This is a genomic window from Sulfurospirillum sp. SCADC, from assembly GCF_000743525.1.
Classification (GTDB): Bacteria; Campylobacterota; Campylobacteria; order Campylobacterales; family Sulfurospirillaceae; genus Sulfurospirillum.
In genome coordinates this window covers 1-53,515 of the sequence record NZ_JQGK01000020.1, presented here as the reverse complement: position 1 = coordinate 53,515, position 53,515 = coordinate 1, and the positions used below count along the sequence as shown (strand labels likewise).

63 protein-coding genes and 1 pseudogene are annotated in these 53,515 nt (G+C 41.6%); 36 read left to right on the top strand and 28 right to left on the bottom strand.

Features of this window, described 5'->3' with window-relative positions:
- Nucleotides 1-5 precede the first annotated feature (5 nt).
- A complete protein-coding gene (locus tag JU57_RS12330; protein ID WP_037961617.1) occupies nt 6-401 on the top strand; it encodes a type II toxin-antitoxin system VapC family toxin in 396 nt (131 codons plus the stop codon).
- 67 nt (nt 402-468) lie between these two features.
- Here the strand turns inward: JU57_RS12330 and JU57_RS12325 are convergent, their stop codons facing one another.
- From JU57_RS12325 to JU57_RS12295, 7 genes are all read right to left on the bottom strand, one after another.
- On the bottom strand, nt 469-843 hold the full coding sequence (locus JU57_RS12325; RefSeq protein WP_037961616.1) for a hypothetical protein: 375 nt from the start codon (nt 841-843) through the stop codon (nt 469-471).
- Nucleotides 844-1,299, bottom strand: coding sequence for a hypothetical protein (locus JU57_RS12320; protein WP_037961615.1), 456 nt, complete (start codon nt 1,297-1,299; stop codon nt 844-846).
- The gene (locus JU57_RS12315) at nt 1,271-1,969 is read right to left on the bottom strand and encodes a TIGR04255 family protein (protein WP_037961613.1); all 699 of its coding nucleotides are present in this window, start codon (nt 1,967-1,969) and stop codon (nt 1,271-1,273) included. The genes JU57_RS12320 and JU57_RS12315 overlap by 29 nt, the downstream gene beginning before the upstream one ends.
- Before the next feature lie 174 nt (nt 1,970-2,143).
- Complete coding sequence (locus JU57_RS12310) at nt 2,144-2,500, bottom strand: isoprenylcysteine carboxylmethyltransferase family protein (protein WP_051906860.1); 357 nt, start codon at nt 2,498-2,500, stop codon at nt 2,144-2,146.
- Nucleotides 2,501-2,629: 129 nt separating this feature from the next.
- Complete coding sequence (locus JU57_RS12305; RefSeq protein ID WP_037961604.1) at nt 2,630-2,890, bottom strand: helix-turn-helix domain-containing protein; 261 nt, start codon at nt 2,888-2,890, stop codon at nt 2,630-2,632.
- A 154-nt stretch (nt 2,891-3,044) separates the two neighbouring features.
- The gene (locus JU57_RS12300; RefSeq protein WP_037961602.1) at nt 3,045-3,353 is read right to left on the bottom strand and encodes a DUF6172 family protein; all 309 of its coding nucleotides are present in this window, start codon (nt 3,351-3,353) and stop codon (nt 3,045-3,047) included.
- A 64-nt stretch (nt 3,354-3,417) separates the two neighbouring features.
- Entirely contained in the window at nt 3,418-3,810 is a 393-nt protein-coding gene (locus tag JU57_RS12295) for a thioredoxin family protein (RefSeq protein WP_037961599.1), read from the bottom strand.
- Between the two features lie 131 nt (nt 3,811-3,941).
- Between JU57_RS12295 and def the strand changes: the two genes are divergently transcribed.
- Together def and JU57_RS12285 are read left to right on the top strand one after the other, a co-directional pair.
- A complete protein-coding gene (gene def, locus JU57_RS12290) occupies nt 3,942-4,487 on the top strand; it encodes a peptide deformylase (protein ID WP_037961596.1) in 546 nt (181 codons plus the stop codon).
- Nucleotides 4,484-4,858 (top strand): YbgC/FadM family acyl-CoA thioesterase, encoded by a 375-nt coding sequence (locus tag JU57_RS12285; RefSeq protein WP_037961593.1) that lies wholly within the window; start codon nt 4,484-4,486, stop codon nt 4,856-4,858. Before def ends, JU57_RS12285 begins: the two co-directional genes overlap by 4 nt.
- Nucleotides 4,859-4,961: 103 nt before the next feature.
- On the opposite strand, the gene JU57_RS12280 is transcribed toward JU57_RS12285, so the two are convergent.
- The 7 genes from JU57_RS12280 to JU57_RS12250 form a co-directional block, all read right to left on the bottom strand.
- Nucleotides 4,962-6,269, bottom strand: coding sequence for a hypothetical protein (locus JU57_RS12280; RefSeq protein ID WP_037961589.1), 1,308 nt, complete (start codon nt 6,267-6,269; stop codon nt 4,962-4,964).
- Nucleotides 6,266-6,928: a uracil-DNA glycosylase gene (locus tag JU57_RS12275; protein WP_037961580.1), complete on the bottom strand. Its 663-nt coding sequence runs from the start codon at nt 6,926-6,928 to the stop codon at nt 6,266-6,268. Before JU57_RS12275 ends, JU57_RS12280 begins: the two co-directional genes overlap by 4 nt.
- Before the next feature lie 35 nt (nt 6,929-6,963).
- On the bottom strand, nt 6,964-7,959 hold the full coding sequence (locus JU57_RS12270; RefSeq protein WP_037961577.1) for a leucine-rich repeat domain-containing protein: 996 nt from the start codon (nt 7,957-7,959) through the stop codon (nt 6,964-6,966).
- Nucleotides 7,952-8,209, bottom strand: coding sequence for a hypothetical protein (locus JU57_RS12265; RefSeq protein ID WP_037961574.1), 258 nt, complete (start codon nt 8,207-8,209; stop codon nt 7,952-7,954). The genes JU57_RS12270 and JU57_RS12265 overlap by 8 nt, the downstream gene beginning before the upstream one ends.
- A 4-nt stretch (nt 8,210-8,213) precedes the next feature.
- Nucleotides 8,214-9,326: a homocitrate synthase gene (nifV, locus tag JU57_RS12260; RefSeq protein ID WP_037961572.1), complete on the bottom strand. Its 1,113-nt coding sequence runs from the start codon at nt 9,324-9,326 to the stop codon at nt 8,214-8,216.
- A 10-nt stretch (nt 9,327-9,336) separates the two neighbouring features.
- Nucleotides 9,337-10,770: a nitrogenase cofactor biosynthesis protein NifB gene (nifB, locus tag JU57_RS12255; RefSeq protein WP_037961570.1), complete on the bottom strand. Its 1,434-nt coding sequence runs from the start codon at nt 10,768-10,770 to the stop codon at nt 9,337-9,339.
- Nucleotides 10,771-10,833: 63 nt separating this feature from the next.
- Nucleotides 10,834-11,925: an HD domain-containing phosphohydrolase gene (locus JU57_RS12250; protein WP_051906863.1), complete on the bottom strand. Its 1,092-nt coding sequence runs from the start codon at nt 11,923-11,925 to the stop codon at nt 10,834-10,836.
- 119 nt (nt 11,926-12,044) lie between these two features.
- On the opposite strand from JU57_RS12250, the gene JU57_RS12245 reads away from it, so the two are divergent.
- From JU57_RS12245 to JU57_RS12230, 4 genes are all read left to right on the top strand, one after another.
- Nucleotides 12,045-12,713: a response regulator transcription factor gene (locus tag JU57_RS12245; RefSeq protein WP_037961563.1), complete on the top strand. Its 669-nt coding sequence runs from the start codon at nt 12,045-12,047 to the stop codon at nt 12,711-12,713.
- A 95-nt stretch (nt 12,714-12,808) separates the two neighbouring features.
- Entirely contained in the window at nt 12,809-14,590 is a 1,782-nt protein-coding gene (locus tag JU57_RS12240) for an EAL domain-containing response regulator (RefSeq protein WP_037961560.1), read from the top strand.
- Nucleotides 14,578-15,792 (top strand): PAS domain-containing sensor histidine kinase, encoded by a 1,215-nt coding sequence (locus JU57_RS12235; protein WP_037961558.1) that lies wholly within the window; start codon nt 14,578-14,580, stop codon nt 15,790-15,792. The genes JU57_RS12240 and JU57_RS12235 overlap by 13 nt, the downstream gene beginning before the upstream one ends.
- A complete protein-coding gene (locus JU57_RS12230) occupies nt 15,792-16,214 on the top strand; it encodes a response regulator (RefSeq protein WP_037961555.1) in 423 nt (140 codons plus the stop codon). The genes JU57_RS12235 and JU57_RS12230 overlap by 1 nt, the downstream gene beginning before the upstream one ends.
- On the opposite strand, the gene JU57_RS12225 is transcribed toward JU57_RS12230, so the two are convergent.
- The 3 genes from JU57_RS12225 to JU57_RS12215 are packed head-to-tail and all read right to left on the bottom strand — an operon-like array spanning nt 16,179 to nt 18,154.
- Complete coding sequence (locus JU57_RS12225; protein ID WP_037961553.1) at nt 16,179-17,411, bottom strand: FprA family A-type flavoprotein; 1,233 nt, start codon at nt 17,409-17,411, stop codon at nt 16,179-16,181. The genes JU57_RS12230 and JU57_RS12225 overlap by 36 nt on opposite strands.
- The gene (locus JU57_RS12220) at nt 17,383-17,766 is read right to left on the bottom strand and encodes a NifB/NifX family molybdenum-iron cluster-binding protein (protein ID WP_037961550.1); all 384 of its coding nucleotides are present in this window, start codon (nt 17,764-17,766) and stop codon (nt 17,383-17,385) included. Before JU57_RS12220 ends, JU57_RS12225 begins: the two co-directional genes overlap by 29 nt.
- A gap of 10 nt (nt 17,767-17,776) precedes the next feature.
- Nucleotides 17,777-18,154: a 4Fe-4S dicluster domain-containing protein gene (locus tag JU57_RS12215; protein WP_037961548.1), complete on the bottom strand. Its 378-nt coding sequence runs from the start codon at nt 18,152-18,154 to the stop codon at nt 17,777-17,779.
- A 325-nt stretch (nt 18,155-18,479) separates the two neighbouring features.
- On the opposite strand from JU57_RS12215, the gene JU57_RS12210 reads away from it, so the two are divergent.
- From JU57_RS12210 to mmuM, 6 genes are all read left to right on the top strand, one after another.
- The gene (locus JU57_RS12210) at nt 18,480-19,547 is read left to right on the top strand and encodes a Fic family protein (protein WP_037961547.1); all 1,068 of its coding nucleotides are present in this window, start codon (nt 18,480-18,482) and stop codon (nt 19,545-19,547) included.
- Nucleotides 19,548-19,716: 169 nt separating this feature from the next.
- Nucleotides 19,717-21,036, top strand: a complete 1,320-nt coding sequence (locus JU57_RS12205; protein WP_051906858.1) for a nitrogenase component 1 — start codon at nt 19,717-19,719, stop codon at nt 21,034-21,036.
- Entirely contained in the window at nt 21,021-22,313 is a 1,293-nt protein-coding gene (gene nifN / locus JU57_RS12200) for a nitrogenase iron-molybdenum cofactor biosynthesis protein NifN (protein ID WP_294877332.1), read from the top strand. Before JU57_RS12205 ends, nifN begins: the two co-directional genes overlap by 16 nt.
- A 75-nt stretch (nt 22,314-22,388) precedes the next feature.
- Complete coding sequence (locus JU57_RS12195) at nt 22,389-22,625, top strand: hypothetical protein (protein WP_037961544.1); 237 nt, start codon at nt 22,389-22,391, stop codon at nt 22,623-22,625.
- Nucleotides 22,618-22,878 (top strand): type II toxin-antitoxin system RelE/ParE family toxin, encoded by a 261-nt coding sequence (locus JU57_RS12190; protein WP_037961541.1) that lies wholly within the window; start codon nt 22,618-22,620, stop codon nt 22,876-22,878. Before JU57_RS12195 ends, JU57_RS12190 begins: the two co-directional genes overlap by 8 nt.
- Nucleotides 22,879-22,914: 36 nt before the next feature.
- Nucleotides 22,915-23,850: a homocysteine S-methyltransferase gene (gene mmuM, locus JU57_RS12185; protein ID WP_037961538.1), complete on the top strand. Its 936-nt coding sequence runs from the start codon at nt 22,915-22,917 to the stop codon at nt 23,848-23,850.
- A 51-nt stretch (nt 23,851-23,901) separates the two neighbouring features.
- Here the strand turns inward: mmuM and JU57_RS13825 are convergent, their stop codons facing one another.
- Nucleotides 23,902-25,755, bottom strand: a complete 1,854-nt coding sequence (locus tag JU57_RS13825; protein WP_051906856.1) for a mechanosensitive ion channel domain-containing protein — start codon at nt 25,753-25,755, stop codon at nt 23,902-23,904.
- Nucleotides 25,756-26,030: 275 nt separating this feature from the next.
- On the opposite strand from JU57_RS13825, the gene JU57_RS12175 reads away from it, so the two are divergent.
- The 9 genes from JU57_RS12175 to JU57_RS12135 all read left to right on the top strand — a co-directional run bounded on the left by JU57_RS12175 (nt 26,031) and on the right by JU57_RS12135 (nt 30,492).
- Nucleotides 26,031-26,387, top strand: a complete 357-nt coding sequence (locus tag JU57_RS12175; protein WP_037961536.1) for a NifB/NifX family molybdenum-iron cluster-binding protein — start codon at nt 26,031-26,033, stop codon at nt 26,385-26,387.
- A 4-nt stretch (nt 26,388-26,391) separates the two neighbouring features.
- Complete coding sequence (locus JU57_RS12170; RefSeq protein ID WP_037961533.1) at nt 26,392-26,823, top strand: NifX-associated nitrogen fixation protein; 432 nt, start codon at nt 26,392-26,394, stop codon at nt 26,821-26,823.
- A gap of 12 nt (nt 26,824-26,835) precedes the next feature.
- Nucleotides 26,836-27,351: a flavodoxin gene (locus JU57_RS12165; protein WP_037961531.1), complete on the top strand. Its 516-nt coding sequence runs from the start codon at nt 26,836-26,838 to the stop codon at nt 27,349-27,351.
- A 55-nt stretch (nt 27,352-27,406) separates the two neighbouring features.
- Nucleotides 27,407-27,739, top strand: a complete 333-nt coding sequence (locus JU57_RS12160) for a nitrogenase-stabilizing/protective protein NifW (protein WP_037961529.1) — start codon at nt 27,407-27,409, stop codon at nt 27,737-27,739.
- On the top strand, nt 27,729-28,091 hold the full coding sequence (locus tag JU57_RS12155; protein ID WP_037961527.1) for a nitrogen fixation protein NifZ: 363 nt from the start codon (nt 27,729-27,731) through the stop codon (nt 28,089-28,091). Before JU57_RS12160 ends, JU57_RS12155 begins: the two co-directional genes overlap by 11 nt.
- Before the next feature lie 37 nt (nt 28,092-28,128).
- A complete protein-coding gene (locus JU57_RS12150; RefSeq protein ID WP_037961525.1) occupies nt 28,129-28,467 on the top strand; it encodes a hypothetical protein in 339 nt (112 codons plus the stop codon).
- A 10-nt stretch (nt 28,468-28,477) separates the two neighbouring features.
- Nucleotides 28,478-28,774, top strand: a complete 297-nt coding sequence (locus JU57_RS12145) for a 2Fe-2S iron-sulfur cluster-binding protein (protein ID WP_037961522.1) — start codon at nt 28,478-28,480, stop codon at nt 28,772-28,774.
- A 132-nt stretch (nt 28,775-28,906) separates the two neighbouring features.
- A complete protein-coding gene (locus JU57_RS12140) occupies nt 28,907-30,133 on the top strand; it encodes an RNA polymerase factor sigma-54 (protein ID WP_051906854.1) in 1,227 nt (408 codons plus the stop codon).
- The gene (locus JU57_RS12135) at nt 30,130-30,492 is read left to right on the top strand and encodes a nitrogen fixation protein NifQ (RefSeq protein WP_294877325.1); all 363 of its coding nucleotides are present in this window, start codon (nt 30,130-30,132) and stop codon (nt 30,490-30,492) included. The genes JU57_RS12140 and JU57_RS12135 overlap by 4 nt, the downstream gene beginning before the upstream one ends.
- Before the next feature lie 162 nt (nt 30,493-30,654).
- Here the strand turns inward: JU57_RS12135 and JU57_RS14250 are convergent.
- Nucleotides 30,655-30,720 (bottom strand): annotated as a pseudogene (locus JU57_RS14250) (hypothetical protein); the annotation flags it as partial.
- 94 nt (nt 30,721-30,814) lie between these two features.
- A complete protein-coding gene (locus JU57_RS12130) occupies nt 30,815-32,794 on the bottom strand; it encodes a hypothetical protein (RefSeq protein WP_051906853.1) in 1,980 nt (659 codons plus the stop codon).
- 144 nt (nt 32,795-32,938) lie between these two features.
- Between JU57_RS12130 and blaOXA the strand changes: the two genes are divergently transcribed.
- Nucleotides 32,939-33,709 carry a class D beta-lactamase gene (gene blaOXA / locus JU57_RS12125; RefSeq protein ID WP_037961520.1) on the top strand — a complete coding sequence of 257 codons (771 nt, stop codon included), beginning with the start codon at nt 32,939-32,941 and terminating at the stop codon, nt 33,707-33,709.
- A gap of 35 nt (nt 33,710-33,744) precedes the next feature.
- Here the strand turns inward: blaOXA and JU57_RS12120 are convergent, their stop codons facing one another.
- Nucleotides 33,745-36,009: an EAL domain-containing protein gene (locus JU57_RS12120; protein WP_037961518.1), complete on the bottom strand. Its 2,265-nt coding sequence runs from the start codon at nt 36,007-36,009 to the stop codon at nt 33,745-33,747.
- Nucleotides 36,010-36,153: 144 nt separating this feature from the next.
- On the opposite strand from JU57_RS12120, the gene JU57_RS12115 reads away from it, so the two are divergent.
- Complete coding sequence (locus tag JU57_RS12115) at nt 36,154-36,783, top strand: hypothetical protein (RefSeq protein WP_294877322.1); 630 nt, start codon at nt 36,154-36,156, stop codon at nt 36,781-36,783.
- Between the two features lie 145 nt (nt 36,784-36,928).
- On the opposite strand, the gene JU57_RS12110 is transcribed toward JU57_RS12115, so the two are convergent.
- Both JU57_RS12110 and JU57_RS12105 read right to left on the bottom strand, forming a co-directional pair.
- Nucleotides 36,929-38,002: an OmpA family protein gene (locus tag JU57_RS12110; protein WP_037961516.1), complete on the bottom strand. Its 1,074-nt coding sequence runs from the start codon at nt 38,000-38,002 to the stop codon at nt 36,929-36,931.
- The gene (locus JU57_RS12105; protein WP_051906851.1) at nt 38,002-39,162 is read right to left on the bottom strand and encodes a MotA/TolQ/ExbB proton channel family protein; all 1,161 of its coding nucleotides are present in this window, start codon (nt 39,160-39,162) and stop codon (nt 38,002-38,004) included. Before JU57_RS12105 ends, JU57_RS12110 begins: the two co-directional genes overlap by 1 nt.
- 209 nt (nt 39,163-39,371) lie before the next feature.
- Here JU57_RS12105 and JU57_RS12100 point away from each other — a divergent pair, with 209 nt between their 5' ends.
- The 7 genes from JU57_RS12100 (at nt 39,372) to JU57_RS12070 (ending at nt 44,263) form a co-directional block, all read left to right on the top strand.
- Entirely contained in the window at nt 39,372-40,259 is an 888-nt protein-coding gene (locus tag JU57_RS12100) for a CHAD domain-containing protein (RefSeq protein WP_037961509.1), read from the top strand.
- A gap of 2 nt (nt 40,260-40,261) precedes the next feature.
- Complete coding sequence (locus JU57_RS12095; protein WP_037961505.1) at nt 40,262-40,765, top strand: YgjP-like metallopeptidase domain-containing protein; 504 nt, start codon at nt 40,262-40,264, stop codon at nt 40,763-40,765.
- A 67-nt stretch (nt 40,766-40,832) separates the two neighbouring features.
- Nucleotides 40,833-41,462 (top strand): GNAT family N-acetyltransferase, encoded by a 630-nt coding sequence (locus JU57_RS12090; protein ID WP_037961503.1) that lies wholly within the window; start codon nt 40,833-40,835, stop codon nt 41,460-41,462.
- A 15-nt stretch (nt 41,463-41,477) separates the two neighbouring features.
- On the top strand, nt 41,478-42,263 hold the full coding sequence (locus JU57_RS12085) for a hypothetical protein (protein ID WP_037961500.1): 786 nt from the start codon (nt 41,478-41,480) through the stop codon (nt 42,261-42,263).
- Nucleotides 42,264-42,289: 26 nt separating this feature from the next.
- On the top strand, nt 42,290-43,096 hold the full coding sequence (locus JU57_RS12080) for a PhzF family phenazine biosynthesis protein (RefSeq protein WP_037961498.1): 807 nt from the start codon (nt 42,290-42,292) through the stop codon (nt 43,094-43,096).
- Nucleotides 43,097-43,226: 130 nt separating this feature from the next.
- Nucleotides 43,227-43,667: a FecR domain-containing protein gene (locus tag JU57_RS12075; RefSeq protein WP_037961495.1), complete on the top strand. Its 441-nt coding sequence runs from the start codon at nt 43,227-43,229 to the stop codon at nt 43,665-43,667.
- A complete protein-coding gene (locus JU57_RS12070) occupies nt 43,664-44,263 on the top strand; it encodes an OmpA family protein (protein WP_037961493.1) in 600 nt (199 codons plus the stop codon). The genes JU57_RS12075 and JU57_RS12070 overlap by 4 nt, the downstream gene beginning before the upstream one ends.
- A 64-nt stretch (nt 44,264-44,327) precedes the next feature.
- Here JU57_RS12070 and JU57_RS12065 read toward each other — a convergent pair whose 3' ends face one another.
- Nucleotides 44,328-45,203 carry a DMT family transporter gene (locus JU57_RS12065; protein ID WP_037961491.1) on the bottom strand — a complete coding sequence of 292 codons (876 nt, stop codon included), beginning with the start codon at nt 45,201-45,203 and terminating at the stop codon, nt 44,328-44,330.
- 151 nt (nt 45,204-45,354) lie between these two features.
- Between JU57_RS12065 and JU57_RS12060 the strand changes: the two genes are divergently transcribed.
- A complete protein-coding gene (locus JU57_RS12060; protein WP_037961488.1) occupies nt 45,355-46,305 on the top strand; it encodes a multidrug resistance efflux transporter family protein in 951 nt (316 codons plus the stop codon).
- A 50-nt stretch (nt 46,306-46,355) separates the two neighbouring features.
- Nucleotides 46,356-46,880 (top strand): hypothetical protein, encoded by a 525-nt coding sequence (locus tag JU57_RS12055; RefSeq protein WP_037961486.1) that lies wholly within the window; start codon nt 46,356-46,358, stop codon nt 46,878-46,880.
- Here the strand turns inward: JU57_RS12055 and JU57_RS12050 are convergent, their stop codons facing one another.
- From JU57_RS12050 to JU57_RS12040, 3 genes are all read right to left on the bottom strand, one after another.
- Entirely contained in the window at nt 46,881-47,927 is a 1,047-nt protein-coding gene (locus tag JU57_RS12050; RefSeq protein WP_037961484.1) for a GGDEF domain-containing protein, read from the bottom strand.
- 148 nt (nt 47,928-48,075) lie between these two features.
- On the bottom strand, nt 48,076-49,104 hold the full coding sequence (locus JU57_RS13820; protein ID WP_294877312.1) for a GGDEF domain-containing protein: 1,029 nt from the start codon (nt 49,102-49,104) through the stop codon (nt 48,076-48,078).
- Nucleotides 49,105-49,321: 217 nt separating this feature from the next.
- Nucleotides 49,322-50,707 carry a PLP-dependent aminotransferase family protein gene (locus tag JU57_RS12040; RefSeq protein WP_037961482.1) on the bottom strand — a complete coding sequence of 462 codons (1,386 nt, stop codon included), beginning with the start codon at nt 50,705-50,707 and terminating at the stop codon, nt 49,322-49,324.
- 101 nt (nt 50,708-50,808) lie between these two features.
- Between JU57_RS12040 and JU57_RS12035 the strand changes: the two genes are divergently transcribed.
- Nucleotides 50,809-51,177, top strand: coding sequence for a pyridoxamine 5'-phosphate oxidase family protein (locus JU57_RS12035; protein WP_037961479.1), 369 nt, complete (start codon nt 50,809-50,811; stop codon nt 51,175-51,177).
- 8 nt (nt 51,178-51,185) lie between these two features.
- On the top strand, nt 51,186-51,791 hold the full coding sequence (locus JU57_RS12030; protein ID WP_037961476.1) for a pyridoxamine 5'-phosphate oxidase family protein: 606 nt from the start codon (nt 51,186-51,188) through the stop codon (nt 51,789-51,791).
- A 34-nt stretch (nt 51,792-51,825) separates the two neighbouring features.
- On the opposite strand, the gene JU57_RS12025 is transcribed toward JU57_RS12030, so the two are convergent.
- Nucleotides 51,826-52,680 (bottom strand): D-amino-acid transaminase, encoded by an 855-nt coding sequence (locus JU57_RS12025; protein WP_037961473.1) that lies wholly within the window; start codon nt 52,678-52,680, stop codon nt 51,826-51,828.
- A gap of 266 nt (nt 52,681-52,946) precedes the next feature.
- Here JU57_RS12025 and JU57_RS12020 point away from each other — a divergent pair, with 266 nt between their 5' ends.
- Nucleotides 52,947-53,498: a 3'-5' exonuclease gene (locus JU57_RS12020; RefSeq protein ID WP_051906849.1), complete on the top strand. Its 552-nt coding sequence runs from the start codon at nt 52,947-52,949 to the stop codon at nt 53,496-53,498.
- Nucleotides 53,499-53,515: the final 17 nt, after the last annotated feature.

The window sequence follows — 53,515 nt, the reverse complement described above, 5'->3', positions numbered from 1 at the left end:
GAAACATGGGAGTGAAATTTACAATCTGTATCTACATCATTAAAAACAAACCACAAAGCGTTTTAGAAGAGCTCAAAAAATGCAATGTAGGCGACATTCTTCTATCTTCCATCACTGTATCGGAACTCATTTATGGAGCGCATAAAAGTCAATTTGTCGAGAAAAACCTCAAAGCCATTGAGCATTTCCTCATTCCTTTTGATGTTGCTGAGTATGATTACAAAGCGGCTTTGGAGTATGGAAAAATACGCGCAAATTTAGAGCAAAAAGGACAACCCATCGGCTTACTAGACATGCTTATCGCCGCACACGCTAAGTCGCTTGATGTCGTGCTTGTGACCAATAATATGAAAGAGTTTGAGCGGGTTGAGGGGTTGGAAGTTGAGAATTGGGTGAGGTGAAAAGTCAACTCAGACATTATTACCCAAAGAGTTAAAGAGCATAGAGCTACTTTAAGTTATAAAGTTTTTATTGTAATTTACTAACTTTAATAACTGTTTCAGCGTCATAAACATATCTATTCATATCAGCTTCTATTAGGTCTTTATCTATGCGCTTATCATAATCAGCCCATAATCTTAATTTATACATTTTTATATAAATTTGTTTAGTCTTATGTAGATAATTGCCTCTACCAATAGAGGATTGTATCATTTCATGCTTTTGCCCTGAAGAAGTATTTAGCAATGTTGAGTCATGTGCTAGATATTTATGATACAGGGCATAATATAGCCTGCTAAATACGGCTCGTGATAGTTGTTCTTGATTAAGGGAGGTGTAACACTTTGTTTTTATTTCGCATGCAATGATAAAAAACTGCTCAGATAGCTCTTGAGGACTCATTTATATCATTGCTACCATGTCAAAATATTTACTCCTGTCAATAATGTCTTTAACTGATAAATACATATTTAATTCGATGTCAGACATCTTTTTATAATCTTTTTTTGTTTCTTCATCTAATTCACATTTAAAGAATATACATTCTTTTTCAACATCAATACGAGGAAGCCAATATCCAATAATTTTTATATTAACTTCTTTTTCAATTTCTTTTTTAATTTCTTCAATTTCTAATTGTTTCATTGTTTGTTCATAATCAAGCAATGCAGAACTATATTCTGATTTTTGGTGTATATGTTCCATATTACTTGTTGATTGGACATTAACTGTACTTGCTTGTGCGTGTGATGATAGTGCTATTCCCATCATAACAAAATATGCAATCCACTGTTGTTTTGTCTCAAACTGTGTTGGTTGTATTTTTTGTTCATAGATTGATCTGTCTGCGTAGCTCATCTGTTAGTATCTTTTTAAATTGATTTTTTTGTATCTCATGTAATTTATCAGCTATAGAATAAAATTCTTCTTTTATATTTTCATTAAAAAGTTCTACATTCTCTTTTGAAGTTATGATGTCGATAAATGTTCCTATAATTTCTTTATTATCTATTCTTGGGAATGGATATATAATTGCTTCTGTTACTTTGCATGAATCTATAGTAGTATCAAATCTCATATTTATGGAATCAGACTCATTTTTACTTTCATTTGAAATTTTTAGCTTTATATGTTCACCATTAAAAATATTTTTATTATCGATCATATCTAAATATCTTAGACCAATACGACTTACCTTTAAATCTGAATTTTGATTAGTAAATAAGATATTGAACATTGCTTTTGTTTCACTAATAAAAGTATTCCAAGAAGTATATGCACTTGTACTAATACCAAATATATTATCTCCAACATTAATTTTATAATGGCTATTAGGAGATGATATTTCATACATAGGCTGATATTTAAAATCAGGGTTACTATTTCTAATTTCAGGAGGCATATTCCTGAATGGAGTTTCAGCTATATTTGTATATCCAATTTTATATATATCACCCAGTAATGCCACTGTCGGATATGAAGATTCATACCATACATCAAGTACTACTTGAACAATAAAATTTGACATAACAACCTTTCTTTATATTATGTTAGAAGCTGATTTTAGCTAATTATTACTGAATTAGTTATTATCTTGTAAATAACTAATTACCAATGTGTTACATTTACACCTATATCGACAAATAAGCACAAAATATTCCATTGCATCACTTAACTAGAAATAAAAAGCTGATAGGCTACTTCACAAAACAAACGGAATAATTTTTTTCGTTTGTTGCCTATAGTTTTTATACTCGCTAGACTCTACCATCCACAGCATTTCTTCTTTGTGAGCTTTCAAAAACAGTGTTACAACCAAAAGCGCGAAGATAAAAAGGCTCAGCACAGAAGGCTTAGACACCAGAACGCCAAGCATCATCACAAGCACTGAAAAATACATCGGATGCCTGATGTAGCGGTACGCTCCTATGGTGATGAGCGAGGCGTTTTCTTTGATTTCGGGGGTGATGTTGAAGTTACTAAGGGTATTGCATTTTAGGGTATAGAGCCCAAAGCCACCGCCTGCAAAAAAGATGAGTAAAGCAAAGTTACTTGGCATGTGCAAGCCATGATGTAGAACTAAGATTGCAATGAAGATGAATTGTAATGCGACTAAGAGGTAAGAGTATATTTTTGAAGTCATGGCACATTGTCCTTTTTAAACAACTCAAAACGCTTTACATGTAAGTTATTTTTGTAACTCACGAACTCTTTCATCTCTTAACTCCTCAAACGTAGGGAAGGGTGATTTTTCTTTACATGTAAGCTCATACCCTAAGTAGTCAAGGATATGTAGTACGGTTTTTATGCCTACATTAGAGTTAATTCCATTTTCAAGTGAGCTAATGGTAGCACGTGAAATAGAAAGGTCGCGGGAGAGTTGCTCTTGCGATACTTTTTTTGCTTTGCGAAGGTGTGCCATGTGAGTGCCAAACTCTCTTAAGTCCATAATAGTTCCTTGACTAATATTTTAGACATTTTATAATTTTAATGTATAAATGTCAAATATATTGTGCAAAACTAAAGAAGAGTAATGGAGAAAATTGAAGGAAAGTAGTTTACATGTAAAGTGTAGCGTTTCGCTTTTACTTTACATGTAAAGATTATTTTGTCTCTTTTTCCTTAGCAGCAGCGACAGGTTTTTTGGCAGGTTTAGCGATGATCTCGATGTAACACTCGCTCCATTTTGCGCTGTGTGCTTTGTCGATTTCTTCGCCAAGATCGGCTTGGTGAACGGCTTGTGCATTTTGTGCACTTTCGCCGAATTTGCAGTCAAAGTCCCAGAAATGGAACCCTTCGGGTGTCTTTTTAGTGCGTTCACGTTTGATGTATTTACGAATTTCATGTTTGATGGACTCTACGAGTCGGTCGCTGTTTTTGTTTTCAACGTGGAGGTGAAATATCTTTTTCAAGGCTTGCCTTTTAGGTTTTTATGTCAGTGCGACATTGTACTTCATTTCACCTTTGAGTGTCACATTATTTGAATTCTGCCTTATAGGCTTTCTCTAAAACATTCATAAACGAGGCTGGGTCCATATAGCCGGTGTAGCCTTCGATGATGGTGTGGCGCGATGGTGAGAGGATGGCGTTGGCAGGGACGTATTTGGTGTGCAAATCTTGAGGCAAGGTGGGATCATCTTGGTCGATGGAGACAAAAACGAACTTTTGGTCTATCTGCTTTTTGTAGGCAGGGTTGTTGAAAATTTCGCGTTGCATTTTCCGACAGTAAGGGCAGTCATCGCGTACAATGTTGACAAGAATCAGCTTTTTTTCTTTAACCGCTCTGACGCTTTCTTCTTCTAAAAAGCTAGCGTGAAGTGCTGTGATGCCAAGAAATGCTACCAAAAGAGCTTTGAGGAGCGTGTGCATGGTCTTTTACCTTTAGGATAATTTTATAAAACTCTAACACACGTGCATGGTCTTGTTGCTTAAAATAACGCTCTTTAAAGTGCGAATATGCTAAATTACCCATAATTTTAAGTACCAAAGAAGAAACAGACATGGCAAATCTACGTGAAATTTACCAACTTGGATCGGATGTCATACGTAGCGTCGCAGCCAAAGTGGAAGATGTCCACGATGTGGAAATTCAAACATTGATCGACGATATGATCTTTACATGTAAAGCCTCAAAAGGTGTTGGAATTGCCGCACCGCAAGTGAATTGCGCTCAAGCGATTGTGATCATTGCATCAGAACCAAGTGAACGCTACCCCAATGCGCCTACGATGGAGCCAACAGCCCTTATTAACCCTAAAATACTTTCGCACTCGCATAAAATTATCAAAGATTGGGAAGGGTGTTTGAGCTTGCCAGGCATCAGAGCGCAGGTACCGCGTTACAGCGAAGTTGAGGTTTTGTATACGGATAGAGATGGCGAAGAACACACGGTCATCTACAGCGATTTTGTAGCGCGTGTCTTTCAGCATGAGTTTGACCATTTAATGGGAAAAGTGTTTATTGATAGGGTGGAATCTACGTATGATGTGGTCATGGAAAAAGAGTACCAACGCATCATAGGAAAAACGAAAGGAGAGAAAGTTTGAAAACACGTATATATTACGATGATACCGATGCTGGTGGTGTGGTTTACCATGCCAATTACCTCAAATTTTGTGAGCGTGCTAGGAGTGATCTTTTTTATGAAAAAGGACTTAGTCCTGCTGTGAATGGTGGGCATTTTGTAGTGAAACATCTCGAAGCTGACTTTATACAGCCTGCCAAATTAGGCGATCTGATCGACGTAAAAACAGAATTACTTTTGCTTAAAAACGCTTCACTGATTTTAAAACAAGAGGTGTGGAGAGAAGAGGTCAAACTCTTTACGATGACCTCTACACTTGCGTATGTCAAAGAGGGAAAACCTTGCAAAATAGACGAAGAGACAAAAGCCTTTTTTAGAGGCTTTTTCATTTAGAGTTTTTACAAAACTCTTGACACGTTTTTAAAGCAAAGCTTCAAAAACTACGTTAACACTAAGTTTTCTTCGGTAGAAAGCCCACGCACCTTTAGTGCTTTATTTAATTTCCGCGAATAAATTCATTGCGACCGGGTTGGTAGAGTGCGGTGTTATAGACCACTTGGTTTCCGGTGATGGTCTCTTTGAAGGTGCGCTCAATGGTTCCATTGAAGAACTGCTGACACAGATAATCCGCACCAATGGACGTTGAGTAATTGACCCAGTCATAGACGATGTCATGTCCAAACATCGTGTTGATCTCTTCTAGCGCTGCAGGTGCTTTTTGGATAGAGTTTGCGATGTACATTTGATCGCGATCTTCGTACTGTGTTAGCGTTAAAAGCAGTGGATTGTAGTTGACTTGGGTTGAAAGAAGCATGTAGGGACGAATGTCGTTGGAGCGAAGTTGCGATGCAATGAGGCTTGACGTTACAAGCTGTGTGTTGAGATAAAGTGAGGTGTTATTGAGTGCTCCATTGCCTTTAAACATCTGTTTGAAGTTTGCTTTAGGGCTCTCGACACGTTTTTCATACACCACACGATTGCTGTTTTTTTTAACCAACGCATTGAGTTGGTAACTCAGGCTACTGCCATCTTCAAAGGTGCCGACTCTCTCGTTGGCTTTTCCTGCCAAAAGGGCGATTTGTTGGTCATAATCAATCCCTCCAAAGATCATATTCGATCCAGAACTTCGTACATTGGAGCTGTGCAGTGTCGGGATGAAGACAAGGGTGTCTGTGACACGACTGGCGATAATGTTAGCACCTTCGCTCGTGACAGGTGCGATGATGTAGTGGTATCCGCCTGCTTGAATGTCCAAGAGCGCTTTGGCAATCGACTCCTCTTTTTCATCGCCTGAGTTAAAGACGTTCAGATCAAAGTAGTAGTTTTTATACAAAAGATAGGAAATAACCGAGTTTACAGAGGTAATAGCATATTTTTTAATGGTTTTTTGAGGTACCAAAACGGCGATCTTAATCATCGTGCTATCATCATTGAGTGGTTTTGGCATCGGTGTCGCAATAATCGGTGTCAACGCAGACTCACTTTCATCGTTCATGGATGAAGGTGACGTGGGAGTAACACTGGTGCTAGGCGGCGTTGGTGTTGCCATGGCAAGCGTGGTTGATTTGATGGTTGTGTCATTGATCACAACGGGTGCTTCTACGACGCTTGAAGCGGGAGTAGATGATTTTTGTTGTTCAGAACCTGGGTAGGTTGCGGTGCTTTTTTGATTGATCGCTGCGCCTTTTTTAGCGTTAGCAGAGATATTGAAAGTGGTTGGTTTATAGGGTGCGGGTGCTTGGCTTGTAGCGGTACATCCTGCAAAAAGAAATAAACTGAGGGTTAGGGGCAACCAAAATTTCATAACATGCTCCTTATTTTTAGCATATCTGCAAAAACCTCTTTTTTGCTACTGGGGTTTCGCAGTAAAAAACTGGGATGGAACGTTGGGATCAATTTGGCTTCACCAAAATTGAGCACCGATCCTCGTATTTTATCGATAGGTGTATCATACTCACCTGTAAGATGATGAAAACTCACAGATCCAAGGGTAACAATAATTTTAGGTCGAATCGTTTGGATCTGTTGCATCACATAGGGTTTACAACAGGCAACTTCTTCAGGTGTTGGAACACGATTGTCAGGCGTTTTACACTTCAAAATCGTGGTCACATAGACCTCTTCTTTAGGGATCAACAGAACTTTTTCGATCATATTTGCCAGCAATTCACCACTTTTGCCAGTATATAGCATGCCGGTTTCATCTTCGCTGACACCAGGGTTATCTCCGATGAACATCACTTTGGCATGCAGGTTACCCGCACCAAAAATGACATTTTTACGACTTTTGGCTAAAGCGCAGAGATGGCACTGTAACGCGCTGCTTTTAAGCTCTTCTAAGTTGTTCGAGAGGGTGGGTTGCTTGCTCAAAGAGAGGGGTCGATACTCTTGGAAAAATTCAAATCCCATGGCTCGGTACTGGTATAAAAGTTTTAAAAGCCGTATTTTTTCAATCTGAGTCATTCTTATATGGTAGCCAAGAGGGAGTTAAAATATCCTTATTCAACGTCGCAGTACTCTAAGGAGGGAATATCGGGCTTTTTCAAATCATGGTTGTTGGCGATAAAAAGTGTTTTAAGGTGGGTTAGGTTTTGGATGGAGTCTGGAAGCGTGCTTAAGAGGTTCGCTTCAACATCAAGTTCGTAAAGACTGCTAAGGTTGCCGATGCACTCAGGAAGCGTGCTAAGGCGGTTGGCACTCAGATCGAGCGAGGTGAGTTTTGCAAGCGTGCACAGTGCGGTTGGAACCTGTTCAAGCAGATTGTTTTCCAGTGAGAGGATTTGCAAATCTTCTAATTTGGAAAGATCAAAGTCGATGGAGGTGAGATGGTTGGACGCAAGATTGAGTTTGACCAGCATATCGTGCGCTTCGAGGGAAGGAAGGTTTTGCAAAAGGTTGCCCTCTAAAATGAGCGTTTCAAGCTCTTTGATTTCACCGAGAGATTGGGGCAAGGTGGTGAGTTTATTGAACGAAAGATCCAGATAATAGAGCGATTGCATCGCGCCAAAGACTTCAGGAAGAGACTCAAAATAGTTCGTATCCAAGCTTACATGTAAAAGTTTTTTGAGGTTTTTAAATGCCAGATCAAGGTGGCTTAGACGGTTTACGGCAAGGGTAAGACGCGTAAGGTTTGTCAGATCGTAAAAGCTTTGTGGCAGGGAACTGAGTTGGTTTCCATTGAGATTTAAAATGACCAAAGAGCGAAGCGCGCCAAAGTTTTCAGGAAGCGTTTGCAAAAGGTTGTTTTCACACTGTAAATTACGGAGGTTTGTAAGCGAACAGATGTCTTTGGGAAGCTCGCTGAGGCGATTGCCTGAGATTTTGAGAATGCTCAGGTTCTGGAGTGCTCCAATGCTCTCAGGCAAGCTTTTGAGCTTTTTGCGACTGAGATCAAGGGTTGTAAGGCTTTCAAGCTTGGAGAGTTCACGAGGCAGCGTATGTTCCAACCCTTGAGATTTAATCCACTGTGCAAAATCACGAATACGCTCACTCATCATGCTCTCCTGCTTCAAATCGGCTGTTTTTCTGATCGATCAAAAAGGCAATCTCTTCGTAATCAATTTCACCAAATTCTACCATATTAAACAGCGCCATCAAAGGTCTACGACAACAGGTTTGATTGCATTCTGTGACCAGTTTTTTGGCTTTTTTATAGGGCAGGGTGGTGGATTTAAAAATATCAATAGCATCTTGGATGCTCTTTTGACCGCATTCACAGATGATTTTAGAGGCGTACTCTTGCATTGATTTATCCCGCTTTAGAAGCGATATAGAGCGCTTTTAGCTCCTTCTTGTTGAGAACTTTTTTGCGATTTGTGACCATTTCACGCACCTTGGGAAGCATTTTATTGATAACTGCGTTTTCAGGCTCGTAGCCCATGGCACGCAAATGATACAAAAGAGTTGAACTGCCTGAATGTTTGCCTATCGGATAACTTCGCGTCATGCCTACACTTTGAGGCGTAAAGGCTTCGTAGGCTTTGTCGTGTTTGATCATGCCATTGACATGGATGCCCGATTCGTGTGAAAAGATGTTTTTACCCACAATCGGCATCGTAGCAGAGATACTTTGGTTCGAGGCTTTTTCAACCAATTGAACCACGTGTTTGAGTGCGTCTGGGTTGATGATGCGCTCTTCGCCAAAGAGGTGGGCAAGGCTCATGAGAACCTGCTCAAAACTCGCATTTCCAGCGCGTTCACCCAAGCCAATAACCGTTGTATTGACACTCATCGCACCCGCTTCCAGTCCACTAATCGCATTTGCCGTTGCCATACCAAAGTCATTGTGCGTGTGCATTTCAATCTCTAAAAGATTGAGACTCGTGAGGTAGGAGATGTGCTCATAAATTTGATGCGGACGCATAATGCCCACGGTGTCGCAGTAACGAAAACGATTGGCGCCCACACTGGCTCCTAACTCCATCACCTCTTTTAAAAATCCAAGGTCTGCACGTGAGCTATCTTCACCCCCAATGCAGGCAAAAATTCCCTCAGATTTGCTTACATGTAAAACTTCTTCAAGGTTTTTTAAGAGGCGTGCTTTATCGCCTCCAAATTTTGCTTCAATGAGAATGTCTGATACAGGAATGGAGAGATCAACGGCTTTTAAACCACACGAGAGTGAAGCTTCAAGGTCACCCATCGTGGCACGATTCCAACTCATAATGCGAAGAGGCAGATCAAGAGCCAAGATCTCTTTGATATCGGCTTGCTCTTTCGCCCCCATCGCAGGAATACCCACTTCAAGCTCATCCGCACCTGCAAGATAAAGTGCAGACGCAATGGCAATCTTCTCTTCAGTATTAAACGCGACATACGGCGCTTGTTCACCATCTCTGAGTGTGGTATCGTTGATAATCATTCTAGGCTCCTTAGGAAGCGGCTGTGAAGAAGTGCTTACGCACACCTTTTAGAACAGAAATCTCAATAGGCTCATCCGCAAAACTCTCATCACAGGTAAGGTGAATGCTCTCCAACTCTTTTTGTGGGCATTCGCCAATTTTTTGAGTTAAGAGAAGATGGCAATCGGAGAGAGCGTTTTTGATCTCTTCGATAGGATACGTTCCATTGCAGTTCTCTTTACCCATGCAGTACGAGTTCTCGACTTTACGGTGCATGATAAATTTGATCGCCTTATCGCCTGCTTCGTAGATGAGAAACTCTTTGGCACTGCCAAAGTGGTCGTTAATGAGTCCATTTCCGCGTGTTGTGACGGCTACAAGCATTGTATCGCCTGTGGAGCTGAGTTCATTTTTGTTTGTCGCTTCTTCTTGGTTGATTTTACCATTGGCTGCTCGAAGCGCTCTTCGCCATGTTTCGATGTTTTCATGCGTTTTCATACGTTGGTTTAGGTTATAGTGGTGCGCGAGCTCTTCAAAGCTTTTGTCCACGAAACTCTCTTTGAAAAATTCATCGCTTCGATCTTCGCCCAAAAGCCCCACCGCGTCTGCTCGACATTGACGGCAGTGGCGCATCAATTTAACATTGACATCACACGCCTCTTGCGCTTTCATGAGCTGTTTATGCGTCGCACTTGGAACGCCGTCCAGTCCAAATTTGGTACCGTATTCTGGTTTAGAGATGATAGGCATCACGTTTTGAATGAAAACACCCAACTCTTTGACTTTTCGTGCCACAAACGGAAGGTGCTCGTCATTGACACCTGGGATTAAGACCGAGTTTACTTTCACTAAAATGCCTCGCTCAACCAGCATTTGAATACCAAGCAGTTGTTTCTCAAGGAGGAGTTTAGCTCCCTCAACACCACGGTGTTTTTTATGTTCGTAAAAAACCCATGGGTAGATTTTAGCGCCGATTTCACCTGTTTCATCAACAGAGTTCAGTGTCACCGTCACGTGCTCGATGTTGTACTTGGCAATCTCATCAATGTGCTTATGGATCATCAAGCCGTTCGTGGAAAGACAGAGTTTGATGTCAGGAGCGTACTTTTTAAGCAGTGAAAAAGTCTCAAAGGTTTGCTTAGGATTGGCAAGTCCATCGCCTGGTCCTGCGATGCCTACGACGCTGAGTTGTTGGATCAGACCGCCTACATGTAAGACTTTTTTCACCGCCTCTTCTGGGCTTAGTTTATAGCTCGTAACACCCGGGCGACTCTCGTTGGAACAGTCGTACTTGCGGTTGCAGTAGTTGCATTGGATGTTACATGCAGGGGCTACTGCCACATGGATACGCGCATAATGTTGGTGGGCATCTTGAGAATAACAAGGATGGTTGTTAATCTTTTGCATGATGCTGGCTTGAAGTTCATTTTGGGTGTTGGTGGATGATGTACAAGAACAACTCATGTGCGATCCTTTAGAATTTCTTTACCCTAAAGTTTGCACAAAGTGTTCCTTAGATTGGATCGACTAGTCTTTGAGTTCCTGATAAATCATATGAATTTTTTCGATATTTTTGCTAAACAGGGCAATGAGCGTAGGATCAAAATGCGTTCCACTGTTGTGTTGCAAGTGTTTATGCGCTTTGTCAAAACTCCATGGCTCTTTATACGGACGTCTGGAAATAAGCGCATCAAAAACATCCGCAATCGCCACAATACGCCCAAAAATAGAGATCTCTTCATCTTTTTTACCGTGAGGATACCCTGAGCCATCCCATTTTTCATGATGTTCAAGCGCAATGAGTGCGGCGGCTTTGAGGTACTCATTCTCCTCATCAAACAAGAGATCATGACCAATTTGAGCATGCGTTTTCATGATTTCAAACTCTTCAGGGGTGAGTTTGTCAGGTTTAAGCATGATTTTATCGGCGATACCAATTTTTCCTGCATCGTGCATCGGAGCTGCGAGTTCAATTTTGCTAATATTATCTCTGCTTAAGCCATACTGCTCCGCTAAAAGCGCACTGTAGAGTCCAACACGTTTCGTATGTTTTGATGTTTCTTGGTCTTTAAATTCCGCAGCAGAAGCCAATTTATTGATGATTTTGGTTTGTGTGTCACGTAATCTATCGTACAAAATAGCATTTTCAATCGCAGAAGCCGCATAGTTTGAGATCAATAATAAAAGCTCTGCATCGACATTGGTGAAGATCGTCTCGCTTTTATTGAGAGCTTGAAACACACCGATCGTATTTTCTTGATTGTCGAGTAAGGGAACCGCTAGAATCGTTTGGGTGAGATAGCCTGTTGCTTTATCGATGTCGGGATTAAAGCGGTAATCATTGTAGGCATCCACAACGATTTGCGTCTCTTTTGAAAGCGCCGTATAGCCAGCAACGCCTTTTTTCGCGCTAACGCGAATAGGCTCACAGCCTTGTGCCACTTTAGACCAAAGTTCATCCTTGTTTTTGTCATAGACAAAAATAGAACAGCGATCAGCGTGTAAAATTTCTCTAGCAAAACTCGCCATAGACTCCAATACTTCGTTAAGGCTTTTGGTTCTATTGATCACTTTACCAAATTCTAATAAGATAGCAAGTTGTTTTTCCGCTGAGTCCATCATTCATCTCTTTAGATCAAGATTGTATGTGCATTATAACAAAGTTTTAAAATGATATTTGCAAAATCATACGCTTTATGTATAATACAAAATATATAATGCTTGGAGTGGTTTTCAAAATGCAAAAGAAAATTAAAGTTCTCTTAATAGAAGATGACTACGATGCGGCAGGTCAAGTTGCACAATATTTAGAGAGTGTAGGGTTTGAAATCGATATTTCCGAAACTGCCATTGATGGTCTTTTAAAGCTTTCTGCACAGCACTACGATATTTTATTGTTGGATTTAAGCCTTCCTGATTTTAGCGGTTTTGAGGTAATTAAACAGATCAACAATCAAAGCAGTATTCCTATCATTGTTTTAAGTTGTCACTCCAATCTGGAAGCCAAAGTGCAGGCGTTTCGTTTTGGTGTGGACGATTATGTGTGCAAGCCGTTTATGCTTGAAGAGTTGGAAGTTCGCATGTGGGCGATTTTAAAACGTTGTTCAATGATTAAAATGGAATTTAATAAAAACAATCTTGCTATTGATTACAACAACCAAACGATCTTACTCAATCAAAAACCTGTTTCGCTCACCGCAATCGAATATAAAATCCTTTCTTTCCTCATAGAGAACAAAAATAGGGTGGTTTATCGCAATGTTTTAGCGATTCATCTCTCCTCCTTAAGCTCACCGCAATCTTTAAATTACCATATTCAAAATATCCGTAAAAAGCTAGGCGACGACCCGAAGAAGCCACGTTATATTATGACAGAGTATGGAACGGGGTACCGTTTAGTGTTATAAAAGTGTTATATTTCTTAGAATCCTCATAATAAACGGATAATGAACCATATTTTTGAGATATAATCCATCTATTGATCCAAAAAATAAGGCATATGATGGATACATCAGCGATGGAGCGTCTCAAATCTCGTTCTAAAGGGATACGGATTTTATACATTGAAGACGACGAGGTTACGAGGAAATATACGCATTCAATTTTAAGTGAATTTTTTGACTCCATTGATGTTGCGAATGATGGGCAACATGCTTACGATCTCTTTGTCGATGCTGAGATTGCTATTCCACCCTTAGGGCTTTCGTGTGAGCTTCAATCGAGACGTTATAATTTGGTGATTACCGATATTAAAATGCCCAAATTTGATGGTATTGCTTTAATTGCTAAAATTCGTAAAATCTGCAAAGAGACGGCGATTATTGTCACCTCTGCGCACAATGATGTGGAGTATTTGATTGAGACGATTCGCCTGGGTGTGGATGGGTATATCTTAAAACCGATCGAATTTGACCAGCTCTTTGACTCACTGGCTTCAACGGTTGAGACGATTTTACTTAAAGAGGAACGACGCGCTTATACAAGCTCACTCAAGCAGACTATTGTCCTGCAACAATCGGCTCTTGAAGAGCAACTTCACACCGATGCTTTGACCAAACTGCCCAATAAAAATACACTCGATAGCATTTTAAGCCACATTCAACCTGTTGAAGTTCCCTCTTTATTTCTTATCAATATTGATCGGTTTAAAAATTACAATAAACTCTATGGTATCGAAGTGGGTAACCAAATCCTTAAAGAGTTTTCTCATCACCTTAAAGAGGTGGCGACATCGATGTGTTACAGTGTTTTTCGCGTCTCGTCCAATGAGTTTGCAATGCTGAATCTTGATACGGAGCTCAATCCTGAAAAAATCTACGAAGCGATTAACCAAACACTGGACCTTCTCAATGGCATCGCGATCAAAGTTGAAGGGCTGAATGAGAAGATCTTGGTGCATATCTCTATGGGTGTCACCTTTGACCAAGAAGATCTTTGCAACAAAGCGTTTACGGCACTTGATTTTGCTAAACAATCGGGAAAATCGTTTGTAGTCTACACCAGTAATTTGGATGAAACAGAGTCTCTTGCCAATGATTTTTACTGGCAAGATGTGATCGCTGATACGCTGGATAAAGACAATGTGGTACCTTTTTTCCAACCCATCTGTAACAAAGAGGGCGAAATTATTAAGTATGAAGCGCTGATTCGTATCAAAACCAAGGATAAATTGGAGCAAGAACAATACGTCTCTCCATACTACTTTTTAGACATTGCACGTCGTACCAGACAGTACGATAATCTCAGTCACAAGATGATTGAAAAAGTGTTGGAGCTCATGGCAACACATCCTACGGTTAGTTTTTCCATCAACATCAGTTTTCGCGATATGCTCAACAAAGAGATTCGCGATCTTTTACGTTCACGCATAGAAGCATTTCGCGCCCAAAATCAAGCGATTCATCTGGTTTTTGAAGTGCTTGAGAGTGAAAAGGCGACCGATTTGAATACGGTGAAAAACTTTTTAAAATACATCAAATACGAAGATGCCCCTATTGCCATTGATGATTTTGGAACAGGGTATTCTAACTTTTCGCATGTGATGCAGCTGGATCCTGCGTACTTGAAAATTGATGGGAGCCTTATCAAAGAGATCGATACAAGCGAGAAGACACGCATTCTTGTGCAAGCCATTGTCTCGTTTGCCAAAGCTTTACATGTAAAGACGATTGCGGAGTATGTGCACAGCCAAACGATCTTTGATCAATTGGTCGCAATGGGTGTTGATGAGTTTCAAGGCTACCACATCGGTGAGCCTTGGTTGGAGTTACCATGTCGTCTTTAACCCTTTCTGCAACGGTTTTTGTTGTTGGGTTTATCCTTCTTGTGGGTATCTTATGGATTTACTTGCTCACACAGCAGAAGCAAAAATTTAAGAAGCTGATTGATTTTGCCATTGAAGGGATGATCGTTTCTCATAAAGGGTATGTGGTTGAGGTTAATGTGCAAGCGTTGAAAATTTTTGGAGGCACCGACAAAGAAGAGATTTTGGGAAGACCGCTGATTGATTTCATCGCTCCTGAGTCGAGAGCATTGATACAAGAACAGTCAACAAAGCCTTATACGGAGATGTATGAGTGCATGCTTTTGCGAAAAAATGGTACAATTTTTCCAGGCTTGGTGCGAGGCTCTATCGTCAAAGGGTTTGGAAAGACGGTGCGAATCTCAGCGATCATTGATCTCAGCGAGCTGAAAGAGGCGCAGTATGCACTCCAAGCACTCAATGAAAACTTAGAGATGCAAGTCAAAGTTCAAATCGAAAAAAATCGCCAACAAGAGATGATGCTCTTTCAACAATCGCGTCATGCCCAAATGGGCGAGATGATCAGCATGATTGCGCATCAATGGAGGCAACCACTCAATGTGCTTTCTCTTTTAGCACAAAACATTGTTTTTAAGTACAAACTTCAAAAATTAGACGAACATATCATGGATGAGTTTAAAGAGGACTCGATGCGTCAGATCGTGCAGATGTCCAAAACGATTGATGATTTTAGAGACTTTTTTAAACCCGACAAATCGATCAAGGTGTTTGACATCAAGCAGCAACTCTCCCATGCTGTGGAGATGGTCAAACCCATCGTTGCCGCACATGGAATCGAGATTGGTTTTGAAAGCGAAGAGGGGCTCAAAATTGAGAGCTATCCCAATGAGTTTGGGCAGTCCATTATTAATATTCTCAACAACGCTAAAGATGTGCTTTTAGAGAGTTGCGGAGAGTTTTCCAAACGGATCACGGTTGTAGCAAAACGAGGTGATGTAGGGAAGATTATCGTCACCATTGAAGACAACGGTGGAGGCATCGATGCGATGGTAATGCCGTACATTTTTGAGCCCTATTTTTCAACCAAAGGAGCTAAACACGGCACAGGGTTGGGGCTTTATATGAGCAAAATTATCCTTGAAGAGCATATGCAAGGGCAGATTAGCGTTGAAAATACTGAGACAGGCGCAAAATTTGAGATTGTTTTACAAGGATTGGTGTAGTGGATTTAGCGTTGCTTAAAACGGTTCGTCCGTTGATTATCGAAGATGAAAAAGATATGTTAGACGCATTTTTCACCCTGTTCGATACGATGTTTGACGAGTTTTACACCGCGCGCAATGGCGAAGAGGGGTTATACCGATTTTACAAAAATGCCCCTGATGTAATTATTACCGATCTTCAAATGCCTTTTATGGGCGGCTTTCGTATGATGGAGCGTATTCGTATGGAAAATGCAGAGATTCCTATTATTATCACTTCCGCACACAGCGAAGAAGCGCATCGTGCCCGTGCTAAAGCGCTTAGGGTCACGGAGTATCTTTGCAAACCTTTTGATATGGACGAACTCTTTGAAAAAATTTATACCTGCTGCATCGTCAAAAATGGCTCAGGCAAGATCAATTTCGACCATTTTCCCTTGTAAAATTTCTGCAAATTCTACCCCAAATTCATAGCACGTTTGAAGCTCTGCGACGCTGGGAATTAGTTTGATTTTCAGAGGTGTGAGGGGCGGTACACGAAGTTTCAGTGATTTAAGACGCGCCAAAATATGATCGACCGCTTCGCCACTCCAACCGTACGATCCAAAAGCACCTGCACATTTGCCTTGCTTGTCTAAAAACATCAAGCAGGAGAGCAAGTCCCACACAGGTTTGGGAGCGTCCGCATTGATCGTGGGTGTGCCGATGAGAAAACCGTCACTCTCTTCCAAAATCGCCATCATATTTTGCTCTTCGATGGAGGCTAGATCGTACATATTGGCGACCACACCTTCGACACTTTCGCACCCTTCAAAGATCGATTGTGCCATCTCTTGCGTGTTTTTATAACTGGTGAGGTAGAAAATAGAGAGAATTTTTTTACCTGCTTTGTAAGCTTCCACTTTATGGCTCCACTGACGATATGCCTCAATGTATTGCTGTGGATTGTCGCGCAATATTGGGCCATGAAGTGGAGCGATCAGAGCTATTTCAAAACGTTCATACAGTTTCAGCGCACTTCTCACATAGCTTTGAAACGGTCGCATAATGTGGTCGTAGTAGTACTGAAACGCGTACGAAAAGTCGCCCACTTTGTCGTTAAAAAGGCGTTTATCGTAGTAATGGGCACCAAACACATCGCCACTAAAGAGCAGTTTATCCTCATGCACATAAGAGCTCATCGTCTCGGGCCAGTGCAGATACGGCGTGGTCAGAAACGTGATGGTTTTGCCGCCTAAGGTGAGTTGTTTGTTCGTCCAAATCGTTTCAAAGTTGATCTCTTCGGTGTTGGTCAGCGCTTTGAGCATCATCGTGGCTTGGGGCGAGATAAGCACTTTGGCGTGTGGCGCTCTTCGGATAAGTTCAGGGAGTGCACCCGAATGGTCAGGCTCGATGTGGTGGATAATGACGTATTTGATCGCATCGTAGGAACACAAAGCTTCTACATGTAAGAAAAATTCGTCTTGAAACTCTTTTTTCACCGTATCGACAATGATAACGCCTTCGTCTGTTTTGATGAGATAGGCGTTATAACTCGAACCATTGGCGGTTCGCATAACAATGTCAAACGTGCGTATATCGGGGTCAAATACACCTACAAAATAGATGTCCTTAGCTAGGGTTATGGGATGATGCGGCATGGAAAAACCTTTGCATCCAAAGAGGCGGATTGCTGTTTTTTAATGTCAGTAGCGTGTTTAAAAGCGTGTCGATGCGCTCATTCTCTTTCTCAGACTTGAGGACAAAAATACCTGAGCCTTTGACCATGAGCGATGCCCGAGGTCCGATGTGTGAAGCGCATACGATGTTGGCATCTTCTAAGCATTCGATCTTGTAAGCGAGTTTATCGCCTTCTTCGGCGATCTCATTAGGCGATTCGAGTGCTTTTAAAAAGACAAAAGAGTCCTCTTTGAGTTCGTAGAGGTAAAAGCATTTACACCAACCAAAATGGTCATTGACATGAAGGTTGTCGGTCGATGCAAATGCTATCTTCATCCCATGTTCCTTACGCGTTTACAGGGGCATGCGCTTGGCGATCCGCGATAGAGATCGCTTCACGGTAAGGTTTTGGAGAGACCTCAGGGAACATAATGCCATTTTTCTTGTGCTCACGAATGTTGTAAAGACCGCTCTCGTGACCTGCAACATAATACGCATTGTACTCAGGCGTATACGGCAAATCCCAAACGATAGCGCCCTCGGTGGGACAGGCGTCTGCGCATTTTGGCATGGTGCCATCCGAACACTCGATACATTTTTCAGGTTTAACATACGTGGTGTCCCCATTGATCGGTGAATCGCTTGCACTCACTATTGCCGTTGCAGGACACTCATCAATGCAACTGTCACAATTGATACAGACGTCGGTAATTCTTACTGCCATGGTAGATCCTTTTACATGTAAAGTTGTTGTCTCTCAAAAAACCTTTGAAAAAAGACCACGATGCAAAATGGGCTTTATCGCACCGTGGGTTGAGTAAGGGTTTTTAAAGGTACACGCCACTGTTTATGCAAGAGGTGTTCCATACAATATTTTTATACTATTGCTATCTTGGTGTGATGATTCTTTTCTACAAAAGTTTGATATTTGGGTAAAATCATTCCAATCAAATCACTAACTCAAAACCAAATTATCAGGACGAACGATTGATAATTAAAAAAATGAAATTGTACAGGTTTCTATGGGTAAATGCTAATGGAGCTTCAATATGAATGAATTTATCTTACCCGCTTTACCTCCAAAATTTGATTTTGATACAGTGCCCATTTTAAAGCAATTGAGTCAATCGAACAAGGCATTAGCCGAACTTAAAGGTTTTGCCGATCAAATTCCTAACAAAGAGATACTTATAAACTCTCTTACCCTTCAAGAAGCCAAAGATAGCTCTGAGATCGAAAATATTATCACAACACAAGATGAACTTTTTGAAGCATTGGCGATTGATTCATCGCATATTTCAAACAACATCAAAGAAGTTTTAAATTATAGAAAAGCTCTGAGATTTGGTTTTGAGCAGTTACAAAAGAGACAGATCATCACAACCAATGACATTGTAGCCATCCAAAAAGAGCTTTCAGAAAATGATGCAGGCATACGAAAGCAAGTGGGTACGGTACTTAAAAACTTAAAAACGGGCGAAGTTATTTACACGCCACCTCAAGATGAAGAAACTATTAGAAATTTACTAGCAAATTTAGAGAAGTGTATCAACGAACCCAATGTATTTGATCCATTGATTATGATGGCAATTTTGCACTATCAGTTTGAGTCTATCCATCCTTTTTATGATGGCAATGGCAGGACAGGAAGAATTTTAAATATCTTATACTTGTGCAACCAAGGCTTACTGGATTCGCCGATTTTGTACCTTAGTGGATACATCATCAAACATAAAAGTGACCGTTTACTTCAAGAGGTTCGCACCAAAGAAACATGGGAAGAATGGACGCTTTACATACTCAAAGGCATCGAGCAAACAGCTATCCAAACGCTTCAAAAAGCCAAAGCGATTAAAAATTTGGTCGATGAAACTGCCCTAGAAGTGAAAGAGAAATTACCAAAAATATATAAAAAAGAGCTTATCGATGCCATTTTTACGGAGGTCTATACCAAAACGGCTTATGTTGAAGCGGCTTTAGACGTAGAGAGACACGCTGCTGCAAAGTACCTCAAAGAGCTTGAGAAAATAGGTGTCTTAGAATCTTTTAAAAAATCAAGAACCGTACTCTACATCAATCCAAAACTCTACAATCTTCTTAAAGGTGATATATGGTAGAAAAAGTTCCATATTGCCAATATATGGTAGAAAAAAATTAAAAAACTACCATATATTTCAATCGTGCTTATTGGGATACCGTATAATATTTGAGAAGCATAAACCTATAGATTAACGGAATACATTATGCAAATCAATAGCTATGGTAAATAGAAAACTGATCAAGGATTTGTTAAACGAGAGTGCTTGTTCTCATAACAAAACCAAAAAAGCGAGCTGTGATAAACCGAAACCTGGAGCGACGAGCGGAGGGTGTGCGTTTGAGGGAGCGCAAATATCACTCTTTCCTTATGCGGATGCTGTGCACTTGGTGCATGGTCCCGACACTTGTCTTGGCGCTTCATGGGAAACCAGAGCTACGCTTACAAGCTATGAAGGTGAAAACAACACGCCACTGGGCTATTGCACGAATGTTTCGACCCAAGACATCATTTTTGGTGGTGACAAGAAGCTGGCAGATGCTTTAGCGTACATCGTGGAGCACAAAAACCCTAAGGCGATTTTTGTCTACGAAACCTGTGTCACAGCGATGATTGGGGATAACATCGACTTTACATGTAAAACCGCGGAAGAGTTGTTTCACATTCCCATCGTGCCCGTGCATGCCCCAGGATTCGTGGGCAGTAAAAACTTAGGGTCACGCCTTGCAGGTGAAGCGGTGCTGGACGCGCTTGTGGGTACGCGTGAGCCTGAAAGCATTCATCCCTTTGGTATTAACTTGATCGGTGATTATAACGTGACAGGCGATATGTGGCAGTACAAGCCCATACTTGAACGCATTGGCATTAAAGTCATCTCTTCGCTCTCAGGCGATGGCAGAATTGAACAGATACAAATGGCACACACCGCAAAGCTGAATGTCATCGTCTGTGCAAAATCCTTGGTCACTTTGTGTCGTAAAATGCAAGAACGCTACAACATCCCTTATGTGAGCGTCTCCTTTTACGGAAAACGTGACACGTCCAATGCGATTCGCTCCATCGTCAATGCGTTTGGTGATGCGGAACTCAGCGCTAAAGCTGAAGCGATTATCGCCGAAGAAGAGGCGAAGTTGGCGGAGCGTTTGAAGCCGTACTTTCTTATGCTCAAAGGCAAAAAAGCGATTCTCAACACGGGCGGCAACAAGTCGTGGTCGATTGCCTCAGCGCTTCAAGACATCGGCATCGAAGTGGTCGCAACCTGTGTGCAAAAAGCCACGGAAGAAGACGTCGCCATTGCGAGTGAATATGTGCCCATCGTCTTTAAAAACCCGGGTGTTGAACAGCCCAAACTCATTGATGAGCACCATGTAGACATTTTGTTGGCGGGTGGGCGAAGTCTTTACACCGCGATCAAAAAACGCATTGCGTTTGTCGATGTCAATCAAGAAAAAAAAGTAAGTTATGGCGCGTACGGAGGGCTTGAAAATTTGGCGAGTGATGTCTGTTCTGCACTGGCAAATCCTGTCTTTAAACTGGTTGGAAAGGCTGCACCATGGGAGCTAGTATGAATTTAAAAGAGCTCAAAGCAACGAGCCTAAAACCTTTACATGTAAACCCTCTCAAGCTCTCTCAGCCGATGGGCGCGACACTCGCATTTTTGGGCATTAAAAACTGTATGCCTTTGATGCACGGCGCGCAAGGGTGTGCTTCGTTTACCAAGGTGCTTTTTACTCGTCATTTTAACGATCCTATCGCCATTCAAACCACCGCGGTGAATGACATAACCGCGGTCATCGATGGTGGCGATAAAGGCATCTCCGAAGCGGTGGAGAACATCACCAAAAAAGTAACGCCCGATTTGGTGGGGCTTTTTACCACAGGCATGACGGAGACCAAAGGCGATGACATCAAAGGCGCAACGCTGCTTTTAAAAGAGAAGCAAAAGATGGTCTATGTGCATACGCCCGATTTTGAAGGTGGGCTTGAGAGCGGATGGAGTTTGAGTGTTCAAAACATCATTACCCAACTGATCGAGCCCACCACGCAGGTAAGAAAAGACAAAGTTCTGCTCATTCCCAATGTCAATTTTAGTCCCATCGAAGTGGAAAAACTCAAAGAAGCGCTGGAATGTTTGGACTTGGTCGTTTTTGCACTCCCTGATCTCAGCGATTCACTCGATGGGCATTTGGGCGTCAAACAAGGCGCTCTTAGTAGCGGTGGCATTAGCGTTTCTGACATCGAAAAACTAGGCGACGCGGGAGCTGTCATCACCATTGGGCATTCGGTCAAAAAATGCGGTGAACTTTTTTATGAAAAATTCCCTCAAAGCACGCACCTGCATTTTGATAGCCTCATCGGCTTAGAAGCCACGGATGATTTTTATGCCAAAGTCTTTGAATTTTTACAGTGCAAAAGTGTTCCCAGTGTCGTCAAACGATGGCGCGCGCGTCTGCAAGATGTGCTTTTAGATACCCATTTTACCCTTGGAAAAGCAAAAATACTCATCGCCGATGAGCCCGATAGTGCCTATGCCATTTCCAAAGCGCTTAGAGAAGCTGGAAGTACGTGTGAAGCGTACATCGCACAGCGCAGTGAAATCCAAGAAGCCTTTACATGTAAAATGCAAATCGGCGATTTTGAAGAGGTGGAGAAGCGACTCCCCGAGATGGATATGCTCATCGCCAACTACCACGGCGAGCGTTTAGCGCATAAACATCATAAAGCGCTTCTCATTCGAGGATTTCCAAACTATGAGCAAGTCGGCATCGGGCTTCGTTACAACATTTTGTACGAAGGCAGTTGCGCCTTTTTGTGTGAGGTCAATAATCTTTTAGCCTATCACTGATGTAAACGTCAATTCTCTTGACAATGTGAATAAAATTGAATACAATAAATTCACATAGCATACAAAGGGCACAAAATGAAAACAGTCACGATGAGAGTGGATGATAGCGTTTACAATATCATTCAACTCGCTGCGCAAGGGCAAAAACGCAATATCTCTAATTTCATCGAGTTTGCAACCATGCAGTACCTCACATCCGCACAGTACGTCGATAACAGCGAAATGGCAGAGATACTAAACGATGCAAACTTGGTTGAAAACCTCAAGCAAGGCATGGAAGACATCAAAAACAACGAGTTTACGATTGTTTAGCATCGCAGAGACAAAGACGTTTGAGAAAGTAAAAGCAACACTGGATGCGAAGCTCTACCTCAAAATCAAAACCATCGTCTATCCACAACTCAGGGAAAATCCTTTTTTTGGCACCAACATCAAAAAACTCAAAGGCGAGTTTGAGGGGTATTATCGCTATAGACTTGGCAATTATAGGCTTTTTTATAGTGTTGAACAGGAGAAGGTGATGGTTTTTATTGTGGATGTTAAGCATCGGCAGAGTGCGTACTAAGTATGATATATCCTAAATTTTTTGAGGAAAAAACGTATGAATCCCATTGAAATCATTTTAAGCAAGCAAAAAGTACTCATCATCGATGGAGCGTTTGGCACGGAGCTTGAGCGCAAAGGCTACGACATCAACGACTCTCTGTGGTCGGCAAAGTTTCTGATGGAAAAGCCTGAAGCGATTGCGGAAGTGCATTTGGATTACCTCAAAGCTGGCAGTGATTGCATTACGACGGCGAGTTACCAAGCAACCTATGAGGGGTTTATGAAGCGTGGGATGAGCGAAGCAGAAGCTAAAGCGCTGATTCAGTCTTCGATCACCATCGCTCAAAATGTACGTGATGCGTTTTGGAGCGAAACCAAAAATCATGCCAAACGACACAAGCCTTTGGTCGCTGCTTCGGTGGGACCGTATGGGGCGTATCTTGCTGATGGTTCAGAGTTTCGGGGTAATTATGGGCTGAGTGTGGAAGCGTTGATGGAGTTTCACCGTAAACGACTGGCGACACTCATCGAAGCCAAGCCCGATCTTTTGGCGTGCGAAACGATGCCTTGTTTGATCGAAGTACGAGCGCTTTGCAAACTCTTAGAGACATTTTCAACGATGTGTGCGTGGGTGAGTTTTAGCGCTAAAGATGGAGAGCATATCAACAGCGGCGAGAGTATTCGTGAGTGCGCGCAGTTTTTAGAAACGCAAAAACAGATCATCGCGATTGGCATCAACTGCACCGCTCCCGAGTTCATCGAATCACTCATCGAAGAGATCAAAGCGGTTTCTTCAAAGCCGATCATCGTTTACCCCAATGGCGGATCGACCTACAATGCGCTCACCAAAACGTGGGATGGACTTTCAAAAAGTTCATCGTATGGCAAGATGGCGTATACGTGGTATCAAAAAGGGGCGCGCGTCATTGGGGGATGTTGTCAAACCACGCCTGAGGACATTGCACAGATCGCGCAGTGGGTAAGAGCTTAATAGGTATTTCCACTCTTTACATGTAAGGATTTTTCTTACATGTAAATGCGGTTACGTATTGGCTGTGTCCACTTTTTTTTCAACGCTTTGGGGTTTCGTAAGGCTCAAAGCACTCTCTTTATCAATACTTTTAATATGCACATCGTGTTGTTGAAAGGGAATTTCGATGCCATGTGCGTTGAGCGTGTTGTAGATAATAATCAAAAATCTGGACATGGTTTTACTCGGTGCCAAAATTTCTTCACCATGAATCCATACTTGCAGGATAAAATCAACACTGCTGCTTCCCATGCCCGACATAATGACGTTGGTGAATTTATCATGAGCCTCGATAATATCGCTATACCCACTGTTAACAACGGCTTCTTTAATCACCGCAATCACATGTTCAGGTTTCGTGCCATAGGCAACACCAAAAGGAATATCAAAACGTTTTATTTTATCGTGCATCGTCCAGTTAATCACATTGTTTTCAATAAAGTTGCGATTGGGAACGATGACATCGATATTTCCGTTGGTATTAAGGGTTGTGGAGCGCATACGAATATCGGTGACATGACCATGCACGGTTCCTGAGAGCTCCACAAAATCACCAATTTTAATGCTGCGCTCAAACATCAAAATGATGCCAGAGACAAGATTGGAGACGATGTTTTGCAGACCAAAACCGATACCCACCGAAAGGGCACCTGCTACAAGTGCAATCGAAGAGAGGTCGATGCCTAAGACATTTAAGGCGATAAAAAAAGCGGCTAAGAGAATGACGTAGTAGCCAATATTGGCTAAAATCGTACGGGTTGCTAAATTGATCGATTTGCTATTGTTCGCAATTTTTTTAATGCTGGTTTTATAAAACCCGCCACCAAAAACGCCAATGAGAAAAATAAAGAGCGCTAAGATCAGTTTCAACGTTGTGATCGGTGTACCATTCGTTGTAAAAATAGGCTCAGTAAGTATGCCCCATGTCGATTTTACAATATTTTTGAACTCTTGGGTTGTGGAACCTGCGATGGTATCGAGCGTACCAAAATACTTTTTCTCCATTGCATGCAAAAGTGACGCCATCGATTCGTTAATCATATCTGTTTTATCTAAGAGTGCGACCTCATCAAGGATGCTTTTCTCCAAAGCAAATGCCTTTTCATTTTTGGATTTTAAGGCATTGGAAAACTCTAAAAATAAAGAGCCAATCGTCTCTCTCAATGCTTTGGTGTAGGCATCTTCTTTAGCGCTGATCGCCGTAGCAGAAACCCCTCGATCGCGGTTATCTCCTAAGAGTTCAAAACGCTCTTTTTTCACTAAAAAATTATCGAGCGTTGTGCGTAGTTTTAAAACCTCTTCACGATTCGTGGCTGTTTTTTTGGCCTGATTTTCAGGATCAAAGGTGATGTTTTTCAAGGATTCGGTTAACATCTTTTCAATGGAGAGCATCTCTTGTGCTAACGCTTCAGTTTGATCTTTAAATTCTTGCAGTGATTTTGTATAAAGCGCATTTTGAAGTTGCAGAGTACGAATAGACGTGCTGTTCACATCCAAACTTTTAATCTCTTTTTCGAGTGTTTTGATTTTCAATGCAATCGAGTTGATTTTTTTATCAAGAGCGATTTTTTTAAGCGAATCATCGTTATAGCGATTAAAAAGATTGCTGTATTCGTCAATGTTCGTAGGTGTGTTGATAGGCATTTGCGTGATGGTTGAAGGCTGCGTGTTGATCAGCTTTTCAAGAAGCACTTTTTGTAAAGCAAATTCATCGTTCGTTTGAGGTGAGTCTTTGATGTTTTTGAGCAGATTGACATAGACAGTTTTGTCCGCATTGACTAAAGAGCTGTTTTGATCGTCGGCACAAGCAGAGATTGAAAGTAAAAACGCTAGAACCATCAACGATTTAAAGGGGTTTAACGCCATAAATTGACTCCAAAATGAGGTAATAAAATAAAAGATATTATACCCTCAATGGGTTTAAGAAGTAGTGTTGTTGCTTTACATGTAAGGATTTTTTTCTTACATGTAAAGCAATATTGTAAAGAGCCTCAGGCGATCATCGTCGACTAATTAATGTAATTCACCTGTAACAATCGTAGCATAAAATAGAGTTGGAAATACTCAGAAGGAAGCCAGAACACTCAACGGAACACTTCTTGTAAAGGAATGAACAACGTTAACGATAGGAGGATACAACGATGGTCAAGGTTGCGTTTTTTACAAACGATCTCAAGAATATTGATGCCCATTTTGGCTCTGGAGAGCAATTTGCCGTGTATGACGTGAATGCTGAGGGGTTTGCACTCTCAGGAGTCGTTCCAACAGGCGAAGAGCGAACTGAAGGTCGAGTTGAGCTGTTACAGAATGAACATGTTGACATTATGTACTGTGTCGAGATTGGACCTGCCGCTGCGGCAAAAGTCGTCAATAGCAAAATATTTCCTATCAAATACAAAGAGGTTGTTAACATCGAAACCGAGCTTAATAAACTCCAAACGATGATCGCAACCAATCCTCCACCGTTTATCAAAAAAATCTTAGAAGCAAGAGGATAATGCTATGAATGAGCTTGAAAAGTTGTTCATCGAAACCCTCACCTCGCAAATTAGAGCTCTGGATCAGTTTGGGACTTGGGCGAAAAAGAGCGATGAAGAGGTGTTGAGTGATAAATACATTAAGACCAAAGAGCAACTTAAAAACGTTCCGATTATTGCAGATATTGATGAGATGCAGATTAAAGATATTCGTCTGATTTTTCAATCGATTGCATTGGCGTTTGAGCTCAAGCTGGGCATTATGTGCTCAGTCGTTATGGAGATGAGTCACGAAGGTTTTGGACGTGCGGTGGTTTTAGCAGAGAAGATTGTCATCACCAACAAATTCTTTAAAGATGCGCATCGTTACAGTTTTAGAACCTATGCTGATCTCATCAAAGAGGGTGGCAAGATGTTAAAAGAAGCCATCGAAATTTACGAAATGTATAAAAAATAATCAGGATAGAACATGGCAAAGGTTGGTATATTTTACGCAAGTGCGGGCGGCAATACAACGTTGGTAGCAGAGGCTTTAAAAGAGGCTTTTGAAGTAGAAGATGACGATTGTATTTTGATGGAAGATGACTTTGACAGTGTCGAACAATTTGAAAACTACGATGTGCTGTTTTTAGGAACCTCTACATGGGGACAAGGCGATGTGCATTTTAGTTGGGTTGATGCACTGTTTGAGATCACCTCTGAGAATATCAGCTTTGCAGGTAAAAAAGTTGCGTTTTTTGGCGCAGGGGATAGCAAAACGCATGGCGAACATTTTTGTTCAGCCCTTGGTAAATTCAATCAAATTTTTACCAAAGCAGGTGCAAAAATCATCGGTTTTGTGGACAAAGAGGGTTACACCTACGCAGCCTCTTTAGCCGAAGTGGGTGACAAACTCTGTGGTTTAGCCATCGATAACATCAACGAAAAAGAGAAAACCAGTGAACGCATTGAAAACTGGATTGAGCAGTTAAAAGGCGAGATATAAAGGGTTGTACATACAACCCTTTAGTATACAAACTATTAAGGATAAAGGAAATAACATGAGAACGCTTGAGCGATATTATGAACTGAAAGATGCAGAAGATTTTTTTGAATTTTTTGGCGTTGACTATGATAAACATATTGTGGAAGTCAAGCGTTTTCATATTATGAAAGAGTATGGAAGTCTCATTAAAAAAGGGTTTGAAAATTTTAATGGCGATGAAAAATACTTGATGGATTTTTTAAAATTTGCCTTGATTCGCGTTTATATGGACTATAAACATGGGCATGCTCCTAGTGCTGCTGAGGTGTGGGGAATGCTCGAAGATGGCAAAGCCAAAGGATGTTTAGCGTGTGCTACTGCATCGGAAGGAGGAAACTGTGCCTGCTAGCGAAGACGTTGTTTTACACAACAATGTGATGGCAAAACTTTCAGGTAAAGACGAAGCCAAAGCGAAGTTTTTTCTCGGTCAGAAAGTCAAACTTTTGGAAGATGTCAAGAACGATGGTACCTATCCGTATCTCAAAATTGGCGACGTGATGATTAAAAAAGGCTCAGTCGGTTACATTCGTGGCATGGGTGAGTTTTTACAAGTCATTCGTGTGTATGAAGTCCATTTTTTAGATGCTGAAGCGGTTATTGAAGTCATTGGATGTCGGGAACATGAGCTTGAAGCGATGGAACCTTACCGTGATCTTGAGGCGGAAGAGACAGAATGGATGATAGAACATTATAAGCAATAACACCATAATAAAAAAATCTTAGTAGGGAGGAAAAGTCATGGCGAAAGTAATCTTTATGCATTTTGATGAAGAAAAAGATGGTATCTATGATGCCAAAATAGGTGAACCTGTTGTTCGTCTAGCAAAAGAGAAGGGGATTCCTATCACGTTTGATAGTAATGACCATTCTACATGTTTAGTGAGTGTTGAGAGTATCAGCGAAGAAGAGCCAACAAGTTACATGGAAGATGAAGAGCTTGATGAGCTTGTGAAACTTGGTGCCATTTCTCAAGAAGATGCTGATATTTGCCAACAGTTTACGGTTAGCCCAAAAGTTCGCATTGCTTCAATGATGATGATCAAGGGCGATGTTTTGATTAAACCATTTAAAAAGTAAAGGATAAAATATGACAACAAGAGTAGAAATTATCAATGATTTTTTAGCAATCAATGTAAAACCGGGTGCAACCATTCAAGATGTCGTTGAGGCGAGTGGTAGTGCACTCCCTTTTGGCTGTCGTGATGGTCAATGTGGAACCTGTGTGGTTGAAATCGTACAAGGTATGGAGTTTTTATCTCCAAAAAATGAAAAAGAGTTTAAAGTTCTTAAAGAGGTTTGTGCGGGCACATGTTCAGAAAATTCACGCCTTGCGTGTCAAATGAAAATCGACAAGCCAAACGGTGTTGTTCGTATTAAATACTAAGATTTCCCTCACTTGAACGCCTGTTCAAGGAGCTCTATCCCGAGGAGTTTTTCAGAAAACTCTTCTTCCTATGTGTAAAAAATAATCACCTATTATGCCCAAAATCAATCCATTTTTGGGCATAATTTATACATGAGAAGTATCAACCTAGAATTCAAGCAAAAGCAGAGTTTAAACCTCTCTTTGAAGCTTTGGCTCCCATTGTTACAGCTACCTCTTCAAGAGTTAAGTACGCACCTAGAGACGTTGTCGTACGAAAACCCTTTTTTAGAAGTCAAGCGTCCCTTTGAGCAAAACCTAGGTTCAAGCCATGGCATTGTCGAAGAGTTGGTACTTGGAAGTGAGTCGTTGCATGAAAAAATCATCGAACAAATTGTACCACCTCTCTTTCCCACACCCATTTCACAAAAAGTAGCGCATGAAATTCTCTGTGACATCAACGAAGAGGGCTATTTTGATGGCGATATAGAAGCGATCGCTGTGACCTGTGGTGTGTACAGCGAGTATGTTGAGCGCATTCGCCAACGCTTCTCCAAGTTAGAGCCTTATGGTATCGGTTCACGTGAGAGCCACGAATCGTTTGTCTTTCAACTCGACGCCCTCAGTGATGACATCGACGATGAGCTCTACAACTTGGTTCTTAAGATGATCGATCAGATGGCAAAGGTCGATAAATTTTCCAGACACGGGCGATTTGAAGAAGCCAAAGCGATCATCAAAAAATTTGCCAATCCTCCAGCGATTGAGTATCAAGCGACACCCAAACAGATCATCCCCGATTTTTACGTGGAAGTCGATGATGACATTCGGTTGCGCATTAACAACGACTATTATCCTGATATTCTGATTACCGATCCTTTTTCAAGCAAGAGTGAAAACATCAAAGAGAAGCTCAAAGAGGCGCGCGACATCGTCAATCTTTTGGAACTTCGCAAAACAACGCTGTATAAAATTGTGCTTTTAGTCGTGGAGAGACAGCTCTCTTTCTTTGTGGGCGGTGAGCTGAAGCCTCTAAATATGAGCACGCTTGCCGAAGAGCTCTCGTTTGCAGAATCGACCATTTCACGGGCGATTTCAAACAAATACATTGAATCCAAGCAGGGCATTTTCCCCCTAAAATCGTTTTTTACCAATGCCGTCGCGACCAAAGAGCTCTCTTCGTCTGAGATTAAGAATTTTATCAATCAACAGATCGAATACGAAGACAAAAGTGAACCGCTCACCGATGATGACCTTTTGGAGCGCATTGAAAAGCGCTTTAACATCAAGATGGTCAGACGCACCATCACCAAATACCGCAAATTGATGAACGTCGCATCATCCAAAGAGCGCAAAAAAATCTATAAGGTACAAGCATGACCACCGCCATAGAAGAGAGCCTAACGAGCCGATACAGTCAACTAGAGATGACGAAGCTTGAACGCGAAGTGATGATCTTTTTGCAAGGTTATGCCAAAAATCGCTACTCAAAATACGTCATCGCCCCACACATCGCAGCCATGTCACTGAAAATGAACCACCTCTACGAAGCGATGGGGTTTAAAAACCGCGTTCAGATGGGCAAATACATGAAATGCCACTTCCCTGAACTCGCTGGGCTCAAACCTGTCGATAAATTGTGGAAGAAATTCATCTACGATTCCATCAACCGAGTCGCACCTGCGTGCTTTACATGTAAAGATCAAAGCAACTGTTTTGCCTGTCAATTAGCAGGATAGATTGCCTTTAAAGAAGGGTAAAAACAATGATTCGTTTTGCCACGGAAACTGATTTGGAAGCCATTTTAGCCATCTACAACGATGCGATTTTAACGACAACTGCCGTGCTTTTTTCTCATAAAGCGCAAGCCACGTTCCTTTGAGCGTAAAGAAAGCAATCTTCTCTTCATAAGGCTCAAGCCTAGGAAATCCGAGTCCTTTGTGATAAAAATCAATAGACTGCGCCATATCACTAACTCCTAGGGTAATTATGCTCATGTAGGGTTTCATCTTTTTCCTTTTTACATGTAAAGATTTATCTCACGAATTATGGCACAATTTATCACACTTCCTCAACTCTCTTACTCGGAAAGAAAAGCTCCAATGGTCTTCGTTTGGCTTCTTGAAAAAGAAGTTTTACAAAAGAGAAAAAATGACCAAACTCCGCATCGCGTGATTTGAGTGAGACTTTGAGGGCTAGGGCGAAGCTGACGCTGAGATTGACCAAGCCTATCATCAAGACAAACACTAAACCTACGATAAAATCAAGCAACGAGAGTTCGCCTTGTGCAACGATGTAGCCAAGGTTGGCGGAGGAGAAGGCGACGTGTCTGATGTCAAGGGGAAGGTTGAGAAGGTGTCCGACAAACGGTGTGACACCTAAGAGAATTCCGAAGTAAAAATTGCCCATGATCGCGCCGTGGTTATTGTGTAGGTAGGTTGCGATCTTTTCTCTCATCGCTTGTGAGGTCATTTTTTTTAAGATTGGAAGGTGCATGTACCTGCTTTTTAAGTCCAAATAGCTTGCGCGGTTGTCAAAATACCCTGCAATCAAGCCAGAGGTAAAGAGCAAAACGCCTGCAATGGCAGCGAAGAAAAGTCCTGGAAAAGGGTTGAAGTTTTGCGTGTAGTACTGGAGTTCTTGGGCTGAGAGAATGGGCATAGCGTGTTGTGCGTAGAGAAATCCAATCAAGCACGAAACACCAAGCGCAAGCGTTACATTACCCATAACAGCGGCAAATTGAGACCTGCTAACTTGTAAGAAGAGTGCAACAAGTTTATGCTGATCGGCTTGCTTGGCATCGGCTCTATCGACCGCTTTAGCAAAGGTAGAAGCGGTCATGGCGGGCTGTTTGGTGGCTACAGTGAAGCCTAAAAGGTGGATCAGTACAAAACCAAAACCATAATTCAAACTCGCCAAAATGGTTTCGATAATGGGCACAAATCCGCTTTGCATGATGGTTATTTTATTCCATGCCATCAGTGCGATAATCACACCCGCACCACTCGCACTCAAAACCATACCGATGTACTCTTTGGTGTTTTCCGTGATGTAGTGCTCACCGTGTTCGCTGGCATTGTTTGCGATACTTTTCGCCAATATCTTGATATTTTGGTTAAGCACTTCACTTAGAGAATTGCGTGAGCAGTTTTTCTCAACGACCTCTTTAAACAGTGGTAGCAAGGTCGCATAAAAGGCATCGGTATCAAATTCTTGGATGAGCTGAACACACTTTTGTACCCTTTGGATGATCTGCTCTAGTCGCTCAAGGTTGTAGGTGAGTGAGACTAAAATGCCTTTATTGAGCGACTGTTTGCGTAAAAAATTGACTTGGTCGTAACATTGAGCGATCAACACATCGATGTGTTGAAAATCAAGCCTTGTGAGCTCGTCCTCAGGATTTTCATTTTGAATGCAACGCGACAGACTACTGATCTCTCGTTGCAGTGCGATAAACGCAGAGTCTTTGGTCAATAACGACCTATCCAAACGAATATAATGTTCATCAAACTCTTCAGCAGCAATCCAAATCGCCAAAATCTCCGTCGCGTAGATAATCTCATGATAAAGGTACATTTTTGTCTTTACATGTAAAGCTTCATTGTACAAAAGCATGCTCCAAAACTTCGCCCAGAGCGCATCATCGATGGCATTAACCCACAAAGGGTCTTTTGTGTGAGGAAAAAGCGTGGCAAATAACGAGGTAAAATCGCCTTTTTTAGGCGCTTGCGGTAAAAATTTATTGTAAAGACGACTGCTCATCTCCTCTTTGAATCCTTGCTTGGAGAGAATGCCCAAGGAGGTGATATTGCTAGAGATTTTAGAGCTGATAAGCCATTCGTTACATTCATACGAAAGCATTTCTCTAAGTTCTGGTGAGGCTTCAAGCTGGCAGATCATCGCTTCAATATTGGCGGTACTCTCTTCGTTGTTTTTGAAAGATTTTGGACGAATTTTGTTGATAATCTGTGTGAGTTTTTCAATCGCAGTTTCACTGCTTTCACTCAGCGTTTGTAAAAATTCTTCTAACGTCTGTTTCATGCTACTCTCCTTCGCTTGGTGTTTCGCACGTGAATCACTCGAAGCTATTTTCATTCTAGCACACAAGGGTAAACCAAACTTCTTGGGTTTACATGTAACGCTAAAACGCTATAATTGTGGCGTAGTCAAAGACAAAGGAAAGGCATGATTCAAAAACTACTTTTGATGCTGAGTCTTGTGTGTTCACTTTTAGCTGAAGATGCCACGATTGCAAAACTTTTTCAAAAAGATCATCTCAATGGTGCGATGCTCATCGAATCGCTGGATGGTAAAGAGCGGTATGTTTACAATGATGTACGCGCTAAAATGCCACTACTTCCAGCATCTACCTTCAAGATTCCCAATACCCTCATCGCCTTGCAAGAAGGTGTCATCACTGCCGATTCAATCATCGTTTGGGATGGTGTGCAGCGAAGTATCAAAGCATGGAATCACGATCAAAACTTAAGCTCCGCGTTTAAAACCTCGTGTGTTTGGTGCTATCAACAGTTTGCGCGCACCATTGGGCTTAAAAAATACACGGAGTATCTGCACAAAATAGAGTATGGCAATGAAAAAACAGGCGTTGATGTTGAACGTTTTTGGCTCGATGGAGCGCTTCGCATCAGCGCATACGAGCAGATCATTTTTTTGAAAAAGCTCTATAAAAATGATTTACCCTTTGAGCAAAAGCATCTGGATCTGCTTAAATTGATTATGATCGATGAACAAGGACAAAACTACACCTTAAGCGCTAAAACAGGCTGGGCAGTGCCCAAAGGGGCGGAACATCATGGCTGGTACGTGGGGTATGTAAAGAGTTCTCGTGGTGTTTACTTCTTTGCAACCAACCTGCTAACACCATCTTCGGATGAACTGCCTTTGCGCAAACTGCTTACTCTTGAGGCGCTGAAAGCGAAAGGAATTTTAGAGTAAATAACACCTTTACATGTAAAGCGCATGGGAGTTTTTTAGGACGCGATGGTGTGCGTTTCAAAAAACGCTTTGAGCGTGTCATAAGCTAATGGCTTGGCATAAAAATAGCCCTGAAAACGGTCGCATCCTAAGCTTTTGAGCAACGCTTCTTGCTCTTTGGTTTCCACCCCTTCGGCTAGAATATTTAAGTCCAAATTTTTACCAATCATGATGATATTTTGAACCATTTTCTCAGCAGTGATGTCGTTCAAAATCGTATCGACGAAGCTTTTATCGATCTTTAACTCATCAATGGGAAGCTTGCGAAGGATGCTTAAGGAGGAGTACCCTGTGCCAAAATCGTCCATGGAGATGTGCAGTCCCATGTCATGTATTTTATGTAAGAGTGGCAAGATGTAGTCAATATCTTCGATAAACAGACTCTCTGTAATCTCCAAACAGAGCGAAACATGCGCTAGCTTAGCACGGTCGATTTCATAGATTAGTTTTTCAAAAAAATGCGCTTCCATAAACTGTTTGATGGAAATATTCAACGAGGTTTGAAAGGTGACTCCAAGCGTTATTTGCAACGTTTTCATCTCTTGAAGCGTTGTCTGGATGATAAATTGCCCAAGGTCAGGCATCAAGCCCGATGCTTCCGCAATGGGGATGAATTTATCGGGAGGCACTAACCCCAACTCTTCGTTTTGCCACCTTACCAACGCCTCAACACCGTATATAGCGCCATTGTGATCTATTTGAGGCTGATAGACCATATAGATTTCATGTTTGGCGAGCGCTTTGCGCAGCATCTGTTCCACCGTGACGCGGTTCAAGTAGCCTTCTTGCATCAGCGGTACAAACAAGCGGACACTGTTTTTGTACTTCTTCGCCTCGTACATCGCAATATCCGAAGCGCGTAGAAGCGTATCGAGCGTGTCACCGTGTTCGGGGTATTTTGCGATGCCCACACTCGCACCGATGACAAAATTGAACTGTTGAATGTGATAGGGCTGTGAAATTTCGTGCATAATCATTTGGGCGTGAGCGAGGAGTTCCTCGTCATTGGTGAGATAACTTAAGATGATAAACTCATCGCCTCCTTGGCGAATCACGATGCTCTCTTTGGGGACAACGCGTAAAAGACGTTTGGAAAACTCAACCAGTACGAGATCTCCAAAATGGTGCCCAAAGCTGTCATTGATATTTTTAAAATGGTCCATATCAAGGTAAAAAAGGCTAAAAGAAGGTGCATTTTCAGACATCCACTCTTGCATACATTGTTTAAAATAGTTCCGATTGGGAAGCTGTGTAAGCGAATCATGCGTCGCTTGGAAAATTAGGTCGGATCGTCGTTTATTCTCCGCATTGGCGATCAGTTTAAAGAGTAAAAAGAGAATCGCATGTACCACGATCAAGATAAGCACATACATGAGAAAGGTTTGAACAAAATCGTGCACCATGTGAGCATGATCAACCTCTGAGAGTATCCACAGCTCGTAACGAGGGTTGTATTTAAGGACGATTTGCACAACTCGATCATCCAGCGTAGTGGTTTCTGTAGTGTAAATTTCACCTTTTTGTTTGACCTCTTCAAGGGAAATGGCATATTTTTGAGTGATGCTTTTCAATGCGTTTTGTAAAAAGTTATTGGGCAGTGGCGTTTCGTAAAGAGTTTTGGAAACTTCATGGTTGGAGGATTGGAACTGTACAAACTGGTCACGATCACGTATCAGTGTCACACTGTTGTAGTCTCCCAGGGAAAGATTTTCTGTGTAGAGTTTAAACGCACCTTCGATGCCAAGACCTGCTGTCATAACGCCGAGGGCTTTGCCTGCATCATCAAAAACAGTTTTACGGATCGGAATACCCCAACGTCCACTTCCAGCGATAAAATAGGTCCTTCCTAAGACCATCTTTGTTTGGCTTAACGTGTAGTCAAAAGACTCTTTTGTAACGCTTTGAGCCCTAAGACTGGGACGTTTTGTTTTATCAAAATTGGAGCTGGTGTGGAGGTAATTGCCCTCAATATCTGTAAATCCAAACGCGACAATGGAAGGATTGAGCAGTAACAAATCATCTAAAATGCGTGGATTTTGATCTTTAACGATTTGATTGCCTAAAATGTTGAGCATCATCTCTTGGGTCAAAAGAAGCGAGTGGGTCGCGTTGGAGACAAGTTTGACAAGATTTGTCTGATCGGTCATGTACTTTTCGTGAACACTATTCCATCTCGCGTAAGAGACAATCCCTAAAAAGACAAGGGCGCTGAGCAAAAGGATGTAAAAAATCATCCAGATATTTTTTTGAATAATCGCCAAAAGAATCTCCTAATGTCACAATGGTTAATCATAACATAATTTTTTTACCATACCAAAACGATAACAAAAAATGGTTAAAAAGAGGGGGTTTTAACGTAAATGAGGTATGATTCGCAACGTATATGTGCTTACAAAGGAAAACAAATGAAATTAAAACCAAGTCTATTTTCACTACTGGCATTAGGTGTGCTGATGGCACCGCTTAGTTTGAGTGCCGATGTCGATTTTGAGTGGCGCTTGAGCCTCAATAACCGCTACCATTCTGATCCGCACGGATACCGTTATGGACTAGCCGATCGCTTTCGTATGCCAGAATCCCGCGTTATCGTCATTCTTGACAGCGTGCGTGAACCTGCCGATGCGTATATGATCTTTCGCTTAGCAGAGCTTTCAGGAAAACCGTATGATTATGTGCTTAGCGTGTACCGTCAAAACCAATATTTAAGCTGGGCAGAAATCGCCTCTTTGGTCGGTGTCATCATCTCTTCCAATGATTTTAATACCCTACGCCATCGTCATGATTTACGCGATGACTATCGCTACGATAGCAGACGTCAGAATCGCTACGAAGACAAACGTGTGGTGATCAAACGTGAAGAGATTTACATTCCTCAGGTTTATCACGATCAGCAGCAAAGGCACAGTGAGCCTAAACCTGCTGAACGACATGATAACCGAAAAGATGATCATCGTGATGACCGTAAAAACAACACTAACCATCCCGACAAACCAGACAGAGATGATGACAGACGTGATGGAGGAGGAAGGCATTAACACCTTCCTCTTTTACATCTCACCTTTTGTTTCTCATAAAACATGTTTTATGAAGCTTTAGGAGGTGTCGGGGATATATCCCTGACCTTGAACAATGGGTTTTACTCATTGTTCAAGATACCGTTACGCACACTGCGTAACATGGTTACTCTTTACGATTTAAAAAGGTTTCGATCTCTTCAATCGCTTTTTTGTTGGAGAGGTTGAACTTAATCTCAATACGCCTTGACGCCTCTTTATCTTCCACACCATTTTTAAAGATACGATCACTGTACGATCTGCCATTGGCACTCAGGTACTTTTGAAGGAGCGTCGTGCGTTTTTCGTCGAGTGAATAGATAAATGCCATCACCGAGTAAGCTCTTCTTTGCGAAAGATCGAGATTGTGCATGTAACTTCCATCCGAATCCGTATGCCCTTCGATGACGATGTGGTCAATGTTTTCGCGTATGGACTCATCGTTTAACAGTACGTCAAGGTACGGTTGCAGTGTCTCTTTGAGCTGTTTTTGTGCTTCAGGTTTGAGCTCAAACGATCCCACATCAAACAGCACGGAAGAGGGCAGACGAATCGCGCCACTGTTGGGGTCGATGTTGATCTTTTTGCCCAGTTTATTTTTAAGCTCTTGCACCACCTTGATGCGAATGCCTGTCAGGTTTTTAATGCGCGATTTTGTGAGGTTTAGATCTTCGACCAATTGTTGATGCGACGCGGCATTTTCAAGCAGTTTGGCACTTAAAAGCGCTAACTCTCCCTCTTTGAGTTTGAGCGTGTTGGTCGTCGTTCCTAGCTCCATTTGGCTCGCAACAAGCTCACCTTTGACTTCATCGCGCGCCAGTTCGGTGTCAAGCAACAGTTTTTTAAGATTTTCGATCTCTCTATCTGAGAGTTGCAACCTTGCCGTTGCTTCATCCAAACTCGACTCTTTTTGAGAGAGCAGCTCTTTGGCGATCTGCAATGAAGCACTTGTGACATTCATATCTGAGCGAAGCCTTAAGAAATCGCGTTGTTTTTGGGAGAGCTCCATTTGCGCGATGTGCAAAACTTTTTTTTGCGCTTCAAGATCATTTTTGATGCCTTTAAGATCGGTTTGCACATACACATACTTCACCACAATCGCCCCAATAAGCAAGATAAACACAAACAACAATCCTGCCATCAAGTCAGCATACGAGACCCAGAAGTTTTGATCTGAACTTCGTGAACGGTTGTAGCGCATTATTTTAAAGCATCCATTTTCTGGATGATCTCTTCGGTTTCAGCATCGATGATCTTCAAGCTCTCTTTAAGCGACTCAACCTCTTCATTGGCCGTCGAATCTCCTTGCATCATATGGGTCTCTTTGAGTGTGCGCAGAAGCTCTTCGTTGGTTTTGAGCATCGCTTCATTGCTGTGCATCAGCCTTACATGTAAAGAGGTGGTGCTCTCATTAAAGAGGCTCAGTTTGGTCAGGATATCTTCGTGAATCACGGCTAAATCGCGCTGTCGATCTTGTGAGCGTGAAAGCGCTTCCATCCCTTCTTTGATGTGCTCAGCGCCTCGTTTAACGGCTGTTGCTTCTAAACTTAACATCTCATCAAAGAGTTTAAATTTGGTCTCGATGCTTTTGCCAAGGCGTTCAAAAAAGTCATTGGAGCTTAGGCGTTCAAACATCTTGCCGATGCGCTCAAAGTTTTGAAGATTTTCTTGTAAGTAAGCTTGTTCGATCTCCTCTTTGGTCCAAAAAAGTGCTGCTGTTGAGTTTTGAATGAGTGCTACGTCTCTATCAAAACGACTCAGTCCTCGTTTTTCAAAAAAGATCCACCAGAGTGAGAGCAAAATACCGTAAATGGAGACATAAAACGCTGTTCCCACACCGCTTAAAAGAAGGCTTATTTCATTTTCTAACGCACCCGCACTTTGCGATGAAAAATCAGGAAGTGTTAACGCGATCGAGATAAACGTTCCCAAAATACCCATTGTTGGGAAAATACTTGCCGCCACGGAGGCATAATTGTCATTGCGAATACCTTTGGCATACGTGTCGATGAAATTTTCAAACGAAGCGTTGGACTTCATTTTCCCGCCAATAGGCATCAAGTTTTTCGAGACATATTCGTGAAGTTCTGTTTGAAACTCTTTGGAGTAACGCCTAAACGTGCACACACCAAATTCGCCATTGTGTTTGGCAAAAATGAGGGAAACGATGTAAATAAACCCGATGAGCACGACGCTGTGAATCCCCACTTTAAAATGTAAAATGCCTAAAAAGCCGAGTAAAAAGTAGAGATATGCCAGTGTTGGAAGCAAAATAAGCTTCAAATAAACCAAAGCGCAGTTACGTTTTGGAGCCTCTAATGCGGCTAGATTTTGGAATGTTTCGTTCATGTTTTCTTGCATAAAAAGCCTTTGTAGAGTATTTATGGTGTCTTCAAACATTATAACGCTTCTTTTTATACCGATGGTTAACAAGAAGGCAAAGTGCTGAACATTAACGTGCGATTAATATTAAAAGACTACAATTTTTCATGTCATTAATATCATGGTGAGAGATACAACACCTCGTATCGCCTCTAATGCCTTTTCCAAAGTCTCATAAGGGTTCATCCATGTCTTCCAAAAAAGATTTTTTAGAACGTCATAGCATCAAGCAATTACTCAAAACCACGCTGCACCACAATCTCGAAAATATCACAACGCATTTAAAAGCGTTTTTGCAGACTAAAGATCCTGAAAACTTGCACCAGTACCGTGTTTACATTCGTACGGCACGCTCCATCTGCTTGGAATTTAGCGATTTTATGGATGAAAAGCGTCACGAGTTACTTGACAAAACCCTCAAAATCCTCCAACAAGAGACCAATGAGATGCGCGATCTGGATGTCTTTTTAGAGGCACTTGAGGCGTACAAACAAAGCGTTGATGCACTCTATTGGGATGATTTTGAACAACTGAGAGCAAAACTTTTGGCAGAAAAAGAGGCCGTGTACCGACAGTTTGAAGAAAAGTTCACCTCAAAACTTCAAGCTAAAATTTTTAATGAACTCGAAGCCTTGCATAGCGATGAGAAGCTCTGCCTTGCAAAGTCTGAAGAAAAACTTTTCAGGCACATCAAAGCAATCATCGAAAAGCGCCTTAACAAGATCGCTAAAATCTCCAAAAAACTCGACGCAGAATCCCCTAATGAACGGTTTCATAAACTCAGACTTCACTACAAAAAACTGCGCTACACCTGCGATGCGCTATCGCTGAAACAGTTTGCGAAAAGTTTTAAACCGATTCAAACCGCTTTTGGCAAAGTCCAAGATAAAAACACCCAAATCGAGCGCATCAAACGCTATAATAGCGCCAACAGTAGAGCGCTGCAACAGATCATCACCCTTTTAGAAGAAGAGATCGCACAGGACAAGCAGGACTGCATCGAAAAATCAAGCAAGGAAGCCCTCCAAACCATGCACGAAAAATTTGAAAAAATCTTTACATGTAAAGCGTGCTAAGCGTGCCAGAACTAGCTTATATCGCGCATTACCCTGAACATTTGATAGATCAAATTCGCCGCCTGATCACCGAAGAAAAACTGGGAAAATACCTGCTCTCCAAGTACCCAACCACACACAATCTCACCAGCGACAAAGCACTTTATACGTACGCAATGGAGCTTAAAAGCACGCATCTGCGCAAAAGTGAGCCGATCACCAAAGTGCTGTATGATGGCAAAATAAACGACATCAACGACGCGCTAGGATTGCACCGCATCACGATCAAAAACCACGGCGGACGCCTACGCAGCAAAAGTGAAATTAGAGTCGCAACGCTTTTTAAAAGCTCCCCCGAGCCCTTTTTGAAGATGATCTGCGTGCACGAACTCGCCCACCTCAAAGAAAAAGAACACAACAAAGCCTTTTACGCCTTGTGCGAAAATATGGAGCCAAACTACCACCAATTAGAGTTTGATGTCAGGCTTTACCTCACCCATTTAGACCTGTTTGGGAAGTTGTATTAGTTTACATGTAAAAAAGTCCCACATCTTAGATTATAATGATCAAAATTTTATCTGAGGCAAATTACCTATGTCCGAAACGACCATCCGCCTTGAATCCATGCACTCCAAACACTCCCAGTCATTGATCGAACTGCTCATTTACACGTTTCGAAATCACTTTAAACAGTGCCAAAATTTAAGCGATGAACAGTTAACCCATCTGTTTGAAAAACGTTTAGAATCTTCTTCCAACGAGGCATCAACGCACCGAATCGTCGCATTGGAGGGTGATAAAATTGTAGGAACACTGTGTTTAAAATGGAAGCCTGAGAGTAACCAAGACAAAGCTAAAAATACACTATTTTCGAAAGAGATGGTGCAGGTACTGGGCAAATGGGATTTTTTCAAATTAGCACTCTCTTCGCATTTGTTAAAGCACGACCCTGCGCTTTATGAGTGCTACATCGCCGACATTGCAGTGCATCCAGACCATCAAGCACAAGGCATTGAGCCACTTCTCATTAAATGGGCATGCGATTTTGCAAAAAAAGATTCAAAATTTGACCTTATAACGTTACATCTAATGGACAAAAACAGAGACACCACACGCTTTTTCGAGAAGTTTTTCTTTAGAACCTGCCTCCAAAAAAAAAGCTTTGCGCGGTCTGTTTTATTTGACGATTATCAATGGAACTATATGACTTTGCCTTTGAAGTAAATCCTGGAGTAACCCATGAAAACAGAACTACAATCACTTGATGCGGAAGAAAATGCGTTGATGGAAAGTGCGGAAATGGATGAATGGCAAGCAGTGGATAAGGCTGAACTTGAAACGACTAAAGCATTACTTGAAACCTCTGCTAAAGAGACACGCAAACAACAACGCATGGAAAAAAAACAGATTTCTTTTAAATATCCAGACAATAGAGATAGTTTTAGTGTAAAACAAATAGGGCTATTTCTTCTTATGGGATGCTTACTTTTGTTTGCATATCATCAAACAGAGTTGATTGGTCGAATATTTTTTGTATTATTTGCTTGTGCTGTGGGCATAGAACTATTATCTAATGCAAAAACTTTTTTCATAGATGAAATTATAATTGATGAAATATTTTTGATTTTGAAGAAAAAGAAAAAAGTTCATTTGCAAGAAGAGTGGTCGAATGTGGCTTTTAAGGTTACTCAAAACATAAACTATTTCTCTGAAAAAATTATTTTGGATTTTTATGGAATAAAATCAAAAAATCATATACTAAGAATTACCAATAGAGATTTATCAGAAGATTTATTTACGGAATTTATAGAAAAATTGTCGACAATTAGTGGAAGAAATCAAGATGACTTTATTCAAACATCTAACAACCAGTTACTAGCTTTTAATTTTGAGAAAACAGATGATATAACGACATTGGGTGAATGTAATAAACTTACATATGATGCTGTATTTGCAAAATATGGTATTTTAATTTTGATCGGCATGCTTATCGCGATAATAGGCATCTTAATAATTATAAAATAATGGATTAAATTTTAAGGAAATAGACCATGACCCCAACCCACCTCCCCATCTACATCATAGACGCCTTCACCGATACACTCTTCAAAGGCAATCAAGCTGCGGTGGTGCCTCTTGAGCATTGGCTTCCAGAATCCACAATGCAAAGCATTGCGTCTGAAAATAACCTCTCTGAGACGGCATTTTTTGTTAAAAATCACGAGGGTGTTTTTGAGATTCGTTGGTTTTCACCTTTGAAGGAGATCGACTTTTGTGGGCATGCGACGTTGGCGAGTGCGTATGTGATTTTCAACCATTTGGGGCATCCGTTTTGCATCACATTTTGGGCAAAAGCGGTGGGAAGAATTGAGGTGAATGCACTTGAAAATGGGTTGATTGAGATGAGTTTTCCAAACCGTGAACCTGAGTGTGTGGGGGAGGTTCCAGAAGCTTTAAAAACAGGACTTTCCATTGCGCCGCTTGAATTTTACAAGAACCAACAAGCTTATTTTGCGGTGTATAAAGACGAGGACGATGTCAAAAATGTCGTGCCCGATCTTGAAAAGCTGACAACATTGGCACCTTTTGATGTAGTAGTAACAGCTCCAAGTGTAGCGTTTGATTTTGTTTCGCGCTATTTTTGGCCTGCTAATGGTGGTGTGGAAGACCCTGTTACGGGCTCAATTCATGCAGGGCTTGCGCCATTTTGGTCGAAACGTTTGGGTAAACAAACGCTTGTCGCCCTGCAATCATCGAAGCGTTCAGGTGTGCTGTACTGCTGTGTTGAAAAAGAGCGTGTTTTTGTTTCGGGTGCGTGTGTGGAGTATTTGCAAGGGACGATTGAACTTCGTGCGTAAATCGTTACAATTTTTATAAAAGAGCATAAATTTCTCACGATAACATCATTATTTAGATCAAAATAATCTAAATGGTAATAAAATCGATTCACGAGATAAGCAGTATTGTGCCAAAAGTGAGGGAATAAATATGAAAAAGTATTTTGCATTGGGGATATGGTTCATCGTAACACCTCTTTTACTCTTGGCGTCACCCTCCGTGGCGCTTGTCAAGTCGGTTCAAGGGGATGTCGGCGTAACGCATGCTGATCACACAACGGTGAGCTTGAAACAAGGCGATAGAATCTTTGAAAAAGACTCTATTAAAACGGCTTCAAACAGCACCATCGGCATTGTTTTTGAAGACAATACCTTGATTTCGATCGGTTCCAATGCTGAATTTTTGGTTGATGAGTATCTGTTTGAACCTGAAAATAAAAATGTTAAATTTAAAAGCAATCTGTTCAAAGGGATTATGGCGTGCAAAACAGGACTCATTCCTAAGATCAATCCTGACGCAATGGAGATCAAAGCAAAAACGGCGACCATTGGCATCAGAGGAACCTATTTTGTAGCGGAGGCGAAAGAATGAGACACTTAGCACTTTTAGGACTCTGTTTAGGAGCCGTTTTGTTTTCAGGGTGTACGACCAAAGAGGTTCAAATAACCCTGATGCCCGAAGAAGATGGTAAAGTGGGCACTATCTCCGTGGCGGATCGCAAAGGTGATACGCACACGATAAACAAAGCCTATGAAGCCTTAGATATTTCTCAAAAAGGTGAGATTACATCCAAACGTGAGACCGAAGCGAGCGTTCAAGTCAAGTATGCGGAAGTGCTACATGCTTTACCGCAAAAACCTCAAAGTTACCTCTTCTTTTTTGGTTTTGACAGTGCTGTTTTAGAGGCAAAACAGCTTGAAGAGTTGAAGATGGTGGCTCGCTTGATTCGTGAAAATAAGGTTGTTGAAGTCATCAGCATCGGTCACAGCGATAGCGCAGGCGATAAAGAATACAACAAAACGCTTTCACTCCAAAGAGCTAAAACTGTTGCAGACAAATTGGCAGTCTATGGGGTGCCTAAGTCACTCATTCAATTGAAGTATTATGGTGATGCAAACCCGTTAGAACCGACTCCCAATAATAAACCAAACGCAAAAAACAGACGCGTGGAGATTATCCTCAAGTAGTTGCATTTGGTTTTACAAAGCTTTTGAATGTTTACATGTAAAGATAAAAACGCTTTGTAGTGTTTCATTTGAGAAGCAAAAAAGTCGCAATGGTCGAGATAGCAATGCCAACGCAGACTTCGATGGAGAGCGTAGCTCCTTCCAAAAGGTACAGCAGTAACGCGATGCTCGCGGGGCTTAGATACACATACGCCATCACTTTTTTGGGACCGATCACAATGGAGGCTTTTTGGTAGAGATAGACCGTGAAAAAAGTCGCCACGATGGCAAGGTAGAGCAGATAGTTCAACGCTTCGATGTTCAAGCGCTCCCACTCCAATGGAATGTCAAAAAGCATTAAAGCCATTCCCATCCAGAGCGATCCACCGATGAGCGTCATAAAGACCAGCACGCTCATATCATCGCCCGTGCGGTGAAGAAATTTGGTGCAGATGGAGTAAAGCGCCATGCTCAGTACCGCGGCTAAAAAGATCAGTTCACCTTGACCAAGTGAAAAGTGCAGCAGAAGGTTGATGTCGCCTTTAAAGACAACGATCAAGGTGCCAACGATACCACAAAGATAGATCATCAATTGCTTTTGGCTGATGCGCTCCTTAAAAAAGAAAATACACAAAATCGCCGTCACAAGGGGTACAAGCGTATAGAGTGTGCCCGTACTCAAAGCCGTCGTGTACTCCAATGCTTTAAAAAATGCGATGAAATAGAGTGCGTAAAAAAGGCTGATGATCAGCGTTCTCCAAAGCGATGGAAGGATGCGTGAGCGTTTTTTAGCACTCGTAAAGATAAAAGGAGCCAGTGCACAAGAGGCGATAAGAAAACGCAAAAGATTGAGTGAAATAGGGTGAATAACGCCAGAGAGTTTTTTGGAGATGATGAAAGAACCTGCAACCAAAAACGTGGCAAGAAGCACCATAAGATGCGCTTTGAATGCGTTTGACATGAAAACCTTTTTAAACTATTGGCGTTATTGTAGCAGATGCAAGATTTAGTGTGCTAAAAAATTATCTTTACATGTAAGGTCTATTTTTCAACCATAATGCGTGCGTGGGAATGGGTATAATGGCACTTTATTTATGTTTCGAGGAAGATGTATGGTTGCTCTCATTGCTCTTGGTTTACTCTCCGCGCTTTTTTTTAGCTCCACGTTTGTGCTCAACCGTTTGATGAGTTTAGACGGTGGACATTGGATCTGGTCTGCGTCATTGCGGTATGTTTTTATGATCGTTTTTTTACTGATCGTGATTCGTCTGTTTCAGGGTCAAAAACCGCTTCAATCGCTTTTTAGACTTTTTAGAGAACATTGGCTCTTTTGGAGCGTGGCGGGGAGCATTGGGTTTGGCTGTTTTTACGCTCTTTTGTGCTTTAGTGCAGATTATGCGCCTGCGTGGGTTATTGCGGCGACGTGGCAGTTGACCATTATTGCATCGCTTTTTGTTTTGATGCTCTTTGGAAGAGTGTTTCCCAAACGTATTTGGATCTTTTCAACGATCATCGTCATCGGTGTTGGGCTGATCAACACCTCACACATTTCGACCTTTCACTTTGTGGAGTTTGCCAAAGGTGCTTTTCCCGTTCTCATCGCCGCATTTTGTTATCCCTTTGGCAATCAACTCGTCTGGGAGTCCAAACACGGGCATACACTTTTCCCCAAGATCGATTCGCCGTTATTGGAAAATGCGTTTAACAAAGTCTTTTTGCTCTCTTTAGGTTCACTCCCCTTTTGGATCGTTTTAGTGGCATTGATCAACCCACCGATGCCCTCAATGGGACAAGTACTGAACACTTCACTGGTCGCACTGCTCTCAGGACTGGTGGCAACCACGCTTTTTTTACTCGCACGTCATCAGGCGCATAAGTCCAGTGAACTGGCCGCCGTCGATGCCACGCAAGCGAGCGAAGTGATCTTCGCACTCTTGGGAGAGATGCTCTTTTTAGGTGCGGAACTGCCCAATGCGCAAGCGTGGGCTGGGATGAGTTTGGTGTTTTTGGGACTTGGATTTTTTATCTACTTTCAAGAAAAAACGAGTGCTGTTGATGATTGATTCATTAAAATGAGTTACAATACCGCAAAAGATGATGGTAAGGATTTGAGATGAAAACGCTTCAAAAAGCATGGTGGTTGCTGGCACTGCTTTTCAGTGTGTGTGCATATGCCGAAAGCCAAAAAATGGCGCTTCCGTTTAACATCACACCTGAGATGTATGCTTCGTTTATGGCGCAAAGTTTAGCAGGAAATTTGCCTCAAACGTTTAAACACAAAGATCTCTCTTTAGTCGTTACCAAAGTCTATGCGATGCAAAACAAAGTCTTTTTTCAATCCACCACAACCCAGTACAAACAAATTTTAGAGGAGCTTAATAAATACCACACGCTGCCCGATGATCTGAAAAAACAGTGCAAAGACTTTTCCAAAATTGCGATGGTAGACAAGGGCGTTGAGTACTACTTAAGTGTCGAAGAGGGGAACAAAAAATTTGTGGCTAAATACGATAAAGAGGCGTGCTCTGAGAGTTTTGACCCTGCTCAAAAAATCTTTATCGGTGGGTACAACCGTTATGGCATGGATATGAACGGTGCAAGCAAAAAAGAGAATCTTGCCAAAAAATCTTCTCATTAATTAGCGCACGCAGTTCCGCCCCGCATCTTTAGCGGCATAGAGTTTTTCATCGGCTTGGATGTAGAGCTCATCCAACCCTTCAATCCGCTCTGAGAGCATCACAAGACCGATACTCACAGTAAAATTGAGCGTTGAGTTTGTATCATAGGAAACATTGAGTTGGCTTAGCTCTTCTCTAAGCTTTTCCATCTTGGCTCTGGCTTGCTCTTCGGTTACATGTAACAGTAAAAACGCAAACTCTTCTCCACCCAGTCTTCCCATTAAATCCGTTTCTCGCAAGCTACCTAAGCACTGTTTTGCAAGTGCTTGTAAAACGGTGTCACCAATAGGATGACCAAAGGTGTCATTGATGCGCTTAAAATAGTCAATATCAAGGATAGCAAAACAGAGAGAGGTGTTATAGCGTTTGGCGCGTTTAAGCTCTTTTTCTAGTATTTTGCGTCTTTCTATCTCTTCATTGAGTAATTTTTGCTCTAACAAAAGCGCTTGATGAGAACGCGAGCCGTGGTATTCAACCCAACTGCTGATAATCGCTACACCAAGATAGGTGATACCAAAACGAACTTGAAAGGGGATGCTGTAGATCGTGTGAATTTCAGGAACAAAAAGGAAAAGCCCGATCATCATACATAAGAGTAAAAAGCTCCATAAAAAGCCAAGACGATGCCCCAATAAAAAGATGATGCCTACAGGGTAGATATAAGCCCAAAGAATACGGGAATTCTCAGCATCAGTATGGAACACCATGTAAAGAAGCAAAAAAGTGTAGAGAAGATTGGCACCATGGTAGAGCAGATACGTTCTTTTGATGGTAGGAATGAGGAACAATGAGCCAATCATATGCCCTGAAAAAAGTATGATCAGAAAGGCTAACGCATAATTCTTGATGTAGACATTATAGGCTCCAGAACCAATGGCAACAGGCAACATCAAAAGAGCGATCCACACATAATGGTTGAGTCTAAAAATTTCCTCTTCATGCTGAGAATGCGCCTTAGAAACAATGAAATCAACAAGATGTTGAATGTTCTTAGCTAATCTAATCATGGCAGCTCTTTTTTTTTAATTCTACATCGCAACCGTTATAAAAGCGTTGTATTGAAAAAAGAATCCAAGAAGAAAGGTGGAAATAAAGCGTTATGTTTCAAAGATTCTTAGCTGTCAAGAAAATCTTGCGAACAAAACCTCCAATTCATTAACGAACGCAGTTACGCCCTGCATTTTTAGCAAGGTAAAGTTTCTCATCGGCTTGAATGTAAAGCTCATCAAGTCGTTTAATGCGCTCATTCAACATGGCTAATCCAATGCTGACGGTAAAGTTGAGCGTAAGCCCTCCATCGTAGGGAACACTCAGTTGACTCAGCTCATCTTTGAGTTTTTCCATCTTCGCTCTAGCGTGTTCTTCGTTTACATGTAAAAGGATCAATGCAAACTCTTCACCGCCCAACCGCCCAATAATATCCGTCTCCCTCAAACTCTGTTTACAATGCTGTGCTAACGCTTGGAGTACGCTATCGCCCACAGGATGACCCAGTGTGTCATTGATGCGTTTAAAATTGTCAATATCAAGTACCGCAAAACAGAGCGAAGCATCGTAACGCATGGCACGTTGAAGCTCTTTTTCTGCCAATTCCAAGAAATAACCACGGTTGTAGACCAAGGTTAGGGTGTCCGTTTGTACGAGGTATTGAAGCTCTTTCTCAAGCACACAACGTCGCTCGATCTCCTCTTTGAGCAGTGCTTGTTCTAAAAAAAGAGCGTAGTGCGTCTGCAAAGATTCTTTTTGGTACCGCGCACGGTGATACTCCACCCAACTGCTGATAAACGCAACGATCATATACGTAATGGCAAAACGAATTTGAAACGGGATGCTGTAGACGGTGTGAATATGCGGAACAAAGAGAAACAGCGCGATGATCATGCTCAAAAAGAGACAACTGTACAAAAAACCCAGACGATTGCCAAATAAAAAGATAACACTAATGGGATAAATATAGGTCCAAAGGATGCGTGAATTTTCACTATCAAGATGCGAAACAACGTAAAGCAGTAAAATCGTATAAAGAAGATTGGCGCCGTGGTACAGCAGGTACGTTTTTTTAATTTTAGGGATGAGAAAGAGCGAGCCAATCGTGTAAGAGGCAAAAAGCATGATCAAAAAAGCCAAGGTGTAATTGGCACTATACGCATTGTAAACACTGGTAAAAAGGGAGACAGGAATCATCAAAAATGCAATCCATACGTAATGGTTAAGTCGTGAAAGCTCCTCTTCATCTCATCTAAAGAGGGAGATTTCTCGACAATAAGATCCACAAAATGCTGCATGTTTTTAGCCAGTGAAAGCATGTTGCCTCTTTTTTTCTGATCATTGTACATTAATTATTGTGACAAAGGTGTTGTATGTTACATGTAAACGTAAAAAGTTGCACTATAAAGCAGGACTAAGCTTTAAGGGTTTTGATCCATATGTTTTGAAGAAGCGCTATGGCTTCTTCGATCTCTCTCTCCGCTAGCCCTCCAAACCCCATGCGAATCGCTTCCCACGTCTCACCGTAAAGATCACTCGCACAATAGAGTTTTATACCTTCTTTAAGGGCGTTTTCTCTTAATTTTTTCAGATCAATCGTAATGGTAGGTCGTATTAAAATGGCAAGTCCACCGCCTTCACTGATGATCTCTATCATAGATCCTAACGTGCTTTTGAGTCTCTCTTTCATCAAGTCGTGTTTCTTTCGGTTTAGAGTGCGGATTTTGCGTAGATGTCGCTCCCAATGACCACCTTTCATAAACAGTTCCAAGGTTTTTTGGGTACACAGTGACACAGGGCAGCGTTGATGACGCATTTGGCATACCTTTGCATACGCTTCCAAGTAGCGATGCGGAAGCACGATGTAGCTCACACGAAGTGTGGGAGAAAGCGACTTGGAAAACGTTCCAACATAGATAACATTTCCATCATGATCCAGTCCTTGAAGTGAAGGAATAGGGCGATTTTGGTACCGTAGTTCACTGTCGTAATCATCTTCGATGATAACCCCTTGAACGCGTTTTGCCCAATCTAACAACTTCATACGGTTAGGAATAGGCATCGTGACCCCTGTTGGGTATTGGTGGGAGGGGGTAATATACACCAGTTTGACTTTCGTCGCTTCCAGTTGGTCAATGTTTAAACCGTTGTGATCGACTTTAACGGGAACACTGTCATAACCATAATCTTCAAAGACCTTGCCCGTAGCAGGATAACCAGGATGCTCAATGGCGATTCGTTGAAAAGTCTCTTTAAAGAGTGCCGCAAGATGGTTCATCGAGTCTGTAAATCCACCACAAACAACGATTTGCGAAGCGTCACAGTTCACACCACGGGATTTTATAAGGTACTGCGCAATTTGAGTTCTGAGTCCCTGTTCCCCTTGCCTGTCACCATACGCCCCAAAGTCTAAACTCTCTTTCATCGCTTTGATAAAAAGACGTTGCCACAGTTTCAAAGGGAACGCATCATGCGTCAACCGAGCAGGAAAAAAATCATAACGAATCAGAGGCTTTGGTTCCGATACGTTGAACGGCGCTGTTAAAGAGGGCGTACCATATTCGTGAAAGGTATCGGCAACAAAGTAGCCACTTTTGGGAATACTCTCAATGTACCCTTCCGCATAGAGTTGTTTGTACGCTAGTTCCACAGTGGTTTTACTGAGTGTGTACTCTGTTGCAACTTTGCGTACCGAGGGAAGTTTTGCTCCAGACGAAAGGGTGTTTAAAATCTCCTCTTTCATGGCTTCGTAGAGCTGTATGTAGAGTGGCTTTGTGGCTTCTTTGTCAAGGATATACATAACTGACCCCTAAAATATTTACTTAACTGGCTCTTGTGTAGAGTACAGATTGAGATTATAATACCACAATTACAATTTAAAATAATTCAATGGAGAGATAAATGATTTCAGATAAATTGCGATCAGTTATGCAAAAAGAGGGAACGGTTGCTATCATCGCCCAAGGAAAAAACTTTCCTCATGTTGTCAATACATGGCACTCATTTGTGACAGTAAACAATGATAATTTCATTGTTCCCGTTGGTGGAATGAACACAATGGGAGAAGCTTTGGCACACAATAACAGAGTTTTAGTGACGGTTGGAAGTAAAGAAGTAGAAGGCTTGCACGGTGAGGGAACTGGGTTTTTGCTTCATGGAAATGCGACGATTGTGTACGATGGTGATGAATGTAACCAGATGAAAGCGACTTACCCGTGGGCACGAGCGGTGATGAAAATCGCGATTAAAGATTTTATCCAAACAACGTAGGAGAGACGATGCGAAGAGCTGAATTTGAAGTCAATGATACTAACCGTATCGAGGAATTATTTGCCGAGTGTGAATACGGAACACTCTGCTTAATGGATGAGCAAGAACCGTATGGCGTGCCACTGAATTTTGTCTGGTATGAGAAAAGCCTCTGTTTTCATGGCTCTAAAGAAGGGCGTAAAATGGAGCTAATCGCCAAAAATCCTAGAGCGAGTTTTAGCGTGGTGAAGCCACTCTCCTTGATTCCCTCTTACTTTAGCAACACGCGTTCTGCTTCGCCTGCAACACAGTTTTTTATCTCGGCTCATATCACAGGGTTGATTGAAATCGTGAGCAATGCTGATCTAAAATGTTTGATGCTCACAGCGCTCATGCAAAAGCTGCAACCCGAAGGCGGTTACGATGCCATCGAAGCTACCAATCCCATTTATACCAAAATGATAGAGCAGACAGGGCTTCTTCGCTTAAACCCAGAGTCGATCTCGCTCAAGTTTAAAGCAGGGCAAAACCTAAGTGAAGAGCGTAAAAAAAGCCTAATTGAAAAGTTACGCGAACGCGGAACCACCCTTGATCTTCTTACCATTGATCTGATCAAACAAATGGATTTAAAGTAGAAAAGAGGCTTTACATGTAAAGCCTCTCATGTATTTAGGCGTTCGCCTCTTTGAGGGCTGCTTCGACATATAATTCACGAAGTTTTTGAACCATGGGACCTGGTTTTCCACTGCCGATAGGCTTACCATCAATTTCGATGATAGGAAGAACAAAAACAGTCGCACTTGCCATAAACGCTTCATCTGCATTTAACGCTTCTTCAATGGTAAAAAGACGCTCTTCAACTTTGATGTTGTTTGCTTTGGTAAATTCCATTAAGAGTTTGCGACGAATACTTGGCAAAATCGCATTGGAAAGTGGACGCGTGATAATCACGCCATCTTTCACGATAAAGGCAGCCGATGAGGTTCCCTCTGTGACAAAACCATCTTCAACCATCCAGCCTTCAAAGGCACCTTTTTGGTGGACTTCTTCTTTGGCTAACACTTGACCCAAGAGTGAAATAGACTTGATGTCACGTCTTTTCCATCTGATGTCCGCACAACTGACCACTTTGATGCCCGTTTTTGCCAAAGGATGGTTGATAATCTCTTTTTTAAAGGTAAACGCCATAAATGTGGTTGGGGTATTTTCAGGGAAATAAAACTCACGAGGTGCCACACCGCGTGTCACTTGCATGTAAATGCCACCTTCAACGATCTCATTTTTAGCAATTAACGTATCTAAGATCGTAATGATCTCCGCTTTGCAAAAAGGCGCTTTGAGCCCAATTTTGCTCATACTTGCATCAAAACGCTCAAAGAAAGGCTCTTTGTCAATCACTTTTCCATTAATAACAGGTACCACTTCGTAGATACCATCGCCAAAAAGATACCCACGATCAAAAATAGATACTTTCGCATCTTCCTCTTTACAAAAATCTCCGTTTAAAAAAACAATACTGCTCATTACAGACTCCAAAAAAAATAATACGTAATTGTATCAAAAGGTTTCTTAGCCATCTGTGCAATAAGTAGGCAATGGTTTTTTCTTTACATGTAAAGCATTGAAAAAGAAGTTTAGGGCATTTTCTATTTTGGTTTTAAAGATTAAAGAGATATTATTTTTAATGGGTGTTGGAGTTTGTGGCAAATTGGGTTAGCGTAAAAGTAAAGACCTTTTTGATTTACTAATCTCCTGACCCCTAATCTCTTTAATGCGAAGAAGGAGTAGTCATGGAATTTGTAGCAATTGACGTGGAAACTGCAAATGCAGATATGTCTTCAATTTGCCAAATTGGATTGGCGAAATATAAGAATGGAATACTTGTAGAGGAATGGTCATCGTTAGTCGACCCAGAAGATTATTTTGATTTTATAAATATCGATATTCACGGAATCACTGAAGATGATGTTATTGGTGCTCCAAAATTTCCTGATGTCTTTCAGAAATTATCTGATTTTTTAACTGGTGGGATTTGTGTAAGCCATACACACTTTGATCGAGTTTCAGTTAGTCGAGCGATTAATAAATATTCTCTGAATTCAATTAATACCGTATGGCTTGATTCTGCAAGGGTGGCTCGTCGTGCATGGGAAGAGTGTGCATGGAGTGGGTATGGGTTATCTAACATTTGTAAAATGATTGGGTATGAATTCAAGCATCACGATGCACTCGAAGATGCAAAGGCTTCTGGACAAGTATTAGTTGCTGCTATTAATAAAACAGGTTTAGATTTGGATGCCTGGTTTAAACGAGTTTCTCAGCTTCAAATATTCGTCAATTAAACAGTAAACTGCTATAA

Excerpts from the sequence above, each read along its gene's own strand:
- JU57_RS12160 (WP_037961529.1), top strand. The coding sequence starts at position 27,407 with ATGAGAACGCTTGAGCGATATTATGAACTGAAAGATGCAGAAGATTTT.
- nifV (WP_037961572.1), bottom strand. The coding sequence starts at position 9,326 with ATGATTATCAACGATACCACACTCAGAGATGGTGAACAAGCGCCGTAT.
- JU57_RS12265 (WP_037961574.1), bottom strand. The coding sequence starts at position 8,209 with ATGCAAGAGTACGCCTCTAAAATCATCTGTGAATGCGGTCAAAAGAGC.
- JU57_RS12225 (WP_037961553.1), bottom strand. The coding sequence starts at position 17,411 with ATGCCGCATCATCCCATAACCCTAGCTAAGGACATCTATTTTGTAGGT.
- JU57_RS12035 (WP_037961479.1), top strand. The coding sequence starts at position 50,809 with ATGATTTCAGATAAATTGCGATCAGTTATGCAAAAAGAGGGAACGGTT.
- nifN (WP_294877332.1), top strand. The coding sequence starts at position 21,021 with ATGGGAGCTAGTATGAATTTAAAAGAGCTCAAAGCAACGAGCCTAAAA.
- JU57_RS13820 (WP_294877312.1), bottom strand. The coding sequence starts at position 49,104 with ATGATTCCTGTCTCCCTTTTTACCAGTGTTTACAATGCGTATAGTGCC.
- JU57_RS12275 (WP_037961580.1), bottom strand. The coding sequence starts at position 6,928 with ATGACTCAGATTGAAAAAATACGGCTTTTAAAACTTTTATACCAGTAC.
- JU57_RS12315 (WP_037961613.1), bottom strand. The coding sequence starts at position 1,969 with ATGTCAAATTTTATTGTTCAAGTAGTACTTGATGTATGGTATGAATCT.
- JU57_RS12150 (WP_037961525.1), top strand. The coding sequence starts at position 28,129 with ATGGCGAAAGTAATCTTTATGCATTTTGATGAAGAAAAAGATGGTATC.
- JU57_RS12100 (WP_037961509.1), top strand. The coding sequence starts at position 39,372 with ATGTCTTCCAAAAAAGATTTTTTAGAACGTCATAGCATCAAGCAATTA.
- JU57_RS12320 (WP_037961615.1), bottom strand. The coding sequence starts at position 1,299 with ATGAGCTACGCAGACAGATCAATCTATGAACAAAAAATACAACCAACA.
- JU57_RS12110 (WP_037961516.1), bottom strand. The coding sequence starts at position 38,002 with ATGCGCTACAACCGTTCACGAAGTTCAGATCAAAACTTCTGGGTCTCG.
- JU57_RS12240 (WP_037961560.1), top strand. The coding sequence starts at position 12,809 with ATGGATACATCAGCGATGGAGCGTCTCAAATCTCGTTCTAAAGGGATA.
- JU57_RS12020 (WP_051906849.1), top strand. The coding sequence starts at position 52,947 with ATGGAATTTGTAGCAATTGACGTGGAAACTGCAAATGCAGATATGTCT.
- JU57_RS12140 (WP_051906854.1), top strand. The coding sequence starts at position 28,907 with ATGAGAAGTATCAACCTAGAATTCAAGCAAAAGCAGAGTTTAAACCTC.
- JU57_RS12080 (WP_037961498.1), top strand. The coding sequence starts at position 42,290 with ATGACCCCAACCCACCTCCCCATCTACATCATAGACGCCTTCACCGAT.
- JU57_RS12070 (WP_037961493.1), top strand. The coding sequence starts at position 43,664 with ATGAGACACTTAGCACTTTTAGGACTCTGTTTAGGAGCCGTTTTGTTT.
- JU57_RS12105 (WP_051906851.1), bottom strand. The coding sequence starts at position 39,162 with ATGCAAGAAAACATGAACGAAACATTCCAAAATCTAGCCGCATTAGAG.
- JU57_RS12280 (WP_037961589.1), bottom strand. The coding sequence starts at position 6,269 with ATGAAATTTTGGTTGCCCCTAACCCTCAGTTTATTTCTTTTTGCAGGA.
- JU57_RS12195 (WP_037961544.1), top strand. The coding sequence starts at position 22,389 with ATGAAAACAGTCACGATGAGAGTGGATGATAGCGTTTACAATATCATT.
- JU57_RS12250 (WP_051906863.1), bottom strand. The coding sequence starts at position 11,925 with ATGGACTCAGCGGAAAAACAACTTGCTATCTTATTAGAATTTGGTAAA.
- JU57_RS12065 (WP_037961491.1), bottom strand. The coding sequence starts at position 45,203 with ATGTCAAACGCATTCAAAGCGCATCTTATGGTGCTTCTTGCCACGTTT.
- JU57_RS12050 (WP_037961484.1), bottom strand. The coding sequence starts at position 47,927 with ATGATTAGATTAGCTAAGAACATTCAACATCTTGTTGATTTCATTGTT.
- nifB (WP_037961570.1), bottom strand. The coding sequence starts at position 10,770 with ATGAGTTGTTCTTGTACATCATCCACCAACACCCAAAATGAACTTCAA.
- JU57_RS12085 (WP_037961500.1), top strand. The coding sequence starts at position 41,478 with ATGAAAACAGAACTACAATCACTTGATGCGGAAGAAAATGCGTTGATG.
- JU57_RS12165 (WP_037961531.1), top strand. The coding sequence starts at position 26,836 with ATGGCAAAGGTTGGTATATTTTACGCAAGTGCGGGCGGCAATACAACG.
- JU57_RS12145 (WP_037961522.1), top strand. The coding sequence starts at position 28,478 with ATGACAACAAGAGTAGAAATTATCAATGATTTTTTAGCAATCAATGTA.
- JU57_RS12305 (WP_037961604.1), bottom strand. The coding sequence starts at position 2,890 with ATGGACTTAAGAGAGTTTGGCACTCACATGGCACACCTTCGCAAAGCA.
- JU57_RS12030 (WP_037961476.1), top strand. The coding sequence starts at position 51,186 with ATGCGAAGAGCTGAATTTGAAGTCAATGATACTAACCGTATCGAGGAA.
- JU57_RS12295 (WP_037961599.1), bottom strand. The coding sequence starts at position 3,810 with ATGCACACGCTCCTCAAAGCTCTTTTGGTAGCATTTCTTGGCATCACA.
- JU57_RS12130 (WP_051906853.1), bottom strand. The coding sequence starts at position 32,794 with ATGAAACAGACGTTAGAAGAATTTTTACAAACGCTGAGTGAAAGCAGT.
- JU57_RS12025 (WP_037961473.1), bottom strand. The coding sequence starts at position 52,680 with ATGAGCAGTATTGTTTTTTTAAACGGAGATTTTTGTAAAGAGGAAGAT.
- JU57_RS12055 (WP_037961486.1), top strand. The coding sequence starts at position 46,356 with ATGAAAACGCTTCAAAAAGCATGGTGGTTGCTGGCACTGCTTTTCAGT.
- JU57_RS12270 (WP_037961577.1), bottom strand. The coding sequence starts at position 7,959 with ATGAGTGAGCGTATTCGTGATTTTGCACAGTGGATTAAATCTCAAGGG.
- JU57_RS12310 (WP_051906860.1), bottom strand. The coding sequence starts at position 2,500 with ATGCCAAGTAACTTTGCTTTACTCATCTTTTTTGCAGGCGGTGGCTTT.
- blaOXA (WP_037961520.1), top strand. The coding sequence starts at position 32,939 with ATGATTCAAAAACTACTTTTGATGCTGAGTCTTGTGTGTTCACTTTTA.
- JU57_RS12040 (WP_037961482.1), bottom strand. The coding sequence starts at position 50,707 with ATGTATATCCTTGACAAAGAAGCCACAAAGCCACTCTACATACAGCTC.
- JU57_RS12235 (WP_037961558.1), top strand. The coding sequence starts at position 14,578 with ATGTCGTCTTTAACCCTTTCTGCAACGGTTTTTGTTGTTGGGTTTATC.
- def (WP_037961596.1), top strand. The coding sequence starts at position 3,942 with ATGGCAAATCTACGTGAAATTTACCAACTTGGATCGGATGTCATACGT.
- JU57_RS12220 (WP_037961550.1), bottom strand. The coding sequence starts at position 17,766 with ATGAAGATAGCATTTGCATCGACCGACAACCTTCATGTCAATGACCAT.
- JU57_RS12170 (WP_037961533.1), top strand. The coding sequence starts at position 26,392 with ATGAATGAGCTTGAAAAGTTGTTCATCGAAACCCTCACCTCGCAAATT.
- JU57_RS12215 (WP_037961548.1), bottom strand. The coding sequence starts at position 18,154 with ATGGCAGTAAGAATTACCGACGTCTGTATCAATTGTGACAGTTGCATT.
- JU57_RS12210 (WP_037961547.1), top strand. The coding sequence starts at position 18,480 with ATGAATGAATTTATCTTACCCGCTTTACCTCCAAAATTTGATTTTGAT.
- JU57_RS12245 (WP_037961563.1), top strand. The coding sequence starts at position 12,045 with ATGCAAAAGAAAATTAAAGTTCTCTTAATAGAAGATGACTACGATGCG.
- JU57_RS12090 (WP_037961503.1), top strand. The coding sequence starts at position 40,833 with ATGTCCGAAACGACCATCCGCCTTGAATCCATGCACTCCAAACACTCC.
- JU57_RS12060 (WP_037961488.1), top strand. The coding sequence starts at position 45,355 with ATGGTTGCTCTCATTGCTCTTGGTTTACTCTCCGCGCTTTTTTTTAGC.
- JU57_RS13825 (WP_051906856.1), bottom strand. The coding sequence starts at position 25,755 with ATGGCGTTAAACCCCTTTAAATCGTTGATGGTTCTAGCGTTTTTACTT.
- JU57_RS12075 (WP_037961495.1), top strand. The coding sequence starts at position 43,227 with ATGAAAAAGTATTTTGCATTGGGGATATGGTTCATCGTAACACCTCTT.
- JU57_RS12115 (WP_294877322.1), top strand. The coding sequence starts at position 36,154 with ATGAAATTAAAACCAAGTCTATTTTCACTACTGGCATTAGGTGTGCTG.
- mmuM (WP_037961538.1), top strand. The coding sequence starts at position 22,915 with ATGAATCCCATTGAAATCATTTTAAGCAAGCAAAAAGTACTCATCATC.
- JU57_RS12325 (WP_037961616.1), bottom strand. The coding sequence starts at position 843 with ATGAGTCCTCAAGAGCTATCTGAGCAGTTTTTTATCATTGCATGCGAA.
- JU57_RS12330 (WP_037961617.1), top strand. The coding sequence starts at position 6 with ATGGGAGTGAAATTTACAATCTGTATCTACATCATTAAAAACAAACCA.
- JU57_RS12135 (WP_294877325.1), top strand. The coding sequence starts at position 30,130 with ATGACCACCGCCATAGAAGAGAGCCTAACGAGCCGATACAGTCAACTA.
- JU57_RS12175 (WP_037961536.1), top strand. The coding sequence starts at position 26,031 with ATGGTCAAGGTTGCGTTTTTTACAAACGATCTCAAGAATATTGATGCC.